This window comes from Nocardiopsis sinuspersici (assembly GCF_001998325.1).
In the GTDB taxonomy this organism is placed as follows: Bacteria; Actinomycetota; Actinomycetes; order Streptosporangiales; family Streptosporangiaceae; genus Nocardiopsis; species Nocardiopsis sinuspersici.
In genome coordinates this window covers 3,023,960-3,081,630 of the sequence record NZ_MCOK01000001.1, presented here as the reverse complement: position 1 = coordinate 3,081,630, position 57,671 = coordinate 3,023,960, and the positions used below count along the sequence as shown (strand labels likewise).

Below are 57,671 nucleotides of genomic sequence, written 5' to 3'. Positions count from 1 at the left end.
CTCTCCAGGGCGGCGAGCGGGGAGTCCTCACCCAGCCGGCAGTCGATCGGGTGGCGGTCCATGAGATCGCGGGCGCGGGGGCCCAGAGCGGCGAAGGAGGTCTGCGGGTTCGCGCTGCGGACCGCCCCCGGCCAGGTGCGCACCATCTCCGGAACACGGCCCATACCCCTGCTCGGTGTCAGTCGCGGGTCGAAGCCGGGCGCCTCCGCGCGGATGACCGGCCACCAGTCCTCGGGGACCGGGGGGTCCCGCCACTGCCCGGGGTCGCTGTTCTCCCCGGTCTGGGTGGGCACGACGAGCGTCCCCCGGGGGCCGACGGCGTCCAGCAGGGCCTGGACGACCGTCTGCGCCCCGCCGCACACCCAGCCCAGCGAGCTGAGCGAGGAGTGCACGAGGAGGGTGTCGCCGGCGACACCCAGCGCGGCCAGGTCGCGGGCCAGGGACGCCCGGGTCCGCGGGCGCTCGGGGTGCTTCGCATCGGTGGACACGCGGCGTGCTCCTGACGGGAGGGGAACGGATCACCACCATGCGTACCGGAGGTTCCGGCACCGCACCAGTGGATACCCGGCCGCCGGCGGAGGATGAGGAGGGGGCCGGCGGGGCCGACGGCGTGGCCGGGGTGTGGTCGGGGCGTGGAGAACCGCAGGGTGTTCCTGCGGTCGGCACCGTGGTACCGGACGTGCTCCGCGGAACACGATGGGCACCATGTTCCCCGCCACAGCCGCGGCGGCCGCGCTCGCCGTCGCCTCCTTGACCCTCAGCGCCCCTCCCGCCTCAGCCGAGACCGGGACCGGGGGCCTCCCCGGCGGCCCCCGGACCACTGACCCCCGCGGCGGTGGACGCCTACGTGTACGACTACCTGGACTCCTCACCCCTTCCCGGAGCCGCGGTCGCCTCACCCGGGGCACCGAGGTGGTGCACACGGCGGGCTGCGGCACCGACTCCCGAGGAGAGCCGATGACCGCCGGCACCCCCCATGGGAGTGGCCTCGGTCAGCAAGGCCTTCACCGCGCTCGCGGTCATGCAGCTCGTGGAGGACGGTGAGATCGCGCTCGACGACCCAGTGGTGGACCACCTGCCCGGGTTCACCACCGCGGACCCGCGCTCGGCGGAGATCACCGTCCGCCAGTTGCTCACCCACACCTTTGGGATGTCCGACACCGCCTTCCCGGAGAAGGGCGCGCCCGTACCCGACGACCTGGAGGGCGCGGTCGCCCGGCTGGCCGGTGTCGGACTGGCCGCCGACCCGGGCGCCGAGGAGCACTACCACAACCCCGACCACCACGTGGCGGCCCGCATGGTGGAGGTCGTCGGCGGACGGTCCTTCGGCGCGTTCCTGGACGAGCGCACGTTCACGCCCCTGGGCATGGACGGCACCGTCACCGTCGACACCGCGGACGAGGTCTTCGCGGCGGGTGTGGCCCGGGGGCACATCGCCGTCCTGGGCCGGGCGGTCGCCGTCACCGAGCCGGAGGGCTACTTCAACGGCGCGGGCGGCGTGGTCACCACCGCCGACGACATGGCCCGGTGGCTCACCGCGCAGAACAACGGGGGAGAGGGGGCCGTCGGCGCCCGCGAGCGCCCCTGGTGGCGTACCGCCGTGCGCCTGCTGCCGGGGTTCGCCGTCATCGCCGCGGCCGTGTCCGCCAACCGGCTCGTGGCGCTGCCGGCCCAGGGCCGCCACATCACGTGGGAACAGACCTTCTACGTCGCTCCCACCGGTCTCACCCCGCTGGTGGCGGCCGCGCTCGCCGTCGCCGCGGTGTACGCGGTGCGCCTGGCGCGGCTGCTCCGTCCGGAGGTCACTCCGCCGGGTCCACGAGGCGCATGACCAGCCCGGTACGCGGTTTGGGGCCGAACGAGGTGGACTTGCGCGGGGTCGGCTCCCCGCGGTCGGCCACCGCGTACACCTGCTCCACCCCCAGCGCGGGCACGATGACGGCGGTGCCCCTCTCGTCGCGGGCGGCCTCGACCGCCTCGTCCGCGTCGTCGTGCACCATCCGCACCTGCTCCTCCGACGCCTGCCACAGCGGCATCAGCACCTCGTGCAGGGCGGCCGTCGACAGGTGGCGCCAGTCGGGGGAGCGGCCGGGCATGGCCCGTTCCAGCGCTTCCTCGTCGAAGCCGTACACCAGGTGCGCCTCCCCCTCGGCCGAGACCAGCAGCAGCGCGGGCGCCCCCACGTCCGCCAGGGCCCGTTCGGAGGACTCCGCGACCCGCTCCACCACGGCCACCGTCCGGGCGGCCTCGACCGCCTCGGCCGTGTCCAGCCCGGGCAGCACCCGGTGGATGGCGCCCAGCCGGGGCGGGTGGGTGTCGCTGTCCACCAGCAGGGCCAGGCCGTACCGCCAGCCGGGCTCGCCGTACTGCTCGTGCAGGCGCCGGTAGGCGGCGTAGCGGTGGTGGCCGTCGGCGATGAGCGCCGACCGGTCCGCGAGGTCGTCGGCGATCCGCCGCAGCCTGACGGGGTCGGTGACGGCCCACAGCCGGTGCTCGGCGCCGTCACGGGTGCGTGCGGACACCAGCGGGGTGCCCGAGACCGACTCGGTCACCGCTGAGGCGGCACCGCCGCCGCCCCGGTAGACCAGGAAGATCGGTTCGAGGTTGGCCCGTGCCACGGCCATGAGGCTGAACCGGTCGCGCACCGGCGGGTCGGCCACGTCCTCGTGCGGGCGCACGGCGGGTTCGGCGCCCTCCTCGGGCAGGCGCAGGTTGCCCACCAGGCCCCGCTGGCGCCGCCCGTCCGCCGTGACCTGCTCGTACACGTACAGGGCCGGCTCCCCGTCCAGGGCGAGCACGCCGTCCCCGATCCAGGTGCGCAGCAGGTCGGCGGCGGCCCGGTAGCGGCGCGGCACGGTGCCCCCGGGGCTCTGCCTGCTCAGTTCGAAGGGCAGTGTGACCCTCGCCGCGTTGTGCGGGTCGGAGCGCTGTAGGTCGCGCGCCTCCCGGGCGTCGGGGACGTCGTAGGGCGGGGCCAGGAGGCGTGCGAGGTCGAACTCTCCGTCGATGAACCGGTCCACGTCCGGGCTCGCGTAGCGCAGACCGCGGAAGGGGGCCAGTTCGAGAGGTTGGCGTGGCATCCCAGCAAGGTACCGGTCCCCGGACGGCGCTCGGGTACGCGGCGGCCTGTTCAGAGCAGGCGCCGCATGCGCAGCATGTCACCGACGCTGGCGTCCACCCTCACCCGGCGGCCGAACAGGGCCGTGGCGGCGTCCATGCGGTCCTCGGCCAGTGCCACCAGGTCGTCGCCGTCCACGGTGATCCGCACCTGTGACCGGGGCGCGGGCCGGTCCGCGGGGCGGTGGGTCACGTCGGTCAGGCCGTCCGGGGTGAGTCGCATGTCGAAGACGGTCTCCAGGTCCGGGACCACCACGCTGAGGGAGCGCTCGCGTATGTGCTTGCGGCGCTTCTCCTCGGGCTGGGCGAGGATGCGCTGGTTCAGTTTCTCGATACCGGCCAGGCACGCGTCGATGCTGCTCATGCGCACATCATGCCCCAACCGCCGGGAAACGGAGTCCCGGTGTGCCCACCGGACGAATGGGGCGACCTCCGGAGTTCGCGTGTCAGAGGGCGTTCCCGCCCGGTAGCGTTGGCCACGACCCCCCGTCGCGTAGTGGCTCCCCCCTCCTGCGCCCTTCTTCCACCTTCCGCGGTCCCATCAAGGAGTACGTGAATCATGGTCGTCGACGCGGTACGCACCTACCTGGATGCCGCCAATGGCCTCACCGAACTCTCGCGCAAGCAGGCCGTCGCCGCCGCCAAGACGCTGTTGAGGGCCGGCGGCCCGGCCGCTCCCGTCGCGGGGGAGAACGAGAGCCTGCCGCCGCGGGTGGGACAGAGCATCCAGGCCCTGGCCGGTGAGCTCATCGAGACCAGCCAGTCCAACCGGGCGGCCATCACCGACCTGGTCCGCTCCGAGGTGGAGCGCCAACTGGAGCGCATGGACGTCGTCCCGCGCGCCGAGCACGAGCGCCTGGCACGCCGGGTCTCCGAGCTCGAACGCCGCCTGGCCGCCCGGCACGCGGTCGAGCGCGTCCTGGTCACCACCGACGCCGGGGCGTCCTCACCGGTGCGCGCCGCGGCCCCCGTCACCTCCTCCACCCCCGGCGGCGCCTCCGAACGGGCCGACGGCCCGGTCCCGGCGGCCGAGGACGCGGAGGCGACCGGGACCGGCGACGGGCTCCGGGAGCCCGCGGCCGCGGAGGAGCCGGCCGGCGCCGAGGACACCCCGGACACGCCTGAGGACACCGGTGCCGACGACGGCGCCCCCGGCCGGGAGGGCGGCTCCGGCGGCGGTTCCGCGGCCGCCGGGAAGGGGACGACCGCCAAGAGCGGGTCCCGCACCGCCGCCAAGAACACGTCCAAGGCCGCCCGGACGCGCTCCACCGCCAAGCGCACGGCCAAGGGCAAGGGCGGCACCACGAGGAAGTAGAGTCCGAGCAGCGCGAGCACCCGGAGAGCCATGGACCCCCAGGAAACGGACCCCGAGGAACAGGCCGAGGCACTGGCCGAGCAGACCCTGCGCAGCACCAGGGAGAGGCTGGCGGCGCTGGACTCGGCGCCCACCACCGAGCACGTCGCGGTCTTCGACACCCTGCACCAGGAACTGTCCGGAGTGCTCGGGGCACTCGACCAGGACGCGAACACCTCCCGATGACCCCGGTAACCTAGGTGACCATGGCAAAACGCACCCGGCTCGACGCGGAGCTCGTCCGCCGCGGGCACGCACGCTCCCGTGGACACGCCGCCGAGATCATCGAGGGAGGGTTCGTCAAGGTCGCCGGGATCGTGGCCTCCAAGGCCGCGACCCAGGTCGGCCAGGACCAGCCCATCGTGGTCCGCCCGCCCTCCGACGAACCGCCCTACGTCTCCAGGGGCGCCCACAAGCTCGTCGGGGCCCTGGACGCCTTCGCCCTCGACGTCACCGGCCGGCGCGCCCTGGACGCCGGGGCCTCCACCGGCGGGTTCACCGACGTGCTGCTGCGCCGCGGGGCCGCCCACGTCACCGCCGTCGACGTCGGATACGGCCAGCTCGCCTGGTCGCTGCGCAGCAACGACCGGGTGCGGGTGATGGAGCGGGTCAACGTCCGTGAGCTCACCCCGGAGCAGATCGGCGAGCCCCGCCCCGACCTCGTCGTGGGCGACCTGTCCTTCATCTCGCTGCGGCTGGTGCTGGCACCCCTCCTGGACTGCGTCGCCCCGGAGGCCGACTTCGTGCTCATGGTCAAACCCCAGTTCGAGGTGGGCAGGAACCGGGTCGGCGCCGGAGGAGTGGTACGCGAGCCCGAACTGCGCGCCGAGGTGGTCTCCGAGGTCGCCGCCCACGCCCTCACCCTGGGGCTGGGCACCGTCGGAGTCACCGCCAGCCCGCTGCCCGGCCCCTCCGGCAACGTCGAGTACTTTCTGTGGATGCGCGCGGGCGCCGAGCCCCTGGACCCGGCCGTGCTGGCCAGGGCCGTGGAGGAGGGACCGCGTTAGCGATCGTGGCACCGTGTCTCAGGAGTCCGGTAACGTGACCCGGCCGGGTCGGCGAACGCCTCCGGCCAGCACTCAGACTTCCCGTCGGGGAGCGAACGTAAGGGGACGGCGATGACCAGCGGACGCAGTGTTCTCCTGCTGGCCCACACCGGTCGGCCCGCGGCGGTACGCAGCGCACAGCTGGTCCACGAGAGCCTCAGCCGCGCCGGCCTGACCGTGCGCATGCTCAAGAACGAGGTCGAGGAACTGGCGGCGGAGGGGTGCACGCTCTCCCCGATCGAGGTCGTCGCCCAGGGCGGGGCCGCCGACGGCGCCGAGCTGGTCATGGTGCTCGGCGGCGACGGCACCCTGTTGCGGGCCGCCGAGACGGCGCGCCCGGCCGGGGTGCCCCTGCTTGGGGTGAACCTGGGCCACGTCGGCTTCCTCGCGGAGGCCGAGCGCGAGGACCTCGGCGAGACCGTGCGCAACGTCGTCAACCGCGACTACGACGTCGAGGAGCGCATGACCCTGGACGTGGCGGTCTTCAACGGGGGCCGCGGTGACTCGGCCCCGCCCGTGCGGACCTGGGCGCTCAACGACGCGACCCTGGAGAAGGGTGAGGCGCGCCGCATCCTGGAGACCGTCCTGGAGATCGACGGCCGTCCGCTGTCGCGGTGGGCCTGCGACGGGGTGGTGTGCGCGACCCCCACGGGGTCGACGGCGCACGCCTTCTCCGCGGGCGGCCCCGTCGTGTGGCCGGACGTGGACGCGCTGCTGGTCGTGCCGATCAGCGCGCACGCCCTGTTCGCCCGGCCCATGGTGGTGGGCCCCCGGGCCACGGTGGCCCTGGAGGTGGTCCCGGACACGGCGCCGGGCGTGCTCTGGTGCGACGGACGGCGTATGGTCGAATTGCCCGCCGGGGCACGAATCGAGATCACCCGTGCCGATACGCCGGTTCGGCTGGCCCGGCTGCACCGGGCGCCGTTCACCGACCGGCTGGTGGCCAAGTTCGGGCTGCCGGTCGCGGGCTGGCGGGGTCGGAGCGAGCACGGCCGCTGACCGGGGCCGGGTGCCGGTACGCCGTGCGGGTACGTGTGGAGGAGTGGCGTCAACTACAGGAGAGGGATCGGTGCTCGAAGAAGTCCGTATCCAGGGACTCGGGGTCATTGACGACGCCGTTTTGGAGTTGTCACCGGGTCTGACCGTCGTCACCGGTGAGACCGGCGCGGGAAAGACCATGGTCGTCACCGGGCTCGGACTGCTCTTCGGCGGTCGTGCCGATCCCCAGCGCGTGCGCCCCGGCGCCGACCGGGCGGTGGTCGAGGGAAGGCTGACCGTGCCCCCAGGGGGCCGGGTGGCCGCCCGGGTGCTGGAGGCCGGCGGCGACATCGACGACAACGTCCTCATCCTCACGCGCGCCGTCTCGGCCGAGGGCCGCTCACGCGCCACCATGGGCGGGCGCTCCGCACCGGTGAGCCTGCTCGCCTACCTGGCCGACGACCTGGTGGCGGTGCACGGCCAGTCCGACCAGCAGCGCCTGCTGCGCACCGACCGTCAGCGCTCCTCCCTGGACCGCTTCGCCGGCGACCAGCTGTTGAGGACGCTCAAGCAGTACACGGTGGCCTACCGGCGCCACCGCGAGGTGTCGGAGGAGCTGGAGGAGCTGGTGCAGCGGGCGCGCGAGCGCGCCCAGGAGGCCGACATGCTCCGGTTCGGGGTGGAGGAGATCGCCGCCGCCGAGCCCCAGCCCGGTGAGGACGCCGAGCTGCTGGCCGAGGAGACGAGGCTGGCACACGCCGACAGCCTGCGCATGGCGGCCACCACCGCGCACGAGGCGCTGGCCGGGGACCCGGCCTCGGACGTGGAGATCGACGTGGCCGCCCTGCTCGCGGCGGCCCGGCAGGCCGTGGCGGCGGTGCGCGAGCACGACTCCGAACTGGGCCAGATCGGCGACCGCCTGGACGAGGCGTCCTACATCCTCGCCGACGCCGCCACCGAACTGGCCTCCTACGCCGAGTCCGTGGACGCCGACCCGGCGCGCCTGGCCGAGATCCAGGAGCGCCGCGCGCTGCTCACCTCGCTCTCGCGCAAGTACGGCGGGAGTACTGACGAGGTGCTGGCCTGGGCCGAGAACGCGGCCAAGCGGCTGACCGACCTGGAGGGCGACGACGAGCGCATCGACGAGCTGCGCGCCGAGGCCGACGAGCTGCACGAGCGCATGGAACAGGCCGCCACCGAGCTGACCCGTATCCGGACCGAGGCGGCCGAGCGCTTCGGCGGCGCGGTCACCGAGGAGCTGACCGCGCTGGCCATGCCCCACGCCCGCGTGAGCGTGCGGATCACCACGGGCGAGGAGTTCGGCCAGTACGGCCGCGACGAGGTCGAGCTGCTGCTGGCCCCGCACCCCAGCGCCCCGCCGCTGGCCCTGCACAAGGGTGCCTCCGGCGGTGAGCTCTCGCGCGTGATGCTGGCCATCGAGGTGGTCTTCGCCGGTTCCGACCCGGTGCCCACCTTCGTCTTCGACGAGGTCGACGCCGGCGTGGGCGGCAAGGCCGCGGTGGAGATCGGCCGCCGCCTGGCCCGCCTGGCCCAGCGCGCCCAGGTCATCGTGGTCACCCACCTGCCGCAGGTCGCGGCCTTCGCCGACGCCCACCTGGTGGTGGAGAAGTCCACCGAGGGACTGGTCATCGAGAGCGGTGTGGTGCGGCTGGACCGCGCGGGCCGGGTCCGTGAGCTGTCGCGGATGCTGGCGGGCATGGAGAACTCCGAGCTGGGCCGCGCCCACGCCGAGGAGCTGCTCACCAACGCCGACCCCGAGCGCGCCTACCCGGCCGCCTGACCTGGGGCGACGCTGCCGTCCGTGACGGGTGTGTGACACGGCGGCGTTCCGGGGTAGGGCCCGAGGCAGGGCCGCCGTCGGCGCCTCGTGTGGGGCGGAGGCGATGGCCTCGCCCGCGAACACGCCGACCTCACAGGTGTTATAACTCTCTGTAGTAGAGTTCTGACAGTATGCCAGCGATGAAGGTATCGGATGCGCTCAGCGCCACAGTCATGCGGTTCCGCCGCACCCGTGCGGACGCTCCCACAGGGCTGGTCGCGCCCGTCCGCTCGGACCGGCGTACCAAGAACCTGACCAAACGCCTGCGACCGGGCGACATCGCGGTCATCGACCACGTCGACCTGGACCGCGTCAGCGCCGAGGCCCTGGTGGGCTGCGGTGTTTCCGCGGTGGTCAACGTCGCCACGAGTATCAGCGGCCGCTACCCCAACCAGGGGCCGGAGATGATCGTCGAGGCGGGCATCCCCCTGGTCGACGACGTCGACCCGGAGGTGTTCACCCGGGTCCGCGACGGCGAGCGGCTCCGCCTGGAGGGCGCCACCCTGTACCGCGGCGAAGAGGTCGTCGCCCGCGGCACCCTCCAGGACACCGTGACCGTCAGTGCCGCCATGGCCGACGCCCGGGCCGGGCTCGCCATCCAGTTGGAGGCCTTCGCGGCCAACACCATGGCCTACCTCCAGCACGAGCGGGACCTGCTCCTGGACGGCATCGGGATCCCCGCCATCGAGACCGACGTCGAGGGCCGCCACGTCCTCATCGTGGTCCGCGGCTACCACTACCGGGAGGACCTCGCGGCCCTGCGGCCCTACATCCGGGAGTTCCGCCCGGTCATCATCGCCGTGGACGGCGGGGCGGACGCGGTCATGGAGGCGGGGTACCGGCCCGACATCATCGTCGGCGACTTCGACTCGGTGTCCGACCACGCGCTCGCCAGCGGAGCCGAACTGGTCGTGCACGCCTACCGGGACGGACGTGCGCCGGGCCTGCCCAGACTCACCGACCTGGGGCACAACGCGGTCGTCTTCCCGGCGACCGGTACCAGCGAGGACGTGGCGATGATGCTCGCCGACGGTGCGGGCGCCGCGCTCATCGTGGCGGTGGGCACCCACGCCACCCTGGAGGAGTTCCTCGACAAGGGCCGTTCGGGGATGGCCAGCACCTTCCTGACCCGTCTGCGGGTGGGGGGCAAGCTCGTCGACGCCAAGGGCGTCAGCCGCCTGTACCGCGCGCGCATCTCCCCCTGGGCGCTGCTCGGCCTGGTCGCCGCCTGCCTGCTCACCATCGTGGTCGCCGCCTACAGCTCACCGGCGGGCCAGGTCTACCTCACCTTTCTCGCGGCGCGCTGGGACGCGTTCTCCTACTGGCTGACGGGGCTGTTGACGTGATCGATTTCCGCTATCACCTGGTGTCCATCATCGCGGTGTTCCTCGCGCTCACCGTGGGACTCGTCCTGGGCACCACCATGCTCCAGGACCCGCTGCTCAACACCCTGCAGTCCGAGACCGACGACCTGCGCGGCCAGACCGAGGAACTGCGCACCGAGCGCGACGTCGCCGACAAGGTCAACGCCGGCGCCGACGAGATGGCCGAGGCGGTCTCGAAGGACATGCTCGACGGCCTCCTCACCGACCTGGGCGTGGCCGTGGTGGCCGCGCCCGGCGCCGACCCGAAGATGGCCGACGCCCTGGCCGAGCGCGTGGAGGAGGCGGACGGCGAGGTCGTCGGCCGGGTCCAGATCACCGAGGCGTTCCTGGAGGGGGAGAAGGCCACGTTCGTCGACGAGCTGACCCTGCAGATCGCCCACCAGCCCGAGGACCTCACCGGCAGCCCCTACGAGAAGGCGGGCGCCGAGATCGGCCGCGCGCTGGCCGCCACCGAGGAGGACGAGGACACCGGTGCCGGGGACGGCGCGGAGTCCGGGGACGGGGAGCCGGGGACCGCCTCCGACGGGGCTTCTGACAGGGCTTCCGACGGGGCTTCCGACGACGCCTCCGACGGGGCCTCCGACGCCGAGTCGGACGACAGGGGCGACGGGGGGAGCGGCTACGACCCCGCGGCCGTCCTGGAGGCCTTCTCCGAGGGCGGTCTGATCGTGGTCGAGGACGACCCCGCCGGGGCGGCCGACGCCGTGCTCGTCGTCGCGCCCGCGGCCGGTGCCTCTCCCGGCGGCGACGACCCGAAGACGGCCAACGCCGTGCTGGGCGCCCTCGCCTCCGCCCTGCACGAGGAGGTCGACGCCGTCGCCGTGGCCGGGGACGGCCCCTCCGCGCGGGGCGACGGGATGCTCGCGCAGGCGCGCGCCGAGGAGTCGGCGTTCGCCACGGTGGACGTGGCCACCCGTCCCATGGGGGAGATCATCACGATCCTGGCCCTGGCCGAGAACCTGGAGGAGGACGGGGGCGCCTACGGTATCGGCGAGGGGGTCCGCGGCTTCCTGCCCGACCCGCTGCCCGAGCGGATCGAGTCCTCCGACGAGGAGTCCTCCGACGGGAGGACCTCAGACGGAGGGGGCGGGGACGGCGCCGACGAGGCCCGCCGCGCCGACCGGGACGGGAAGTGACATCCGTGACGACACCCGTCCCCCGCCCGGCCCTCTCCCTCGTGCCCCTCCTGGCCCAGGGGCTGACCGGCGCACTGGTCGGCGCGGCCGCGGCCTCCACCGCCTACGCCCTGCTCACCCGCCGCTCCGCCGTACCGGACGGTGGCGGCGGGCGCCGCCCCGCGGCGCGCAGTGCCCCGGAGACTCCCGCCCCCGCGGCGCGCAGCGCCCCGGAGACTCCCGCTCCCGCGGCGCGCACCGTGTCCCCCGGCCGCTGGCAGCGCACCAACTTCCGCGGCCGCACCGTCACCCTCCACCAGGGCACCGCCCTGGCCTGCGGGGTGTGCGCGGCCACCGTCCTCGTGCCCGGTCCGGATCCGCGCGTGCGCGCCGCCTCCGCGCTGGCCGCGGCGGGCGCCGCCGCCTTCGGCGTCTACGACGACCTGGCGGGCTCCGCGCGGGCGCGCGGACTGCGCGGACACCTGGGCGCGCTCGCGCGAGGACGGGTCACCACCGGCATGGTCAAGGTGGCGGGCATCGGCGCCACCGGGATCGCCGCCGCCGCGCTGCTGCGCCGCTCCCCGCTGGACACCCTCCTGGACGGGGCGCTCATCGCCGCCAGCGCCAACCTGCTCAACCTGTTCGACCTGCGCCCCGGCCGCGCGGCCAAGGTCGCCCTGCTCGCCGCGGCCCCCGCCCTGGCCTCCCCGGCCGCACCGCTGCTCGGCCCCGTCGTGGGGGCCTCGGCGGTGCTGTTGCCCGACGAACTCGCGGAGCGCTGCATGCTCGGCGACGCGGGCGCCAACGCCCTCGGAGCCGCCCTGGGCGCCGCCGCGGCGGCGAGGGCGCCGCGACCGCTGCGCGCCGCCCTGCTGGGCGGGGTGGTCGCCCTGACCCTGGCCAGTGAGCGTGTCAGCTTCTCCCGCGTCATCGACCGCGTTCCGGCCCTGCGCCGCATCGACCGGTGGGGCAGGCACGAGTGAGACGGCCACGGTGTCCCGTACCGTTCACGGGGTGACGCGAGGTGTGGGTACGGCGGCGGCGCTCATCGCGGTGGTCACCGTGGGGGCCCGCCTGGCGGGGTTCGGGCGCACCGTGGTGTTCTCCCAGACCGTCGGCGACACCTGTCTGGGCACCGCCTACGTCACCGCCAACCAACTGCCCGCCGTCCTGTTCGAGATCGTCATCGGCGGGGCGCTCACCGCCGTGGTCGTCCCGGTGCTGGCCGCCGCCGCACAGCGCGACGACCGCGAGCAGGTGCGCCACACCGCCTCGGCCCTCATCACCTGGGTGGTGCTGCTGGCGGTGCCCCTGTCCGCGCTGCTCGCCCTGGCCTCCGTTCCGGCGATGTCGCTGATGCTCGGAGCGGGTACCGGATGCGACCGGGACGAGCTGCTCGCGCTCTCCGCCCGCATGCTCGTGGTCTTCGCCCCCCAGATCGTCCTCTACGGCCTGGCCGCCGTGCTCTACGGCGTCCTGCAGGCCCACCGCCGCTTCCTGGCGCCGGCCCTGGCCCCGCTGGTGTCCAGCCTCGTGGTCATCGCCGCCTACCTGGCCTTCGTGCCGCTGGGCGCCGACCACCGCCAGGACGTCGCGGGACTGCCGACGGCGGCCGAGCTCACCCTGTCCCTGGGCACGACCGCGGGGGTGGCCGCGCTCTTCCTCACGGTCCTGGGCCCCGCCGGGCGGCTGCGCGTGCGGCCCCGGCCCCGGCTGACCTTCCCCCCCGGGGTGGGCGGGCGGGTGCGCTCGCTGGCGGCGGCCTCCCTGCTGCCGCTGGTGGCCATGCAGGTGTGCCTGCTCCTGTCGGTGGCCCTGGCCAACTGGGGCGGCGGCGCGGGCGCGGCCGTGCTCTACACCTACGCCTGGGCCCTGTTCACCCTGCCCTACGGGGTGATCGCGGTCCCCATCGCCACCAGCGCGTTCACCGCCCTGGCGGTGGCACACGCCGAGCACGACCGGCGGGGGTTCTCCTCCCTCGCCGCGGGCAGCGCACGCGCCTGCGTGGTGGCCACCGCAGCCGTGGGCACCGCCCTGGCCGCCGCCGCGGGGCCGGTGGCCCTGGTCTTCGCCCAGCAGGACCCGCTGCCCCTGGAGCGCGCCCTGCTCGCCTACGCGCCCGGGGTGGTCGGGTTCGGCCTGGTCGCCCTGCTCAGCCGGATCCTGTACGCCTCGCACCGCGGCCGCCGGGCCGCCACCGCCCAGGTGACGGGATGGCTGGTGGTGGCGGGGTGCGCGTCGTCACTGGTGTGGGCGCTGCCCCCGGGATGGACCATCGCCGGACTGGGAGCGGCCAGCACGGTCGGACTGACCCTGGCCGCCGTCCTGCTGTGCGCCGGGGTGGTGCGTACGCACGGGCGCGACGCGTTGGACGGGGTCGCGCGCTCGGTGGTGGCGGCGGTGCTCGGTGGTGTGGTCGGCTGGATCGTGGGCCGCTCGGTGGTCGCGGTCCTGCCCGTGGGGGATGTGTGGCAGACGGCGGCGGTCGCCGCCGCTGCGGGCACCGCGGCCCTGGCCGCCTACGCGGCCGTCGCGGCGGCGGTGGACCGGTCGGCGGTGCGGGCACTCGCCAACCGGGCCGGGACCGTACTCGGACACAGGAGGGGGAAGCGGTGAACAGCAGGATCGCGCTGGTCGTGGGGACCAGCAGTGGAGGGGTGGGGCGCCACGTGCGCTCGCTGGGCGCGGGCCTGCATGCGCGCGGCCACCGGGTGGCGGTGCTCGGCCCGGCCTCGGCCGAGCGCGAGTTCGGCTTCACCTCGGCGGGGATGCGGTTCTCCCCGGTCCGGATCGGCGCGGCCCCCTCCGTGGGCGACCCCGGTGCCGTGCTGCGGCTGCGTGCCCTGACCCGGGGCGCGGACGTGGTCCACGCCCACGGGCTGCGGGCCGGTGCGCTGTGCGCGCTGGCGGGCGCCGCACCGCTGGTGGTGACCGCGCACAACGCGCCGCCGCTGGTCCGGGGTCCCCTGTCGGCGGCCTACCCGGTGCTGGAGCGGGTCGTGGCCGCCCGCGCGGACGCGGTGCTGGGTGTGTCCGGCGACCTGGTGCGGCGGCTGCGCGCCGCCGGGGCCCGGGACGCCCGGTTGGCGGTGGTGGCCGCGCCCGAGACCGGTACTCCGCTGAACGGGCGCGAGGCCACCCGGGCCGACCTGGCGGTGCGGACCGACCGGCCCCTGCTGCTGACCGTCGCACGACTGGCGGAGCAGAAGGGACTGGACATGCTGTTGGAGGCGGCGCCCGCCATCGCCGACCGCAGACCCGAGCCGGTGGTGGCCATCGCCGGGGACGGGCCCCTGTGGGGGCGTCTGCACGACACGGCCGCGGAGATGCGTGCCGACGTGCGCATGTTGGGATACCGCTCGGACGTGGCCGACCTGCTGGCGGCCGCGGACGTCTTCTGCCTGACCAGCCAGTGGGAGGGGCCGTCCCTGGTGATCATGGAGGCGCTGCGCGCGGGGCTTCCGGTGGTCTCCACCCGGGTCGGCGGCATCCCGGACCTGTACTCGGGGACGGTCCTGATGGTGCCCCCCGGGGACCCGGCGGCGTTCGCCGCCGCGGTGGGACGGGTACTGGACGACCCCGCGCTGGCCGAGGAGATGCGGGAGCGCTCACGCGAGGCGGCCAAGGCGCTGCCGACCGAGGACGACGCGGTGGAGGCGGCGACCGGGGTGTACAAGTCGGTACTGAGGCGGTGATCCGGGTAGCGGAGGAGCGGGTCCGGTCCGGGGCCCGGCCGTTTCCCGGACGGCGGCCCGGGGAAGCCCGGCCGCCGTGACCCGGCGGATCGGGGGAGATGTCCTCGGAGTGCGAGGAACAACACCTTCGCCGCGACTTATGCCAAGGGGGGTTCGATGACATCCTTGCTTGTGGCCCGGCGTGCACCGTGCGTGGTGACCTGCCGGTATCCTTGCTTGTCACGTGAGGGGAGTATCCCTGTCGCGACGGTGTCGTCATCACGGAGAACAGAGCCGTTCTCCCGGCGCCGTCGGCTCACTGCACGACGGTGTGAGCGGGAGAGACCTCCGGTTGTCCCACGTGCGCGCACCTCGCCCGCACGCACTGACCGGAGGAGAGTCCGTCCGTGAATGTTCCCCTGTGGCTCTGGGCCGCCACCATCGGCGCCATGGTCGTCATCCTGGCGATCGACCTGATCATCGTGGACCACCCCTGGAGCAAGACGAAGGGTCCCCAGGAGTTCGGCATGAAGCAGGCCGCCTGGTGGGCGGCCTTCTACATCGGCATCGCCATCGTGTTCGGCTTCGGTGTCTGGTACTTCGGCGGCGGGAACGCCGGCGCCGAGTACTTCGCCGGGTTCGTCACCGAGAAGAGCCTGAGCATCGACAACCTCTTCGTGTTCTACCTTCTGATGGGCTCCTTCGCGGTGCCCAAGAAGTACCAGCACGAGGTCCTGCTCGTCGGCATCGTGATCGCGCTGGTCATGCGCGGTATCTTCATCGTCCTCGGCGCCCAGGTGATCAACGCCTGGAGCGAGGTCTTCTACCTGTTCGGCGCCTTCCTCATCTACACCGGTTACAAGATCGTCCGTGACCACGTGAAGGGCGACGACGAGGACGAGGACTACACGCAGACCCCGGCGGTGCGGCTGGTCAGGCGCTTTTGGCCGGTGACCGACGAGTACCACGGCGCCAAGCTCACGGTGAAGCTCGACGGCAAGCGGCACGTCACGCCGATGCTGCTGGTCATCGTCGCGATCGGCATGATCGACCTGGTCTTCGCCGTCGACTCCATCCCGGCGATCTTCGGCCTGACCCAGGACGCCTACATCGTCTTCACCGCCAACGCGTTCGCCCTGCTGGGCCTGCGCCAGCTGTACTTCCTGCTGGCCGGCCTGATGGACCGCCTGGCCTACATCAGCTGGGGCCTGTCGGCGATCATGGTGTTCATCGGCGCGAAGATGATCCTGCACGCCCTGCACGAGAACGGCGTGCACGTGCCCGACATCGGTATCGGCGTGTCGCTGACCGTCATCCTCGGCATCATGACGCTCACCGTCGTCGGCAGCCTGCTCAAGTCCCGGTCCGACGAGCGCAAGCACCCCGAGCTGAAGTCGGAGAGGGACCCCTCGGCCGACCGCTCCTGACCGTACGGCGGTTCGAACCGCCCGTTCCCTGACAATCCGCAAAACGGCCGTATTCGAACGGCTGTTCGTCTATAGTGGTGGCACTTCGGCGCTCCGGCGCCGGGGTGCCACCACTTCTTCGAGGTGGAAGAAACCGTCGTCGGCGGTCGTTAGTCTGGACGGGCGGGGAACCGCGCGGCCCTCTCCCCGCCCCTCAGCGGCCCGCCTCCGAGGCCGGGACGGCTCCCGGGAGGCCTTCGACCGCCACACCGCGAAGCCACACACGGGTCGGCCGACGCCCGCGCGCCGAGGTCCGCTTCCTGTGCGCCAATGCCGAAGGATGTCTCACTCGATGGTCGAACAACTGGTAGTCCGGGGAGCCCGAGAGCACAACCTCAAGGACGTCTCGCTGGACCTGCCGCGCGACTCCATGATCGTGTTCACCGGCCTGTCCGGCTCGGGCAAGTCGTCGCTGGCCTTCGACACGATCTTCGCCGAGGGGCAGCGGCGCTACGTCGAGTCCCTGTCGGCCTACGCCCGCCAGTTCCTGGGCCAGATGGACAAGCCGGACGTGGACTTCATCGAGGGCCTGTCCCCGGCGGTGTCCATCGACCAGAAGTCCACCAGCCGCAACCCGCGCTCCACCGTCGGCACCATCACCGAGGTCTACGACTACCTGCGCCTGCTGTGGGCCCGCGTGGGAGTTCCGCACTGCCCGGAGTGCCACCGCGAGATCGCCCGGCAGACCCCCCAGCAGATCGTGGACCGAGTCCTGGAGATGGAGGAGGGCACCCGCTTCCAGGTGCTCGCCCCCGTCGTGCGCGGACGCAAGGGCGAGTACGTCGAGCTCTTCAAGGACCTGCAGTCCAAGGGCTACACCCGCGCCGTCGTGGACGGGCGGGCCGTGCGCCTGGACGAGGCGCCCAAGCTGGGCCGCTACGACAAGCACGACATCGCCGTGGTCGTGGACCGCCTCGCGGTCAAGCCCTCCGCGCGCGGGCGCCTGACCGACTCCGTCGAGACCGCCCTCAAGCTGGCGGGGGGCACCATCGTCCTGGACTTCGTGGACGTGGAGGCCGGCGACCCCGAGCGCGAGAAGGTCTTCTCCGAGCACCTGTACTGCCCCTACGACGACCTGTCCTTCGAGCAGCTCGAACCGCGCTCCTTCTCCTTCAACGCCCCCTACGGCGCCTGCCCCGCCTGCTCGGGCCTGGGCACCCGCATGGAGGTCGACCCCGACCTGCTGGTCCCCGACCCCGAGAGGACCCTGGCCGAGGGGGCCATCGGCCCCTGGTCGGGCGGACCCAACAGCGGCTACTGGGAGCGCATCCTCAAGGCGGTGGGCGAGGCCGTGGGCTTCGACCTGGACACCCCCTGGGAGAAGCTGCCGCGCCGCGCCCGCAAGGCCCTGCTGGAGGGGCACGACACCCAGGTCCACGTCTCCTACCGCAACCGGTACGGGCGCCACCGCTCCTACTACACCGAGTTCGAGGGCGTCATCCCCTGGGTCAGGCGCCGCCACTCCGAGACCGAGAGCGACTACGGTCGCGAGCGGCTGGAGGGGTACATGCGCACGGTGCCCTGCCCCACCTGCGAGGGGACCCGTCTCAAGCCGGTCATGCTGGCCGTGACCGTGGGCGGCAGGTCCATCGCCGAGGTCGCCCAGATGTCGCTCGGCGAGAGCGCGGCCTTCCTGGCCGAGCTCCGACTCTCCGAGCGCGACATGGTCATCGCCGCGCAGGTGCTCAAGGAGATCAACGCCCGCATGGGCTTCCTGCTCGACGTGGGCCTGGACTACCTGAGCCTGGCCCGCTCCTCCGGATCGCTCTCCGGCGGCGAGGCCCAGCGCATCCGCCTGGCGACCCAGATCGGCTCCGGCCTGGTGGGCGTGCTCTACGTGCTCGACGAGCCCTCCATCGGCCTGCACCAGCGCGACAACGCCCGCCTGCTGGAGACCCTGCAGCGGCTGCGCGACATCGGCAACACGCTCATCGTCGTCGAACACGACGAGGACACCATCCGCAACGCCGACTGGGTGGTCGACATCGGCCCCGGCGCGGGCGAGCACGGCGGCCACGTCGTGGTCTCGGGGATCGTGGACGAGCTGCTCACCTCCCCCGAGTCGCTGACCGGCGACTACCTGGCCGGACGGCGCAGCATCGAGGTGCCCGCCACACGGCGTCCCCTCACCCGGGGGCACGAGCTGGTGGTCAGGGGCGCGCGCGAGAACAACCTCGACGGCGTCGACGTCACCTTCCCGCTGGGCGTCTTCACCGCCGTCACCGGCGTGTCGGGTTCGGGCAAGTCCACCCTGGTCAACGAGATCCTGTACAAGGCGCTGGCCAAGGAGCTCAACGGGGCGCGCGACGTGCCCGGCCGCCACCTGCGGGTCAACGGCACGGGCAAGGTCGACAAGGTCGTGCACGTGGACCAGAGCCCCATCGGGCGGACCCCCCGCTCCAACCCGGCCACCTACTCCGGGGTCTTCGACCACGTCCGCAAGCTGTTCGCGCAGACCACCGACGCCAAGACGCGCGGCTACATGCCCGGCCGGTTCTCCTTCAACGTCAAGGGCGGACGCTGCGAGGCCTGCGCCGGGGACGGCACGCTCAAGATCGAGATGCAGTTCCTGCCCGACGTCTACGTGCCCTGCGAGGTGTGCCACGGCGCCCGGTACAACCGGGAGACCCTCCAGGTCCGGTACAAGGGCAAGAACATCTCCGAGGTGCTCGACATGCCCATCTCCGAGGCCCTGGAGTTCTTCGAGCCGATCAACGCGATCCGCCGCCACCTGCAGACCCTGGCGGACGTCGGCCTGGGGTACGTGCGGCTGGGCCAGCCCGCCACCACGCTCTCCGGCGGCGAGGCGCAGCGGGTCAAGCTCGCCTCCGAGCTACAGCGCCGCTCCACCGGGCGGACGGTGTACGTACTCGACGAGCCCACCACCGGCCTGCACTTCGAGGACATCCGCAAGCTCCTGGGCGTGCTCGACCGGCTGACCGACAGCGGCAACACGGTGATCGTCATCGAACACAACCTCGACGTCATCAAGACCGCCGACCACGTCATCGACATGGGGCCCGAGGGCGGCTCCGGCGGCGGCAGGGTGGTCGCCGAGGGCACGCCCGAGGAGGTCGCGGCGGTGGCCGAGTCCTACACCGGGCGGTTCCTGGCCAAGACGCTCTGACGGCCGGGGCGGGGGAGTCCCTCCGGGCACCCCGGAACCGGGCACCCCGCCATGGCTACTACATTGTGTAGTGATATTTCGGCGCAGGTGAGGAGCGTTTGGTCGTGGCCGCTAAGAAGACGTGTGGGTGCGGGATGAGCAGGCGCCGCCTGCTCGGGACGGCGGGGGCGGCCGCGGCCGTCACGGCCGCGAGCGCCTGCGGCGGCGAGGAGCCCAGGGCTCAGGAGGTCCGGTACGGCCAGGTGGTCGGACAGACCACCGACGTCCCCGAGGGCGCCGGGACCGTCTTCAGCAACAGCAAGCTGGTCGTCACCCAGCCGGAGAAGGGCGACTACCGGGCTTTCGGCGCCGCGTGCACGCACGGGGGCTGCACCGTCCAGGAGGTGGACGAGGTCATCCGCTGCCTGTGCCACGGCAGCGAGTTCGACATCTCCACGGGAGAGCCGGTGACCGGGCCGGCGCAGGACCCGCTGGAGTCGTTCGTCGTGACCGTCGACGGCACCGACATCGTCCTGGAGTCGGCCGCGGAGTCCTGAGGGCCGGTCCGCCGCCCGCCACACGCGAACGGCGCCCGGAGCGAATCGCTCCGGGCGCCGTTCACGTCGTGTGGCGGGGTTCCTCAGGGGGCTCAGGCCTCGCCGGGGTCGCCTCCGGGAGGGCCGCTGACGCCGTTGGGCTCGTGGCGGCGAAACGCCGAGGTCGGGAACCGGGAGGCGTAGGAGGCCTCGCCGTCGTCCTGGGCGAGGAACTGGGTTCGGTCGCGCGGCAGGGACTCGGGGTAGTTGGCGACCAGCCAGCCGATCAGGTGCTCGCGGATCTGGCAGGCGATGTCCCACTGGTTGCCCGTGTCGGCGGCGGTGGCCACCACCCGCACCATCACGTCGCCGGCCTCGGTGATGTCCACGACCTGGCAGGACCAGCTGCGCCCGTCCCAGTGCTTGCTGGAGGTGATCAGGCGCCCGGTCTCCTCTCGCAGCTCCTCGATCGGAACCTCCCAGTCCAGCGGCAGCATCACCTTGGCGGTGATCGCCGTGCTCTGCTTGGTCCAGTTCTCGAAGCTGGTCGTGGTGAAGTTGGCGACCGGGACCACGAGGCGGCGCTCGTCCCAGATCTTGATGGTGACGTTGACCAGGCTGAGCTCCTCGACCCGGCCCCACTCGCCCTCGACCACGACCACGTCGCCGATGCGCAGCGCGTCGCTGAAGGCCAGCTGCAGCCCGGCGAACAGGTTGCTCAGGGTGGACTGGGCGGCCACACCGGCGACGATGCCGATGACGCCCGCGGAGGCCAGCAGCCCGGCGCCGAGGGCCTGGACCTCGTCGAAGGTGAACAGGATGGAGGCGATCGCCAGGACCACGATGATCGAGGTGATGACCCTGCGCAGCAGCCGTACCTGGGTCTGGATGCGCCTGGCCTTGCGGTCGGCGTCACCGTTGGCGATCGACAGGCGCGCCAGGATCATGTCCGTGGCGGCGTAGGCCAGACTGATGCCCAGCGCCGTCAGCGTCGCGATCATCAGGATGCTCATCGCGTGGTCGATGGTCCGGAACGTGCTCCAGTCCACCTCGTTCGGGCCGTTGCCCGGGTTGGGCAGGGCAAGGTTCACACCGATAACGGCGGCCGCGCCGTATGCCGTGAAGGTCGTGCGCGCGACCAGGTACCGGGACACCCGCCAGACCCTGCCCAGCTTGTGCTTGAGCACCCAGCGCGCGGCGAAGACCAGCAGTACCGCGACCGCGACGGCGACGCCGATCGCGATCCATTGTCGAGCGTCCACGGCAGGGCCCCCTTGTCATCCATGTCGGGAAGTTCCAAATGTCCTCGCCCAACCTAGACCATGCGGATACGTAATCGTGACGTTTGCCTTGCACGCAACGGAAGCCCGGGAGCGCGCTCCCCGGTCCGAAACCGGGCCGCCCGGGAGCGGGGGCACGGTGTCGGGCGGACGGGGTGAGGTGTGACACTCCTGGTGCGTGCGGGCCTGGGTTGGCCGTATGTCTCTCCGAGAGACCAGAATGGGGATATGGCTGCGACTCCTCACCTGCGTCCCGCGCCCGGGTCCATTCCGACCGATCCGGGGGTGTACCGGTTCCGGGACGCGTCGGGCCGCGTCATCTACGTGGGCAAGGCCAAGAACCTGCGGTCCCGGCTCTCCTCCTACTTCCGCGACTTCGCGGGCCTGCACCCGCGCACCCAGCAGATGGTCTCCACCGCCGCCGACGTGGACTGGACGATCGTCGGCACCGAGGTGGAGGCCCTCCAACTGGAGTACTCCTGGATCAAGCAGTACGACCCCCGGTTCAACATCAGGTACCGCGACGACAAGAGCTACCCCTACCTGGCCGTCACCCTCCAGGAGGAGTTCCCCCGGGTGCAGGTGATGCGCGGGGCCAAGCGCAGGGGGGTGCGCTACTTCGGCCCCTACTCGCACGCCTGGGCCATCCGCGAGACCGTCGACCTGCTGCTGCGGGTCTTCCCCGTGCGCACCTGCTCGGCCGGGGTGTTCCGCGGCGCCCGCAACAGCGGCCGCCCCTGCCTGCTCGGCTACATCGGCAAGTGCGTGGCCCCCTGCGTCGGCAGGGCCTCACCGCAGGACCACCGGGCCCTGGTCGAGGACTTCTGCTCCTTCCTGGCGGGGGACACCGGCCGGTTCATCCGCCGGCTGGAGGCGCGGATGAGGGAGGCCGCCCAGGAGATGGAGTACGAGCGCGCGGCCCGCGTCCGCGACGACATCGCGGCCCTGCGCGCCGCCCTGGAGAAGCAGGCCGTCGTCCTGCCCGACTCCACCGACTGCGACGTCATCGCCATGGCCGACGACCAACTGGAGGCCGCCGTCCAGATCTTCCACGTGCGCGGCGGGCGCATCCGCGGCCAGCGCGGCTACGTCGTGGACAAGGTCACCGACGACTCCCCGGCCGAGCTGATGAGCACCTTCCTGGGGCAGCTCTACGGACCCGCCGAGGGCGCCGACGAGAGCGGGGGCACCGGCACCGCCGTCCCCCGCGAGGTCCTGGTCTCCCACGAGCCCGCCGACCCCGCGGCCATGGCCGCCTGGCTGTCGGAGCACCGCGGCTCCGCCGTGGACCTGCGGGTGCCCCGGCGCGGCGACAAGAAGTCCCTCCTGGAGACCGTCGACAAGAACGCCCGCGAGTCGCTGGCCCGGCACAAGACCCACCGCGCCGGGGACCTGAGCACCCGCGGCCGCGCGCTCAACGAGATCCAGGAGGCCCTGGACCTGCCCGAGGCGCCGCTGCGCATCGAGTGCTTCGACGTCTCCAACCTCCAGGGCGAGCACGTGGTGGCGTCCATGGTGGTCTTCGAGGACGGACTGGCCCGCAAGTCCGAGTACCGCCGCTTCTCCATCCGCGGCAGCGGCGAGGGCGGACGCGAGCAGCACGACGTCGCCGCCATGTACGAGGTGATCCGCCGCCGCTTCCGCCGCTACCTGGAGGAGAGCGCCAGGAACGGCGAGGTCGCCCGCATGGGGGAGACCGGCGACCACGATGATCACCAAAGCGACGACGAGCCGTCGCCCGGCAGGTTCGCCTATCCGCCTAACCTTGTGGTGGTGGACGGCGCCCGGCCCCAGGCCGAGGCGGCGCGCCGGGCCCTGGACGAACTCGGGATCGAGGACGTCGCGGTGTGCGGCCTGGCCAAGCGCTTGGAGGAGGTGTGGCTGCCCGACGACGAGGATCCGGTGATCCTGCCCCGTACGGGCGAGGGCCTCTACATGCTTCAGCGGGTGCGTGACGAGGCGCACCGCTTCGCCATCAAGTACCACCGGCAAAAGCGCGCCAAGGCGCTCACCGGCAGCAGCCTGGACGAACTGCCCGGCCTCGGTCCCACCCGCAGGTCGGCCCTGATCAAGGAGTTCGGCTCGGTGAAACGACTCGCCTCGGCCTCGGCCGAGGAGATCGCGGCGGTGCCCGGGATCGGCCCCAAGCTGGCCGAGGCCGTGCACGCGCACCTGTCCGGCGGCCCCGCCGGAACGGGTGGGGAGGGTGACGGGGCACCAGAACAGCGTGTCAAAGACGGGGGAGGAGAGGTATGACGGTCGAACTGGGCGGGGAGCTACCGCCCGAGGTGGTCATCGTCACCGGCATGTCCGGTGCGGGCCGCAGTACGGCGGCCAGGGCCCTGGAGGACCTGGACTGGTTCGTGGTGGACAACCTGCCACCGGGCCTGCTGCCGACGATGATCGAGTTGGCCGGGCGCACGCACGGCGCCGTACCGCGGGTCGCGGTGGTCGTCGACGTGCGCTCGCTGGCCTTCACCGAGGACCTGCTGTCCACGGTGGAGGAACTGCGCAAGCGCGACATCGTCGCGCGCGTGCTCTACCTGGAGGCCAGTGACGAGGCCCTGGTCCGGCGCTTCGAGGGCGTGCGCAGGCCCCACCCCCTCCAGGGCGACGGCCGCCTGACCGACGGGATCGACCGCGAGCGCGACACCCTGCGCGCCGTCCGCGGCGAGGCCGACCTGGTCATCGACACCTCCCAGCTCAACGTGCACCAGCTCAAGGCACGGGTGATCGGCTTCTTCGGGCAGAGCGACGGGGAGCGCCCCCGCGCCAACGTGGTCTCCTTCGGCTTCAAGCACGGCCTGCCCGTCGACGCCGACCTGGTGCTGGACTGCCGTTTCCTGCCCAACCCCCACTGGGTGCCCGAGCTCAAGCCGATGAACGGCCGCGACGAGCAGGTGAGCGACTACGTCCTGTCCCAGGACGGGGCCAAGGAGATGCTGGAGGCCTACACCGAGGTCCTCAGGCTGACCATCGCCGGGTACCAGCGCGAGGGCAAGCACTACATGACCCTCGCGGTGGGCTGCACCGGCGGCAAACACCGCAGTGTGGCCATGGCCGAGCAGTTCGCCGACCGCCTGCGCGGTGAGGGCGTGGACGTGCACGTGGTTCACAGGGACGTCGGCCGGGAGTGAGTCCGGACCGGCCGGCCGGGGCTCTGGAGGTGATCGGCGCGTCGTTCCCGGTGGTACGGTCCGATTCGTCCGGTGGACATGGGACGAGGGGCAGACCACAGCCATGATGAGCACAACACCCGACGGGGACGGGCGGCGCCCGCCCCGTGTGGTCGCACTGGGAGGCGGGCACGGCCTGCACGCCTCCCTGTCGGCCCTGAGGAGGGTGACCACCGACGTGACGGCGATCGTCACGGTCGCCGACGACGGTGGTTCCAGCGGTCGGCTCCGCAGGGAGCTCGGCGTCCTGCCACCCGGTGACCTGCGCATGGCGCTGGCCGCCCTGTGCGGCGACGACGAGTGGGGGCACACCTGGAGCCAGGTGCTCCAGCACCGGTTCCGCTCGGAGGGGGAGCTGCACGGCCACGCGGTCGGCAACCTGCTGATCGTGGCCCTGTGGGAGCTGCTCGGCGACTCGGTGGCGGGCCTGGACTGGGTGGGCCAGCTGCTGGGCGCGCACGGGCGCGTGCTGCCGATGTCGTCGGTGCCCCTGGACATCGCCGCGGAGGTCTCGGGGATCGACCCGGAGCGCCCCGAGGCGCTGACCATGGTGCACGGCCAGGTGGCGTGCGCCAGCACCAACGGCAAGGTGCGCTCCGTCTCCCTGGTCCCGGAGGCCCCGCCCGCCAGCCCGCAGGCGGTCAAGGCGGTGCGCGAGGCCGACTGGGTGGTGTTCGGCCCCGGGTCGTGGTTCACCAGTGTGCTGCCCCACCTGCTGGTCCCGGACCTGGCGCACGCCCTGGTCACCACCCGGGCCAGGCGCATGGTGGCGCTGAACCTGTCGCCCCAGCAGGGCGAGACCGACGGCTTCCGCCCCGAGACCTACCTGGAGGTGCTGCACGAGCACGCGCCCAAGCTCGGGGTGGACGTGGTGCTCGCCGACCGGGGGACCGTGGAGGAGGTCGAGCCCCTGCTGGAGGTGGTCGGCCAGCTGGGCGGGCGCCTGGAGCTGGAGAGCCTGTCGCGCGACGACGGCACTCCGCGCCACGACCCCGACCGGCTCGCGGCGGCCTTCGAGCGGATCCTGGAGGACTGACGGGTTCGGTCGGCGGGGGAAGCGGGAAGGACCACCGCCATGGTCGGGCACCACGTGTACCTGGAACGCGTCCACGACGAGGTCCGCGCGGCGCGCGGATCCGACGGGGCGCCCGCTCCGCCGCCGGGGCGCCGCTTCCTGGTGGACCGGCTGTGGCCGCGCGGGGTGTCCAAGGAGGCACTGGAGGGGGTCGCCTGGGTGAGGGAGGCCGCACCGAGCGACGAGCTGCGCAGGTGGTTCGGCCACGACCCCTCGCGCTTCGCCGAGTTCGCCGAGCGCTACCGCGCGGAGCTGGAGGCGCGCCCGGAGCCGCTGGCCCCGGTCCTGGAGGCGGCGCGCGGGGGTCCCGTCACCCTGCTGTACGCGGCCCGGGACACCGAGCACAACCACGCCGTCGTCCTGCGCGAGCACCTGCGTGAGACGCTGGCCACCTCGGCCGGGGGCAATTGACCGCACACCGGCACGAAGGCCGACAGGACCTCCGTCAGCCTGTGTGACGGATGGGCAACACGCCGTGCAGGGGTCGGCGCCTGGCGCCGTGTCACGTAGTCTGCCACGGAGAAAGCCGCTCGTGGCGGGGCCGCGGCGGTACATCCCGGCACCGAACCCGCGGTGCCGGGTCGGCTTGTTCGACGGGGAGGAACGCAGCGATGGCGATGACCGGCGTGGTGAAGGATGAGTTGAGCCGTCTGGCCATTCTCAAGCCATGCTGCCGCAAGGCGGAGGTGTCCACCATCCTGCGTTTCACGGGGGGCCTGCACCTGGTGGGCGGGCGGATCGTGATCGAGGCCGAGCTCGACACCGGCGTGGCCGCGCGCCGCCTGCGCAGGGACATCTCCGAGGTCTTCGGCCACGAGTCCGAGATGGTGGTGCTCTCCCCCAGCGGTCTGCGCAAGGGCAACCGGTACGTGCTGCGGGTGATCAAGGACGGCGAGTCCCTGGCCCGGCAGACGGGGCTGGTGGACAACAACGGCCGCCCGGTGCGCGGCCTGCCCCGGCACGTGGTGGCGGGCGGGGCCTGCGACGCCGAGTCGGCGTGGCGGGGCGCGTTCATCGCGCACGGCTCCCTGACCGAGCCGGGCCGGTCGATGTCCCTGGAGGTCACCTGCCCCGGACCGGAGGCCGCGCTGGCGCTGGTGGGCGCGGCGCGTCGCCTGAAGGTGCACGCCAAGGCCCGCGAGGTGCGCGGTGTGGACCGGGTGGTGGTGCGCGACGGCGACTCCATCGGCGCGCTGCTGACCCTGCTGGGCGCCCACCAGAGCGTGTTGGCGTGGGAGGAGAGGCGGATGCGCCGGGAGGTGCGCGCGACCGCCAATCGGCTGGCCAACTTCGACGACGCCAACCTGCGGCGCAGCGCGCGTGCGGCGGTGGCCGCCGGCGCACGCGTGGAGCGGGCCCTGGAGATCCTGGGCGACGACGCCCCCAAGCACCTGGTGGCCGCGGGCCAGCTGCGCCTGGCGCACAAGCAGGCCTCGCTGGAGGAACTGGGCCAGCTCTCCGTCCCGCCGCTGACCAAGGACGCCATCGCCGGACGCATCCGCAGGCTGCTGGCCATGGCCGACAAGCGCGCGAGCGACCTGGGCATCGAGGGGACCGAGGCCAACCTCACCCCGGACATGCTGGTTCCCTGACCGGGATGCTCTTCGGAAGCCGTCACTTCGGCGCAACACCGGTGTTCGGCTTTGTTAACAGGACAAACCTGTGGATAACTTCCGACAATGGTATAGACCTTTACGGCGTGCGGTGCCAGGATGGTCGCGAATCCACAGGGCCCGGCGGTGCCCGGCCGCGGCTCTCCGCCGGTGCTCCGCTAGGCTCTTCCCGAACACCCGGTGTGCGTTGGTCCTGCTCATGGCGGCCGTCCGGTTCGTCCCGGCTCGCCCCGTTCCAGGTGGGGGAATGCCCGGGTGGAAATGATGTGCGATATATGAGGGGATTGGTTCCGTGACCATCCGTGTAGGCGTCAACGGCTTCGGTCGGATCGGCCGCAATTTCTGGCGCGCGGTCGCCGCTGGCGGCAGCGACATCGAAATCGTCGCGGTCAACGACCTCACCGACACCAAGACGCTCGCGCACCTGCTCAAGTACGACACCGTGCTCGGCACCCTGAGCGGCGACGTCGAGGTCGGCGACGACTTCATCCGCGTCGGCGACAAGAGCATCAAGGTCCTGGCCCAGCGCGACCCGGCCCAGCTGCCCTGGTCGGACCTGAACGTGGACGTCGTCATCGAGTCCACCGGCCACTTCACCAAGGCCGAGGACGCCAAGAAGCACATCGAGGCCGGCGCCAAGAAGGTCATCATCTCCGCCCCGGCCAAGGGCGAGGACCTGACCGTCGTCATGGGCGTCAACGACGACAAGTACGACGCGGCCAGCCACCACGTCGTCTCCAACGCCTCCTGCACCACCAACTGCGTGGCGCCCATGGCGAAGGTGCTCCTGGACAACTTCGGCGTCCAGCAGGGCCTGATGACCACGGTGCACGCCTACACCAACGACCAGGTCATCCTGGACTTCCCGCACAAGGACCTGCGCCGTGCCCGTGCGGCCGCGCAGAACATCATCCCGACCACCACCGGTGCCGCCAAGGCCACCGCCCTGGTCATCCCCGAGCTGCAGGGCAAGCTGGACGGCATGGCCATGCGCGTGCCCGTGCCGGACGGCTCGGTGACCGACCTGGTCGTCACCCTGGAGCGCGAGGTCACCAAGGACGAGGTCAACGCCGCGTTCAAGGCCGCCGCCGAGGGTCCGCTCAAGGACGTGCTGGTCTACACCGAGGACCCGATCGTCTCCTCCGACATCGTCGGCACCTCGCCCTCCTGCACCTTCGACTCCAGCCTGACCATGGCCTTCGGCAACCAGGTCAAGATCGTCGGCTGGTACGACAACGAGTGGGGCTACTCCAACCGCCTGGTCGACGTGGCCAAGCTGGTCGGATCCGGCCTGTAGCGTCCGCGGCCCTCATGGCCACCGGCGCGTGAGACGGCACCCCTTCGCCCGCAGTGCGCGCGAAGGGGTGCCGTCGTGAGGGCGCCCCTCCCGGCCCGCCGTCCGGGACCGCCAGACCCACACCCAACGAGGAGACCAGCATGCGGACGATCGACGACCTCGACGTCTCCGGCAAGCGCGTGTTCGTCCGGGCCGACCTGAACGTGCCCCTGGACGGAGACCGGATCACCGACGACGGCCGTATCCGCGCGGCCGTGCCGACCATCGAAAAGCTCCGTGAGCGCGGCGCCCGCGTCATCGTCGCCGCCCACCTGGGCCGCCCCAAGGGCGCCCCGGATCCCCGCTACTCCCTGCGCCCGGTCGCCGCCCGCCTTGGCGAGCTGCTCGGCACCGAGGTGGCCTTCGCCGACGACACCGCCGGTGAGTCCGCGCGCGCCACCTCCGACGCCCTGGCCGACGGCCAGGTCGCGCTGCTGGAGAACGTGCGCTTCGAGCCCGGCGAGACCAGCAAGGACGACGCCGAGCGCGGCGAGCTCGCCGACCGCCTCGCCCGGCTCGCCGACCTGTACGTGGGCGACGCCTTCGGCGCCGTGCACCGCAAGCACGCCAGTGTCTACGACCTGCCCGGCAAGCTCCCGCACGCCGTCGGCGGCCTGGTGCTGACCGAGGTCGAGGTGCTCAGGAAGCTCACCGGTGAACCCCAGCGCCCCTACGCCGTGGTCCTGGGCGGGTCCAAGGTCTCCGACAAGCTCGGTGTCATCGACAACCTCCTCGGTACCGCCGACCGCCTGCTCATCGGCGGCGGCATGGTCTTCACCTTCCTCAAGGCGCAGGGCTACGAGGTCGGCTCCAGCCTGCTGGAGGCCGACCAGATCGACGCCGTCAAGGGCTATCTGGAGCGCGCCGAGCGCGAGGGCGTGGAGATCGTCCTGCCGGTGGACGTCGTGGCCGCCGAGAAGTTCTCCGCCGACGCCGCGCACGACGCGGTCGGCGTCGACTCCATCCCGGCCGACCGGATGGGCCTGGACATCGGCCCCAGGAGCCAGGCGCTCTTCGCCGAGAAGCTCGCCGACACCAGGACCGTGTTCTGGAACGGCCCGATGGGCGTGTTCGAGATGGAGCCCTACGCGGGCGGCACCCGCGCGCTGGCCCGGGCCCTGATCGACTCGGGCGCGTTCACCGTGGTCGGCGGCGGCGACTCCGCCGCGGCCGTGCGCGCGCTCGGCTTCGACGAGGCGGCCTTCGGCCACATCTCCACCGGTGGCGGTGCCAGCCTGGAGTACCTGGAGGGCAGGGACCTGCCCGGCATCGACGCCCTCAAGTAAGCGGTGTCCGCCCCGGAACCCGCCGTGTCCCCCCGGCGGTGTCCGGGCGGCCCCCCGACCATCTCGTAAGGAAGTACCGACATGTCCCAGCGCCTGCCGCTCATCGCGGGCAACTGGAAGATGAACAACAACCACCTGGAGGCCATCGCGCTCGTCCAGAAACTGGCATTCGCGCTGAACGACAAGGACTACGACAACGCCGAGGTCGTCGTCCTGCCGCCGTTCACCGACCTGCGCAGCGTCCAGACGCTGGTCGACGGCGACAAGCTCAAGATCGGCTACGGCGCCCAGGACGTCTCCGCCCACGACAAGGGCGCCTACACCGGCGAGGTCTCCGGCGCCATGCTGGCCAAGCTGGACTGCTCCTACGTGCTCGTGGGCCACTCCGAGCGCCGCGAGTACCACCACGAGGACGACGCCCTGGCCAACGCCAAGGTCAAGGCCGCCTTCAAGAACGAGATCGTCCCGATCCTGTGCGTCGGCGAGGGCCTGGAGGTGCGCCAGGCGGGCCAGCAGGTCGAGCACGTCCTGGCCCAGCTGGACGGCGCCCTCAAGGAGGTCCCGGCCGGGCAGGCCGAGAGGATCGTCATCGCCTACGAGCCGGTGTGGGCGATCGGCACCGGCGAGGTCGCCACCCCCGAGGACGCCCAGGAGGTGTGCTCGGCGATCCGCAAGCGCCTGGCCGAGCTGTACTCGCCCGAGGTCGCGGGCGCGGTGCGCGTCCTGTACGGCGGCTCGGTCAAGGGCGACAACGCCCCCGGCATCATGGCCAAGGACGACGTCGACGGCGCCCTGGTCGGCGGTGCCTGCCTCAAGGCCGACGAGTTCGTCAAAATCATCCGCTTCGGCGAGCAGTAGCCGCCGGTGGGAGAACCCGGTCCGTCATCCTCGATGCCCGATAGTGACGGGCCGGGTGCCCGACAGGTGGTCCCGTCGGGCTAGACTTCGCTGTGGGGTCCTCCGTGTCTCGCGGTTTCCCCACCCGTGCCGCCATGGGCACGGTAAAATCCGAAATTGTCCCCGGTCTCCTCCTTCCCGGATACCCGCATCGGCCCGGTACCACCGCTGCCGCGGGCGGGAAGTGGGGACCGAGGTGTCCATCCCCCCGCTTCGGGGTCGAGCTACGGGTGAGCGTGTGATCCTCGGTCTGTCCATCTTCGTGATGCTTCTCAGCGTGCTGCTGGTCCTGCTGGTGCTCATGCACAAGGGCAAGGGCGGCGGTCTCTCCGACATGTTCGGCGGCGGCGTCACGTCCTCGCTCGGCGGGTCGTCGGTGGTCGAGCGCAACCTCGACCGCATGACCGTCGGGATCGCGGTCGCCTGGATCCTCGCCATCGTCGTCCTCGGCCTGCTGATCAACCGGGGGATGTAGCCCGCTCCCCGCGGGACGCCCCCGTCCACAGTCAAGCTCGCCCGAGAACCGGTGAGCGAGTTCGCCGAAGGAGTTTTTCGTGGGTAGTGGCAGTGCCATCCGTGGCAGCCGTGTCGGAGCCGGCCCCATGGGCGAGGCGGAACGGGGTGAGGCCGCCCCCCGCGTCCGGGTTCCGTTCTACTGCGCGAACCTGCACGAGGTCGTGCCCAGCTTCGCGAGCGAGGCGCTGGTGCCCGACGAGTGGGACTGCCCGCGCTGCGGCTTCCCCGCGGGCAAGGACAAGGCGAACCCCCCGTCGCCGCCGCGCACCGAGCCGTACAAGACCCACCTGGCGTACGTGAAGGAGCGCCGCAGCGAGGAGGAGGGCAAGCTCATCCTCGATGAGGCCCTGGCCAAGCTGCGTGCCAACCGCGCCGCCATCGAGGCCCACATGAAGGCCGCGCAGAACTAGGCCTGCGGTCTCCCGAGGCTTCCGTCGGGGCCCGTCGCGATCGCGACGGGCCCCACGTGTGTGCACGGCCCCTCGTGAGCGCGGTGGGACCGCTCCCACTCATACGTGAACGTGGGGACGAACTTTCTCATTCTCGGGACTGGTGTGGTTGGTGAGAAATACAGTGATCGCCACACACCCCCAACAGCCCCTGTGAGGAGATGGTGTCGATGTCTACGTGCCCCACCGGCGGGGACCACGACTGGATCCTCGGCGACGACCGCAAGTTCCAGTGCGCCAAGTGCGGAGCTCAGAGCGCCCGGCGGTTCTGAGCCCCGGGACCCGGCTGCACCGTTCCGCGCCCGGCGAGCTGCCCCTTCTCCGCGGCGCGCCAGGTCACCGGCTCCCCCAGCATCTCGGCCACCCCCTTGGCCCAGCGCTCCAGGCAGGCGAACCGGTCCGGTCCCTCCGGAAGCACGGTACGGCCCTGGTAGGGCATTCCGTCCAGGACGACGACCTCGCCGTTCACCCGCAGCTCGGTGTCGTACTCGTTCGTGTTCGGCCTCATGCACCGGACTCTAACGGCCCGGGGCCGCGACCACCCGCGCTTTGGCCGACCGCGGCCGCCGGATTCCCGCTGCACGGGCGCTCCGGCGCGCGGACCACGCGCGGGAGTTGGGAGAATGGGGGCATGGCCACCCCCGAACCACCGGACTTCTTCACCGCGCCCCCGTCCGCGCCCCCCGAGCCGGCCCAGTCACCCGGCAGCGTCTCGCACCTGCGCAGGTACGTCAGCCTGCGCGGTCCGAACACGCGGATGTGGATGACCGCGGCCTACTTCTCCGCCGCCCTCACAGTGGGCTTCCTCGTGGTCCTCGGATCCTTGTTCTGGCACGTGCTGCGCGAGGAGGCCACGGTCGGTTCGGTGTCCCTGTGGGCCTCGGCGGCCCTGGTCATGCTCTTCGTCGGCCCGGGGAGCAACGTGTACGTGCTGCGCGGGCTGCCGCAGCGCATCACCAGGCAGGGCGTCAGCGCGGACAGCGACGGCGTCACGGTCCTGCAGGAGCGCAAGTGGTGGTTCCCCGGCGAGGGGACGTTCATCGCCTGGGAGGAGATCCGGCGTATCCGGGAGGTGCACACCGGCGGCCGCAGGCTCACCTACTTCATCGAGTTCGTGCTGGACACCCACCGCACCGGGGCCGAGCTGCCCAACTGGGCCGAGGACGCCGAGAGCCTCGGCCTGGAGGCGGTGGACGCGCCCACGCAGTTCTACGTCCAGGTGCCCAAGGAGCTCAAGGAGAGGATCCTCAGGATGGTGGAGCGCACCGCCCCCCTGCCCTCCGTCGTGGAGCGGACCCCGCCGCTACGGTGACACGCGCCCGCCCAGGCGCCGGGTCAGCTCGGCGGCGGCGTCACGCACCCGGCCGGCCAGCGCCTGGGGGGTGACCGGCCGCGCGCTGGGCACCGTCAGGCTGATCGCCGCCGCCGGGCGGCCGTTGTGGTCCGCGGCGGCCGCGGCCACCGACACGAAGCCCTCGGTGACCTGGCCGTCCTCGATCGACCAGCCCCGGCGCCGCTCCTCGGCCAGCACCCGGCGCAGCTCCCCGGGGGTGGCCGGGCCGTGTCCGGTACGGCTGGTGAACGCCGCCGCGTCCGGGTACAGGGCGCGCACCTGCGCGCGTGGCAGCCGGGACAGCATGGCCCGGCCCGACGCCGTCAGGTGCGCGGGCAGGCGTACTCCCACCCCCGTGATCAGCGGCGGGGCGTGCGGGGGCTGCTCCTTGAGCAGGTACAGGGTGTCGGCGCCGTGCAGCACGCCCAGGTGGGCGGTGGCGCCGGTGGCCTCGGTGAGCTGGTGCAGCAGCGGACGCGCCAGGCGCTCCACGCCGTCGTGGCGCAGGTAGGCCGAGCCGATCTCGAACGCGGCCACCCCGAGTCCCCAGCGGCGCTCCTCGGGCAGGTGGGTCACGAAGCCCTCCTCCGCCATGGCCTCCAGCAGTTGGTACACGCTGGAGCGGGGAACGCCGAGCTCGGCGGCTATCGCCGAGGCCGACACCGGCCCCGGGCGGGTCGCCAGGAAGCGCAGCAACCGCAGTGCGCGGGTGGCCGCCGGAACAAGGCTCATGTTCCGATTGTCTCGCATGACATGCTGCCGGGGAACTCTATGAAGGCTCCTACTTGGCGCCAAGACTACGAGTTTCCCTATGTTATCGATCCAGATTCGGCGCTACTATGGCTCCATGGGAGCTATTCAGGTCAAGGACGTTCCGGACGAGGTCAGGGAGATCCTGACTGTTGAGGCCAAGCGATCGGGTAAGTCACTGCAGGCGTATCTGCTGACTCTGCTGGAGCGCGAGGCACGTTTCGTTCGTAACCGGGAGATCGTCGAGCAGACCCCTTTGCCGGGGGCCAACCTGAGTATGGACGAGATCGTGATGGCGGTACGAGCCGCTCGTGGAGACGAGGCGTCGGATGCTCATGGTGAGAGCGGTGTCGTGTGATCGTTGTCGACACGTCCGTGCTGATCGACCTCTACCTTGGGGCGCCGGGGCGTTCCACGACCATGGCACGGCGGGTTCTGGGGGCTGACAGCGAGTGGTACGCCCCCAACCACCAGCGAGTGGAGTTCCTCAACTCCCTGCGCGGGCTCGTGCTCGGAAAGAAGGTGTCGGTCAGTGACGCTGAAGCAGCACGCAAGCTCTACAGCTTGCAGGCGATCGCGCACGTGGAACCCGTCGGGGGTGTAGCGGACAGGATCTGGGAGCTCCGCTCCGATCTCATCGCGTATGACGCGGCCTACGTTGCTGTGGCGGAGGCGTTGGACTGTGCCCTTGTGACAGGGGACGTTCGTCTGGCTTCTGCTCCGGGGTTGCGATGTGAGGTGCGGGTCATCCGTTAGCGAGGCGGAGGAAGCGGAACGCACGAACCCGGATGTCTGAGATGCCAGACGGAACCCTCGTGTCAGCCCTTCACCAGGGGCCTCGTGGGAGATCAAATGGAGGACATGTCCACAGCAGTTCCTTCCGTCATCGTCGGCGGTGCCCCGCTCACCCCGGCCCAGGTCCTCGACGTCGCCCGCCGCGGTGCGCACGTCACCCTCTCCGAGGAGTCCCTCAAGGCCCTCCGGCACGGCCGGGAACGGGTCGAGTCCCTCGCCGGCGGCGAGGTCCCCGCCTACGGGATCAGCACCGGCTTCGGCGCCCTCGCCACCCGCCACATCGCCCCCGACCTGCGGGCCCGCCTGCAGCGTTCGCTCATCCGCTCGCACGCCGCCGGGACCGGCCCCGAGGTGGAGCGCGAGGTCGTGCGCGCCCTGATGCTGCTGCGCCTGCGCACCCTGGCCTCGGGCAACACCGGCGTGGAGGCCGTCACCGCCGAGACCCTCGCCGCCCTGCTCAACGCGCGGATCACGCCGGTCGTGCACGAGTACGGCAGCCTGGGCTGCTCCGGCGACCTGGCGCCGCTGTCGCACGTGGCCCTCGCCCTGATGGGGGAGGGGCAGGTCCGCGACGCCTCCGGCGAGCTGCGCCCCGCCTACACGGCACTGCACGACGCCGGCATCCGCCCGGTGGAGCTGGGGGCCAAGGAGGGCCTGGCGCTGATCAACGGCACCGACGGCATGCTCGGCATGCTCGTGCTGGCCTGCATGGACCTGGAGCGCCTGCTCAAGGTCGCCGACATCACCGCGGCGATGAGCGTCGAGGCGCTGCTGGGCACCGACCGGGTCTTCGCCGAAGAGCTGCAGCGGCTGCGCCCGCACCCCGGCCAGGCCGCCTCCGCCACCAACATGCGCCTGCTGCTGGCCGACTCGCCGATCGTGGTCTCCCACCGCGGACCCGACTGCAACCGTGTCCAGGACGCCTACTCGATGCGCTGCGCCCCGCAGGTCGCCGGAGCCGCCCGCGACACCCTGTCCCACGCGCTGCTGGTGGCCGGCCGCGAACTCGACAGCGTCATCGACAACCCGGTGGTGCTGGACGACGGCCGTGTGGAGTCCAACGGCAACTTCCACGGCGCGCCCGTGGCCTACGTGCTCGACTTCCTGGCCATCGCGGTCGCCGACACCGCCTCCATCGCCGAGCGGCGCACCGACCGCATGCTCGACGTGTCGCGCTCCCACGGCCTGCCCGCCTTCCTGGCCGACGATCCGGGCGTGGACTCCGGGCACATGATCGCCCAGTACACGCAGGCCGCCATCGTCTCCGAGCTCAAGCGCCTGGCCGTGCCGGCCAGCGTCGACTCCATCCCCAGCTCGGCCATGCAGGAGGACCACGTGTCCATGGGCTGGTCGGCGGCCCGCAAGCTGCGCCGCGCCGTGGACGGCCTGGCCAGCGTGCTGGGGGTGGAGCTGCTCACCGCCGCCCGCGCGCTGGACCTGCGCTCGCCCCTGGAGCCCGGGCCGGCCACCGGCGCCGTCCTGCGCACCGTGCGCGAGAGGATCTCGGGCCCCGGCCCCGACCGCCACCTGGCCCCCGAGATCGAGGCCGCCACCGCCCTGGTCACCGACGGTTCGGTGGTCGAGGCCGCCGAGTCCGTCGTCCCGCTGGCCTGAGCAGTGCCTCCTGAGGGCTCCGCTCCGCCACGCGCGGCCCCTTCCGTGCCGGGCGCCCAAGGAGCGGGAGCCTTCGGTTCCCGCGAAGAGCCGGACCGCTCCTCGCGAACCCTCCTCCCGCACCTTCGGCGACCCCCGCGGGCGCCCGGCCAGACCCCCGGTGGGAGCCGCCCGGCAACAGAACCCACTACCACGAGGAGAATCGCGTGAGCAGTCCACGTACCGTCCGTGCCGCGCGCGGCACCACCCTGTCCGCGAAGGGGTGGCAGCAGGAGGCCGCCCTGCGCATGTTCCACAACAACCTCGACCCCGAGGTCGCCGAGCACCCCGAGGACCTGGTCGTCTACGGCGGCACCGGCCGGGCCGCGCGCGACTGGCGCAGCTTCGACCGCATCACCGCCTCCCTGCGCGACCTGGAGGGCGACGAGACCCTGCTCGTGCAGTCGGGCCGCCCGGTCGGGATCATGCGCACCCACGAGTGGGCGCCCCGGGTGCTCATCGCCAACAGCAACCTGGTGGGGGACTGGGCGAACTGGCCCGAGTTCCGCCGCCTGGAGGCGAAGGGCCTGACCATGTACGGGCAGATGACCGCCGGCTCGTGGATCTACATCGGCACGCAGGGCATCCTCCAGGGCACCTACGAGACCTTCTCCGCAGTGGCCGCCAAGAGGTTCGGCGGGACGCTGGCGGGGACCATCACCCTGACCGCCGGGCTGGGCGGTATGGGCGGTGCCCAGCCGCTGGCCGTCACCATGAACGACGGCGTCGCGATCGTGGTCGAGTGCGACTCCAGCCGTATCGACCGCCGTATCGAACACCGCTACCTGGACGTGCGCGCCGACGACCTGGACCACGCCCTGGAGCTGGCCGGGAAGGCGCGCGACGAGCGGCGCCCGCTGTCGGTCGGCGTGCTCGGCAACGCCGCGGAGGTCTTCCCCGAACTGCTCTCGCGCGGCGCCCCGATCGACGTGGTCACCGACCAGACCTCCGCCCACGACCCGCTCGCCTACCTGCCCGCCGGGGTGGACTTCGAGGACTGGAGGGGCCTGGCCGCCGCCAAGCCCGAGGAGTTCACCGTCCGGGCCCGCGAGTCCATGGCCGCGCACGTGGAGGCCATGGTCGGCTTCCAGGACGCCGGCGCCGAGGTCTTCGACTACGGCAACTCCATCCGCGACGAGGCGCGCAGCGGCGGCTTCGCCCGCGCCTTCGACTTCCCCGGATTCGTGCCCGCCTACATCCGGCCGCTGTTCTGCGAGGGGAAGGGGCCGTTCCGGTGGGCGGCGCTGTCGGGCGACCCCGCCGACATCGCCCGCACCGACCAGGCGGTCCTGGACCTGTTCCCCGACGACGAACACCTGGCCCGGTGGATCCGCATGGCGGGGGACCGGGTCGCCTTCCAGGGGCTGCCCGCCCGCATCTGCTGGCTGGGCCAGGGCGAGCGGGCCGCCGCCGGAGCGCGGTTCAACGAGCTGGTCGCCTCCGGAGAGGTCTCCGCGCCGCTGGCCATCGGCCGCGACCACCTGGACACCGGCTCGGTGGCCTCCCCCTACCGCGAGACCGAGGGGATGAAGGACGGCTCCGACGCCATCGCCGACTGGCCGCTGCTCAACGCCCTGGTCAACACCTCCTCCGGCGCCTCGTGGGTGTCCATCCACCACGGCGGCGGCGTCGGCATGGGCCGCTCGATCCACGCGGGCCAGGTCAGCGTCGCCGACGGCACCGACCTGGCCGCCGCCAAGCTGGAGCGCGTGCTCACCAACGACCCCGCCACGGGCGTCATCCGGCACGTGGACGCCGGCTACGAGGAGGCCGACCGCGTGGCGCGGGAGCACGGCATCCGCGTCCCGATGCGCGAGGGCGAGTGAGGTCCGCCGGGGCGTCCACGGCGGACGCCCCGGCGCTCCGGCCCCGGCGAGCCGCGCCCGAGAGCGCGGAGCGCGTGAAACCATCCGTTCCGACGTGGGAAAACACCCTGTGAGCGATCAGTACACCGAGTCCGGCCCCGAGGCGTTCGACCGCATGTGGGCCGACCTGGCCCCCGTGGGCCGCGACCCCGACGGCGGCGGCTACCACCGCCACGCCTGGAACGGCGCCGACACCGACGCACGGGCCTGGTTCACCGAGGCCGCCACCGCGCGCGGCCTGGACGTGCGCACCGACCGCAACGGCAACCTGTGGGCCTGGTGGGGCACGCCCGGACCGGGCGCCGTGGCCACCGGGTCCCACCTGGACTCGGTCCCCGACGGAGGGGCCTTCGACGGCCCCCTGGGCGTGGTCGGCGCCCTGGCGGCCGTGGACGAGCTGCGCCGGCGCGGCACCGTCCCCGACCGGCCGCTCGCGGTCACGGTGTTCGCCGAGGAGGAGGGCGGGCGGTTCGGCGTCCCCTGCCTGGGCAGCCGCCTGACGGCGGGGGAGATCTCCCCCGAGCGCGCACGCGGCCTCACCGACGCGTCGGGGACCACCTGGGCCCGGGCCATGGAGGCCGCCGGGCACGACCCGCACGCCATCGGCGCCGATCCCGGTGCCCTGGCGGACCTGGACGTGTTCGTCGAACTGCACGTGGAGCAGGGGCGCGCCCTGGAGGACACCCGCCACCCGGTGGGCGTGGCCAGCGCGATCTGGCCGCACGGGCGCTGGCGGATGGACTTCGCCGGCCGCGCCGACCACGCCGGGACCACCCGCATGGCCGACCGCAGCGACCCCATGCTGCCGTTCGCGCACACGGTCCTGGCCGCGCGGTCCCTGGCCGAGGAGCACGACGCCCGCGCCACCGTCGCCAAGGCCCTGGTCACCCCCAACGGCACGAACGCCATCCCCTCCCTGGTCAGCGCCTGGCTGGACGCCCGGGCCGCCGACGGCGCCACACTCGACGCGGTCGTGGCCGGGGTGCGCGAGGCGGCCGGGAGGGCCGCCCGCGCACACGGCGTGGACCACGCGATGGCCAACGAGTCCCTGACCCCGCTGGTGTCGTTCGCGCACGGCCTGCGGGAGCGCCTGGCGGAGGTGGTCGCCACGCGGGCCCCCGAGCCCGGTGTACCGGTGCTGCCGACCGGCGCCGGGCACGACGCCGGTGTGCTCGCCGCCCACGTGCCCACCGCGATGCTCTACGTGCGCAACCCGACCGGGGTGTCGCACTCCCCCGAGGAGTGGGCCCGCCCCGAGGACTGCCACGACGGGGTGCTCGCCCTCGCCGACGTGCTCCAGGACCTGCTCGCCCGCCCCGTACGGAAGGGGGACCGGTGACCTCCGGAACCGGTGCGGCCGGGGAGGCCGCGCGCGACGCGCGTCCGACGGGCGGCTCCCGCGCCGGGGACGAGGCGCCCCGGCCTGCGGCCGACGGGCGCCTCCGGAGAGCGCGGGACCACCGGGTGTGGTGTGAGTGGGCCTGGACCGGGGACCGGGACGGGACCCCGGAGCACGGCGTGCTCGTGGAGGTGGCCGACGGCCGGATCGCCTCGGTGCGGGCGGGGGTCCGGGCGCCCGCCGACGCCGAGGTCCTCACCGGGCTGACCCTGCCCGGGTTCGCCAACGCCCACTCGCACGCCTTCCACCGGGCGCTGCGGGGGCGCACCCACGCGGGCGGCGGGTCCTTCTGGACCTGGCGCGAGACGATGTACCGGGTGGCGGACCGGCTGGACCCCGACACCTACCACCGGCTCGCCCGCGCGGCCTACGCCGAGATGGCCCTGGCCGGGATCACCTGCGTGGGCGAGTTCCACTACCTCCACCACGCCCCCGGAGGCCTGCGCTACGCCGACCCCAACGCCATGGGACACGCCCTGGCGGCCGCGGCGGCCGACGCCGGGATCCGGATCACCCTGCTGGACGTGTGCTACCTGGCCGGAGGCCTGGACGCCCGCGGCGGCCACCAGCCGCTGGCCGGACCCCAACTGCGGTTCGGCGACGGGGACGCGGACGGGTGGGCCGCGCGCGCCGCCGCGTTCGCTCCCGGGGGAGGCCACGCGCGCACGGGCGCGGCCGCCCACTCGGTGCGGGCCGTGCCCGCGGAGCAGCTTCCCGGCGTCGCCGCGTTCGCCGCCGAGCGCGACGCCCCGCTGCACGTCCACGTCTCCGAGCAGCCCGCCGAGAACGCCGCCTGCCTGGCCGCGCACGGCCGCACCCCCACGGCCGTGCTCGCCGACGCGGGCGCGCTCACCGGGCGAACCAGCCTGGTGCACGCCACCCACCTGACCGACGCCGACGTCGAGGCCGTCCGCGCCTCCCGCGCCACCGTGTGCCTGTGCCCCACGACCGAGCGCGACCTGGCCGACGGCCTGCCGCGCACCGGCGACCTGCTCCCCGCCCCGCTCAGCCTGGGCACCGACCAGCACGTGGCGACGGACATGTTCGAGGAGGCCCGGGCGGTCGAACTCCACGAGCGCCTGCGCACCCACCGCCGCGGCACCCTGGGCGCCGGTGCGCTGCTGCACGCCGCCACCGCGCACGGGCACGCCAGCCTGGGCTGGACCCGCGCCGACCACCCGAGCGGCGATCCGGTGCTCCGTGGAGGACGACCACGGGAACCCTCGCGCGAGGCGTCCGACGCCGGCGCCCTGGCACCCGGAACACGGGCCGACCTGGTCAACGTCCCCCTGGACGGCGTCCACCTGGCCGGGGCCGACCCCGCCCGGGCCGCCGACGCCGTGGTCTTCGCGGCCACCGCCGCCGACGTGCGCCACGTGATGGCCGACGGCCGCTGGATCGTCCGCGACGGCGTCCACACCCTGGTGCCCGACACCGCACGCGAACTCGACACGGCCATCAAGGAGCTGCACACATGAACGACGTGCCCGAGAGCGTCCTCGTCGACGACATCGCCACCCTGGTCACCAACGACCCCTCACGGGGACGGGGGGAGGTGGGAGAGATCCGGGACGCCGCCCTGGTCGTCGAGGACGGCCGGGTGGCCTGGTCGGGCCCGCGCGCCCAGGCGCCCGCCGCCGACGCGCGGATCGACGCCGCGGGGCGCTGCGTCATCCCGGGGTTCGTCGACAGCCACTCCCACATCGTGTTCGCGGGCGACCGCAGCCGCGAGTTCGCCGCCCGGATGAGCGGGCGGCCCTACTCGGCGGGCGGCATCCGCACCACCGTGGCCGCCACCCGCGAGGCCACGGACGCCGACCTGCTCGCGGGCGCCAGGCGCCTGGTGCGCGAGGCCCGCGCCCAGGGCACCACCACCCTGGAGGTCAAGTCCGGCTACGGCCTCACCGTCGAGGACGAGGAGCGCTGCCTGGCCGTGGCCTCCCGGGTGACCGACGAGGTCACCTTCCTGGGCGCGCACGTGGTCGCGCCCGAGTACGCCGACGACCCCCGGGGCTACGTCGACCTGGTCACCGGCCCCATGCTCGACGCCTGCGCGCCCCGCGCCCGGTGGATCGACGTCTTCTGCGAGCGCGGCGCCTTCGACGAGGACGCCTCCCGCCGCGTCCTCACCGCCGGGATGGAACGGGGCCTGCTGCCCCGCGTACACGGCAACCAACTGGGCGAGGGCCCGGGCGTGCGCCTGGCCGTCGAGATGGGCGCCGCCTCGGTCGACCACTGCACCTACCTGGCGGCCGAGGACGTGGACGCCCTGGTCCAGGCCGCCGGCCGGCCCGAGCCCACGGTCGCCACCCTGCTGCCGGGCGTGGACTTCTCCACCCGCCAGGCCTACCCGGACGCCCGCGCGCTCATCGACGCCGGTGCACTGGTCGCCCTGGCCAGCGACTGCAACCCCGGGTCCTGCTTCACCTCCAGCCTGGCCTTCTGCGTCGCGGTCGCGGTCCGGGACATGGGCATGACCCCCGACGAGGCGGTGTGGGCGGCCACCGCGGGCGGTGCGCGGGCGCTGCGCCGCACCGACGTGGGCCACCTGGCCCCCGGCGCGCGCGCCGACCTGGTCCTGTTGGACGCGCCCAACCACCTCTACCTGGCCTACCGTCCCGGGGTGCCGCAGGTCGCGGCGGTCTGGAAGGACGGGGAGCTGGTCTCCGGGCGTCCCTGACCGGGGGAGGGGCCGCGGCGCACGACACGCGGGTCGCCGAACGTCCTCACGAACTCAACGGCCGCCTAACCTCCCCGAAACCCGCGGCACCGAACCTGGAGTCACGTCGGTGCGAGTCCGCCGCCGCGGTACAGCGTCGTTCCGCGGCGGCGGGGCACCGCCCCTCGACTTCCAGGAGGTCCGCGGTGAGCCTGTGGCGTATCAGGACGGCGGTCGAGGACCGCCCCGGCAGCCTCGCCCGTGTCGTCGACGCCCTGGCGGGCCACGGCGGGAACATCGTCGGCCTGTCCCTGCACACCGACGTGTCCGGTGTGGTCGACGAGTTCGTCGTGGACCTGCCCGGCGACCACGGGCCCGCCCTGCGCACGGTCGCCGAACACAGTCCCACCGGTACGGTGGCGGCCGTTCCCGCCCACAGGCGCGAGGTCGGAGACGACGTCATCCGTGCGCTGCTGCTCACCGAGCGGCTGCGGTCCCACCCCAACCGGCTGCCCGAGGCCCTGGCGGAACTGCTGCTGGCCGACGAGGCGCGCTGGACCAACCTGACACGCGCGCGAGGTGACGGAGGACAGGGCCCGGGGACCACCATGCTGGTGCCCGTGGGCCCGCTGCGGGGCGTCCTGGTGCGCCGGGCCTCGCATCCCTTCACCTGGACCGAGTCCAGCCGGGCCGACGCGCTGGTGCGATCGGTGATGCCCTCGACCGGACCGGTGCCCGCGAACCGGACCGTGCGCACCGCCGAGGGTGTGGAGCTGTCCCTGCGCCAGGTGCGGGAGACCGACGCGCCCGCGCTGAGTGACCTGCACCGGCGCTGCTCGGCCGAGACCGTGCACAACCGCTACTTCGCCGGCGTGAACGAGCTGAGCCCGCACCTACTGCGCGTGTTCTGTGATTCCGAGCGCGGCCTCACCCTGATGGTGCGTCCGCCGGGCGAGGAAGAACCGATCGCCCTCGGGCACCTGATGTACACCATCGATCCCGGTGTGGGTGAGATCGCCCTTCTGGTGGAGGACTCCTGGCAGCGACGCGGGGTGGGTACCGCCCTGGCCCGCGCGCTGACGGTCACCGCCGCCGACTGGGGGCTGGCCGAGGTGCGCGCGGAGACCATGCCGACCAACTCGGGGATGATGCGGATCATGCGCGGCCTCGGGGCCTCGGCGCGCCCGCAGGGGACGGCGAGCCGGTACGTGCAGACCCGGCTGCCCGTTGCGGGAGCGCTGCGGGACGTGCCGGGAGGCCGGATGCGGCGCGGCGGTCGGCTCGCGCGGCTGATGGGCCAGGACTGACGGGGCCCGCCAGTCAGGAGGACCGGGCATGAGAACGGGGGCCCGCGACCACCGTGGGTGGCGCCGGCCCCCGATCGCGGTCGGCGCGATGAGGTCTGCTCCTGGGGTACGGGAGTCCGTCCCCAGAAAAAGTTCCTAGTCGGACTCGCTGTCCGCGGACCCGCCGGCGCTCTGGGCGCCCTCGGAGGACGCAGACTTCTTGGTGACGCGACGCTTCTTGACCGGACGCGAGTAGTCGACGAGGGGCTCCAGGCGGGCCTCGTACTCCTTGAAGCAGTCGGCGCACGCGTCGACCTCGCGGATGGAGCCCTCCCAGGCGAACTGGATGACCTCAGTCGCCTCGACCTTCTCCTCACGGACGGCGTGGGGGTCGCAGTACTTGAGCGTGAAGACCTCGGTGACCACGGCGGGGATTTCCCTTCGGTATCGCGTGAACAGACGGACCCCCTGATCATACACCTGTACGAAAGCGTAAACCGGCTGCGTGCCGGATGTTCCGTCACGGGTTCGGGGTCGCCCCGAAGCCTAGCGAAGTTTCGGAAAGCCCGTGCGCCCCGTCCGATCCGTGCGCCCGGATGACCAGGGCGTCCACGTGCGGACGCGGCGCCGGTGGCTTCGGACACCCCGAGGCCCGTCCGGTGTCGCGCGAAGGGCCGCCGGGCCGCCGGCGGCGCGGACACGGAAGGCGGAATCGGCGCGGAACACGGTTCGTGAATTATGGCGCCGAGTGCTTGCTTTCTTCTCCTTCGTCCTTTTCTCGGTCCCGGGTGTGCCCTTTTCACGAGCCGATTCATCTGTTCGGTGAACACGGGGAGGGAGGCATCGCTAGGGTATTGCCCTATCCGGGAGGAACCGCCGGGTTCGGTCGCCTCGCCCGTGCGGACCCGTGGCGGGGACCGCCCGGAACGCACGGGAGGACGGGCGCCGTGGGGAGCGGCGCCCGACGAGGATCAGGGGGATTTCCGTGGTCGAGTATCTGGAGGGCACGTACAGAGGACGTGTCGGTGACCAGGGGGAGGTCACAGGGTCGGGGGGGAACTGGTCCGTGTCGGCCCGAAGACGTACCCGGGCCGACAGGGGAAGGATCTGCGACCGCATGTCGGTCGACCCGCGTTTCGTGAAACTCCGCAGGGGGTTCGCGGTTCGGAGCGGGATACTGGTCTCGGTATTCCTGGCCAGCTACCTTTCCTGTCTGCTGCTCTCGGTTCACGCGCGTGATTTCATGAGCACGCGGATCGCCGATTCGGTGAACGTGGCGCTGGCCGTGGGAATCGGACAGTTCCTGTTGACGTTCGTCCTCGCCTGGGCGTTCGGCCGTTCGGCCGGGCGCTCACTGGACCCGCTCGCCCGTGAGCTCCGCGAGCAGGCCCGCGAGGAGGAGGCCGCCGCCGGGACGGCGGTGCGCCGATGACCGCCACCGGAGAGGCCGCGGGCGGTGCCGTCACGGGGGACGGCACCGCACCGGGCCGGGCCGAGGGCCCGGTCGCCGCCACCGACCTCCTGGACACCCTGGGCAGCACCCCGGGAGGCCAGTTCGGCGTCACGCACGCCTGGACGGTCGGGCTGTGCGCCCTGTTCGTCCTGGTCACCCTGGCCATCGCCGTCCGCGCCCGGCGCACCACCCGGGGCACGGTCGACTTCTACGCGGGCGGCCGCGGGTTCTCCAGCGCACAGAACGGGCTCGCGCTGACCGGCGACTACCTGTCCGCCGCCTCCTTCCTGGGCATCGCCGGGATGATCTCCCTCCAGGGCTACGACGGGTTCCTGTACTCCATCGGCTTCCTGATGGCCTGGCTGCTGGTGCTGCCGATGGCCCAACTGGTGCGCAACACCGGCCGCTTCACCATGGCCGACCTGCCCGCCTTCCGCATGCGGCGGATGCGGGTACGCCTGGCCTGCACCGTCTCCACCGTCACCGTGTGCGTGTTCTACCTGGTCGCGCAGATGGTGGGCGCGGGCGCGCTGGTCGCGGTCCTGCTCGGCCTGCACGGCGGCGGGACCTTCCTGGGGATGAGCGCCGACCACGCCCGCACCGGGGCGATCGTGCTCGTGGGCGTGCTGATGATCGCCTACGTCATGTACGGCGGCATGAAGGCCGCCACCTGGCTGCAGATCATCAAGGCGGTCCTGCTGCTGGCCGTCACAGGGCTGCTGACCGTGCTGGTGCTGGCCCTGTTCTCCTTCGACCCGCGCGCCCTGCTCGGCGAGGCGGCCGGGGCCAGCGGACACGGCCGGGCCTTCCTGGAACCGGGGCTGCGCTTCGGGGCGGAGGTGCCGGGAGATCCCGCCCGAACCCTGTTCAACAAGCTCGACCTGGTCAGCCTCGGGCTGGCCCTGGTCCTGGGCACGGTCGCGCTGCCGCACGTCCTCATCCGCTTCTACACCGTGCCCGACGGCCGTGCGGCGCGCACGTCGGTCAACCGCGCCATCACCATGGTCGGCGCCTTCTACCTGATGACGCTGGCACTGGGCTTCGGCGCCGCGGCCCTGGTCGGGTCCGAACGCATCGCGGCCATGGACCCCTCCGGCAACACCGCCGTGCCGATGCTCGCCGAGGAGCTGGGACGGCTGTTCGCCGGCCCGGTGGGCGCGTCCGTGCTGCTCGCGCTGGTGTCGGCGGTCGCCCTGGCCACCATCCTCGCCGTCGTCGCCAGCCTCACCCTGGCCTCGTCCTCCTCCGTGGCGCACGACCTGTTCGGCCACATCCTCATGTGGGGGCGCCCGCGTGAGTCGCAGGAGGTGGGGGCGGCGCGCCTGTCCGCCTGCGTGATCGGCGGCGTGGCCGTCCTGTTGGCCGTCCAGGTCCGGGACCAGAACGTGGCCTTCCTGGTGGGACTGGCCTTCGCCGTCGCGGCCGCCGCCAACCTGCCGGTCATCGTGCTCACCATGTTCTGGCGGCGCTTCAACACCCGGGGCGTGGAGTGGGGCGTCTACGGCGGGCTGTCCGCCACCCTGCTGCTCATGCTGCTGTCCCCGGTGGTGTCGGGCAGGACCGACCCGGTGACCGGGGAGAGCCTGTCGGTGCTGCCCGCCTGGATCGACATCCAGCTCTTCCCGATGGAGAACCCGGCGCTGCTGGCGGTGCCGGTCGGGTTCGCGTGCGCGGTCGTGGGCAGCCTGCTCTCGCCCGAGCGCGACACCGCCCGGTTCACCGAGCTGCGGGTGCGCTCCCTGACCGGCTGGGGCGCCGACCGGGACTGAGGGCCCGGGCCCGGAGGGGACGGGCCGCCCGGGGAGTCAGCGCCCCGGGCCCGCCTCCGCCATGGCCCGCGCCAGTTCGCGCAGCAGTCCGGGGAGCCGCGGCGCGTTGCGGGCGACCCGGTCCCAGGAGCGCGCGGCCCGGTCGACGCGCTCGCGCGTGGTCGGCTCCCCGGTGCCTCGCCGGGCGCTCCGCCTGTCCTCCCTGCGGAAGGAGGCGGTGAACGCCCAGAAGGCCGCCGCCACCAGCGGTCGGAGCACGCCGCGGCCGCGCACGTCGAGCACGGCCTCCACCGACCACCGGCCGTCGGGCCCGGCGGAGGGGGACAGCCAGGCGTCGACCTCGGCCACGGCATGCGCGGCGTGCAGCCGGGCCGGGGAAGCCTCCCCGCCCTCCGCGACCGCCGTGTACCAGTCACCCGTGCCGAAGCGCAGGGTGCCGCCGGCCGACCGCAGCCAGGCGCCGCGTCCGGGCAGGCGCACCCGGACGGTCCAGGTCAGGAGCCCGGATCGCGTGTCGTGGGTGACGTTTCCCCAGGTCACCGGGGGCTCCTGCGTGCCGGCGGTGTCCGGCATGGCGAAGTCCACGGAGGAGGTGCCCGCCTCGTCCCAGGAGAGGATGGTCAGGCCGGTACCGCTCCAGCCCTTCTCCGCGTCGTCGGCCGGGTCCACGGGCACGCCCTCGGGGGAGAGCTCGGCGACGAGGTAGTGGCTGCGGGGCGCCAGGTGGCGCCCCCTCTGTAGCTGGAGCGCGGTCCTCGGGGCCGCAGTGTCCGTTTCGCCGGCCCCGGCGGCGCCCTCCCGCGGCTCCTCGGCCTCCTCCCCGCGTCCGCCCAGCCCGAGTTCCTCGGCGCGCTGTTCCAGGCGTGCCCAGGTCTCGTCGTCGGGGGTGAGCAGCCATCCCCGGCCGTCGAAGCGGCAGCTCCGGACGACCTCGTACAGGGCGGCGGTGATCCGCGCGAGCACCTCCTCGTCCACGGCGGTGATGTCGAAGGTGTGGCTCAGACGCGGCACGGTGTCTCCGGGGTCGGTTCGGGGAGCGGAGCGGTCGCGACGGGTGCTCCGCGTACGCGTGGACCAGCGTACGCACACACGGCCCCCGCCACCTCGGGGACTCCGCGAACGGGGGCGGCCCGGCCGGCGCCGACGTCGGCCGGGCCGCCCACAGGCCTTGTTCGAACGCTTGTATGGCCTTCGGCGGCTGGGCACAATGGCTTCCATGACCAGATACGTCGCGCTGCTGCGCGGGATCAACGTCGGCGGGCACCGCCGCATCGCCATGGCCGACCTGCGGGCCCTGCTCGGCGGGCTCGGCTACGGCGACGTCGCCACCTACGTGCAGAGCGGGAACGCGGTGTTCACGGCAGGGGAGAGGGACCCCGCCGACGTGGCGGAGGAGATCCGGGCCGCCATCGGCGCCGGACTCGGGCTCGACGTGCCGACCGTCGTGCGCACCGGCGCCCAGCTGCGCGCCGCCGTGGACGCCAACCCCCTCGCCGTCGCCGATCCAGCCGGGTTCCTCGTCCTGTTCTGCTCCGGCGCCGTCGACGCCGAGGGTCTGGCGGGGATCGACCTGGCCCGGTACCCGCGCGAACGCATGGCGGTGGTCGGCCCCCACGTCTACACCCTCCACGAGCAGGGACTCAGGCACGCCAAACTGCCCGCCCTCGTGGCCAGGCACGTCGACGGGACCACCACGGGCCGCAACTGGCGCACCGTGCTGCGCCTGCTGGAGCTGGCCGAGGGCTGAACGCGTCCGCGACTGTCCGAGAGGAGTCCTCGGCGGCGTGCGCCGGACGCCGCCACGACCACGCGAAGGGGTGGTGCCCGTGCCGATGCGGTGGACCGTGATCCTGCGGGACCTGGCGGACACGGCGCGGCCGATCCGGCCCGAGGACTGCCACGGGCTGCTCAACCGCTGGTGGCCGCAGTCCCCGGAGGAGCACACGTCGGCCAAGCGGTGGGCCATGAACGGCTGGCCCTCGCCCCTGGGCGACCGGCTGCACCACTGGACGCTCACCTGGCTGGACGACGCCGACCCGCCCCCGCTGTCGCCGGAGGAGCTGGTCGGCGAACCGCAGCGCGTCGGCGACCACCTGCTGGTGCCGCTCTCGGTGACCCGCACCTTCGACCTCACCTACGCCCGGATGCTCACCGAGCCGCGCGGCGTCTCCCCCGTGCGCTCGGCGGAGGTGCGCAGCCGGACCCCCGTCGTCATGACCACCCGTGACGCCTCCGGTGAGCGCATCCCGCACATCTGGCCCAACCCGCGCCGCCTCTTCGGAGCCGTGCACCGCTCCGGCGGCGGGATCGTCGGAGGCAGCGGGGCCGTGGGCGCCGTGGCCCGGTTCGCGCCGCCCGTGCTCGCCGAGTCCTGGCTCGACGTGGTGTTCGACGGCCTGGCCCAGGTACGCCGCGCACCCCTGCCGGGGGAGGACGTGCGGCTGGCGGAGCACCACCACGCCGAGAGGCGCACCGTGCTCGGCTGGCACGGAGGGCTGCGCCTGGACCTGGCCGGAGGAGAGCGCCGCCACACCGACGCCTTCGCCGCCCTGCTGGAGCTGCTGGAGCTGACAGGCGTCGGCAAGTACACCGCCCAGGGTTTCGGCTCGGTGCGGGTGGACACGGTGACCAGTGGCCGGTCGCCCGCGGAGGTGCCCGCCCAGAGCCGCCGGCGGAGTCCGCGCCGGGTGCCTCGCCGCACCCCTCACCGGGTGGGTGAGACCCGGGGCCGGGCCGTCGCCGAGACGGAGGAGTTCGGAGGCACCCTGTTCGACTGATCCGACCGATCCGCGAATCCACCGGTTCCCGCCCGAGGACGGCGGAAGCGGACCGGTGTCCCGGCGGCCCCGCGTGGTCCGCCACCGCGGGCTCCCATCCGTGGACGGGCTGGGAGCCCGCGCGTGTGCCTCACCGGGAGGGGGCCGGGCCCCGGGCGGTCCGGTCCGCGCCCCGGTCGCGGAGTGTGCGGGCCAGGCCGCGCAGGTGCGGCACGAGGTCCCCGGGGGCGAGGGGCGGCGCGTCGGCGGGGGCGGACGGGTCGCGCCGCCGACGCGTGACCGCTTCGGGTGTGTGCGGGATCATGGGGAACCTCCGTGCCGGGGCGGGTCTGTGCACTGAGCTCTCTCGGACAGCGCACCGGGACGCTCCGTCCGAGAGGGGTCGGTGGGGGCCGGCCCCCGCGCGGTCCCGTGCCACGCCCCCGCACGCCTCGCCCGGAAGGAGCCCGAAACGGTGACCCGTGCTCCCCGGCAGCACCGCCCCACCGGAACAGGACAGGATCCGGAGGGCCCCCCGCCCGGCGGTGTGGTGGTCGGCGTCGACCTGCGCGGGATCCAGGCCTACGTGTACAGCGGCAGGCGCATCCTGGACGCGGTCGGACGCGCCGCCCTGGTCGCGGAGCTGACCGACACCTCCGACGCCGAGCACGGGATCGCCGACCTGGTGCCGCCGGACTGCGCGGTGCTGCGTGACGCGGGAGGAGCGCTCACGGCGGCCTTCCCGGACGCGGCGTCCGCACGCGGGTTCACCGCCCGCTACACCCGCCGTCTACGTGACCGCGCCGGCGACCTGACCCCCGTGGTCGCGCACGTGCCCTACGGCCCCCTCCCTCGGGACCGGGCCTTCGGGGAGCCCTCCGTCGCCGGGGAGCCCGCCGCCTCCGGAACGCTCGACGAGGCGCTGGCCGTGCTGCCCGCGCGGCTGCGCGAGGCGCGGCGGCACATGTCGGCCCTGCACACCCCCGCCCACGGGTACGGGATCACCGCCGTGTGCTCGGTCAGCGGCGGTCCCGCCGAGTCGGTGGACAGCAGCCGCGTCCAGGACGGCCGCGCCGACGTCCACGAACGGGTGGCCGCGGACGTGGCGCGTGCGCGGGGGATCGGCCGCCGCTGGCACCGCGCCCACAGCTCCGCCTGGCTGGCCGGCGCCGTCACCGCCACCGGCGCGCCCTCCCTCACCCTGCCGATGGAGGCCGACCGGCTGGGCCGCGACCACGGCGGTGTCAGCCGTGTCGCGGTCGTGCACGTCGACGTCAACGGCCTCGGCGCGATCCTGGGCGACTACCGCGAACGCGCGGGGGACCCGGACGTGCCCGGCTCCGGCGCGCTGGCCCAGCGGCACCTGTCCACCCTCCTCTCCGGACTCATCGAGGGGCTGGCCCGCGTCCTGGTCCGCGCCGTGGCGGCCACCGTCCACGCCGCGCCCGGACGGCGGCCCGTCATCCCCGGCACCGGTACCGCCGGGCCCGTCACCCTCCACCACGTGCCGCACGGGCCCGTGGACGTGCCGGTACGCCCCGTCGTGGTCGCCGGTGACGACCTCACCGTCCTGTGCGACGCCCGGCTCGCCCTGAGCCTGGCGCGCTACGCGATCGACTGGCTGGACGCCGACCCCGTGCTCGTCGGCGACCCCCGCGATCCCCGCGTGGGCCTGCACCGCGCACTCGCCGAGGTCCACGGGGAGCGCGTCCACAGCGGTCACTCCCACGGTGTTCACTCCGGCGGCGGCCGTACCGTCGTCGGGCCCGGCGGCGCCGAGCACACCACGTTCGTGCCCACGGTCGGGGTGGGGATCGCCGTCCAGCCGGTCGGCGCGCCGCTGTCGCTGGGCTACGACCTGTGCGAGGCGATGTGCCGCCGTGCCAAGGAGCACCGTGTCCGGCTCGCCGGGGACGACCCCGCCGCCCCCGACGAGCACGCCGTGGCCTGGACGACGCGTTTGGACGGGGTCGACCGGGTGCTGCGCCGCCTCGACCGGGCCCGCGGGGAGCCCGCCCCGCGGACCGGCCTGCCGCTGACCGGGACGGGGTTCACCCGCTTCCTGGACCGCTACCTGTCCGCGACCGCTCCGGGCAGCCTGCTCGCCGACGGCGGCACCCGCCACCGGGGCTGGCTGGTCTCCTCGCTGGTCCCCCTGCTGGAGTCGGGCACCGATCCCGGCCCGGAACTCGCCCGACGCGCCCACGTGACGGGAGACCCCGTCGAACTGCCCCTGGACTGGACACCCGGAGCCCTGCTCGACGCGGTCGAGGTCATGGACCTGTACCTCGACCCCGGCCTGGCGGCGGCCCTCCAACCCCACCGGCCCCAACCACAGGGGCGGACGGGGGCCGGTGGCCCACGCGTCCGGGCGGCTCACCCGGGAAGTGCGTTCCGATGAGCCGCCCGGACCGCGTCGTGGTGCACCTGGCCTCGCCCGCGCTCTTCGTCGGCGCCAGCGCGGACGGTACGGGAGCCGACACCGACGTGGTCACCGACGAGCACGGACTGCCCCACCTGCCCCGCCACCGCCTCGCCGCGCGGCTGGGCGCCGGTGCGTCCGACGCGCTGGCGGTGGCGCCCGGACTGGCCGGCGCCCGTGACGAGCTCTTCGGCCGCGGGGGCTCCCACGGGGCGGACCGGATACTGCGGGTGGGCCACGCCGTGCTGGGGGACCGGGTGCGCGCGGCGGTCGCCCGCGCGCTCGCCGGCCGCGCCGAACCGGTGCGCTCCACCCTGCGCCGTGCGGTCACCGACGCCTACACCACCCTGGAGTCGGGGATCGAGGCCGGTCCGGACGGGGCTCCCGAACCGGGCCGCCTGCGCACCCACCGGGTGCTCCTGCCCGGGCTGACCCTGACCGCCGCGCTGACCTGGGCCTCCCCGCCGCGTGAGGAGCACTGGCGGCTGCTGGCCCGCGCCTGCCTGGCCACCACCCGGATCGGGCTGCGGGGCACGCGCGGCCGGGGCCGGGTGGACGTGCGCCTGGCCGGCTCCGGCGACACCGACCCGCACGCCGTGACCCTGCGCCTGGCCGTACCCGCGGGCGGGCGCGGGGACCGTGGGGGCGCACCCGTATGAGCCCTCCTCCCGTGCCGGGCCCGCCGGCCCCCCGGCCACGGGGATGCGGAGCCACCGCGAGAACATGAATACTTCTCATGTCCAGTACCCGCACCGTGCCCCCGGGCGAGGCCGCGACGGCGGCGCGCACACCGCGGTGCGGTCCCCGGCCACCGGAACGCGGAAGGGGGACGAACCCGTGGACGTCCTCGCGGTGAACGGGTACCTGCCGCTGCGCCTCGTCCTCACCGACACCCTGGCGGTGCGCACCTCCTTCGACCCGCTGCGTGTGGACTCCGAACACACCATCGGCGGACGCGCCCAGCGCGGCATGCTCGCCGCCGCCCTGCGGCGCGCGGGCCGCGAACGCGAACTCCACGACTGGGTGGCCCGGGGCGCACAGGTCCGCTTCGCCCCCGCCCACCCACGGCTGGAACCGGGTGCGGACCCCGGCCTCCCCGGAGCCGCCCCGCGGGCCGCCGTCGCCTACCCCGCCCCCGCCTACCTCTACACCCCGGGCAAGGACGGCGACACCGCGGTCGACGCCTTCGGCGACACCGACCCCGCCACCCCCTACCGCGCGGTCCGCGACCCCCTCACCCCTGACCGCTCCCTGCGCGCCGCCGTGCGCACCACCGCCGAGCAGTACCTCGGCCGACCCCGCACGGGCGAGGCCGCCCGGAGCGTCCCCTTCTTCACCACCAGCGTCGACCCCGGCCAGGTCTTCGAGGCCCGCTGGCAACTGCGCGCCCCCGACCCCGACGCCCTGGAGCGGCTCGCCGAAGGCATCGCGGCCCTCCTCGCCGAGGCCGACGGCACCCTCACCCTCGGCTCCGGGGGCACCCGCGCCCACGGCGGCGTCCACGTGGCCCCCGTCGACCCCGACCGGCTCCTGGCGCCGGACCGGGTCGACCCCGTCCACGCGCGCTCCTGGGAGGCCGGGACACCCGTCGACCTGCTCCTGCTCTCCCCGGCGCTGCTGGTCGGCGCCGACGGCCAGGCCCGCCCCCAGGCCCTGGTGCCCGCCGTGCTCGACCTCCTCGCCCGGCGCCTGCCCGGCGTCCGCGCGCACGTCCTGGCCAGCCACGTGGAGGCCGGGCTCGTCGGCGCCTACCACCGCGGCTACCAGGGCCCCATGGCCCAGCGCTGGGCCGCCCGCCCGGGTGCGGTGGTCCGGCTGCGCCTGGACCGCGACCTGACCACCGACCAGGCCCGCGACCTGGAGGCGCACCCCCTGGGAGAGCGCGTCGTGGACGGCCACGGCCAGTTCACCCTGCTGTCCCCGCCCCCTCCCGGACCCGAACCCCTCGCCCCCGTGGCCGTCCCCCTCGCGGGTCGCGTCCCGGGCACCGTCCCCCTCGCCGACGGCCGGGCCGTCCCCGTCGGGGAACCCCCGCTCCCCGAGCGGGACGGCCCGTTGCGCTCCCTCTACGACGAACTCCTGTGGAACGCCGCCGTCGAGCCCGTCCGCGACCACGCCCGCGCCCTGGCCCGGGCCTCGGCGCACCGGCTGGACCCGCTCACCCCCCACCTGCTGGGCCGCCTGCGCGAGGCCACCGTCCACCCCCACCCCACCCCCGAGAGCGCCCTGGCCGCCCTCGAACGCACCGTCACCGCGCCTTCGACCGGACGCACGGCCACTGACTCCGCCGACGCCCACAAGGCCCCGTACGACCGCGCCGTACGCGCTCTGGCCCGCGCACGCCTCGTCCGCCCCGGCGGACGGGAACCCGTCACCGTCCAGTCCTGGCTGGAGGGACTGTCCGCCCGCACGGCCGCCGCCTGGTGGTCCGACAACCGGCCCGACCCCGTGTACAGCCCCGCCTACGCCCGGGCGATCGCGGCCGTGGACCTCTCCCTGCCCGACGGCCTTCCGCCCGACGACCACCCCAGCGCCCTCTCCGCCCGGGCCCGCGAATGGGAGGGGCGCGCCGCACCCCGCCTCGCACTGACCCTGGTCTCCTCGTGGCTGGCCGAGGCCGCCCGCGCCCTGCGCGCCGAACAGGACGGGGGACGGCCCGGCGGGGGAGGCGCCGGGTGAGCGGGGCGCCCGACGGTCCGGGGGTGCTCTGGGAGATCGCCCTCCGGCTGTGCCTGCTCTCCGACACCCATGTCGGCGCCGCACGGGCCGTTCCCCGCCACACCGTGGGAGGCGACGCGGACCTGCCCGTGGACCGCGACCCGGGCACCGGTGCGCCCCGCCTGCGCGCCACCACCCTGGCCGGGCTGCTGCGCCACGAACTCGCCTCGCGAACCGGTGACCCCGACAGCGTCCGCGCGCTCATGGGCGCCGCGCGGGCGCACACCCCCACAAACCCGGACGCGTCCGCCACGAGCGCCCTGGACGTGGACGACGCCCTCGCCGAACTCCCCGAGGGAACCGCGGTCGCGGTCCGGACCGGTACGCGGGTGGACCCGGCCTCCGGCACCGTCCAGCCGGGACGCGTCTGGCGGTGGGAGATCCTGCCGGCGGGCACCGTCCTCACCGCGCACATGCGCCTGCGCGTGTGCGCGCCGGCCGACGAGGCCCGCCTGCTCACCCTGCTGCTCCTGGCCACCGACGGCCTGGCCGGCCCCGGGGCCTCCGGGCCGGGGGCCGGTGTCGGCGGCCGCACCGGCCGTGGTTACGGCACCGTGCGCGCCACCCACTGGGCGGCGCGCCGCCACGACCTCGCCGACGAGCACGACTGGTTCGCCTACCACGCCCGCTCCTGGGCCCGGCGCTGGTCGGAGGGCGCCGACGCGCTCGCCGGCGCCCCCGCCGACCTGGCCGACGCCCTGACCGCCGAGCTGCGCGCCTCCGGCCGCACGGCGGCCGCCGCACACCTGGCCGCCCGAGCCGACCAGCCCGACCGCCGCCACCGCGACGAGCTCCACCTGACCCTGGCCGTCGCCGAGCGGTCCGACCCCACCGGCCCTCCGGGACACGGCCTCCGCCCCGGGCTGCTCATGGTCGGCGACCCTCCCGACCACGAGCGGACCGGCGAGGCGGACCGGGCGCACCGGCACCGCCCCGCCGTGACGGATCCGTACCAGCCCGCCGTCCACCTCGCCCCGGTCCTCGGCGACACCGCGCTGTTCGCCCTGCTCAAGCGGATCGGCGGCCGCCTGGTCCGGGACGCCGCCGAACACCTGGGATCCCCGACCGGCCGCTGGCGGGACTGGCACGGGCGCTGGTGGGGCGCCGACACCGACCGCCACGGCCGTCCGCGCCCCTCCCGGATCCGGCTGCGCACCGTCCCCGTCCTCACCGGCGGCGCGCCCCTGACCACCACCCGCCTGACGGTGGACTCCCTGTTCGGCGACGCCGTCGACGGCCGCCTGTTCACCACGGACCTGCACTGCGGCGGCAGCGCCGAGGCGGTCGTGGACGTGCGCGGACCCGACGACGCGGTGCGCGGCCTGCTCACCCTCCTGGTGCGCGAGTTGGCCACGGTACCCTTCGACACCCTCGGCGCGGGCGCGGGCAGCGGGAACGGACGCCTGACCGCGACCCGGGCCCTTCTGGTCACCCGTCCAGGCGACGGCGGCCCGCCGCACACGGTGGACCTGCTCGCCGCCGTGTTCGATCCCGACAGCGCGGAGGCCGCCACCGCACGCGGCTGGTCGGCCGCCCTGCGTACCGCGCTCGCTCCCGACGACGCCGAGGAGGCACCCCGGTGAACCACGACCCCCCGGGCCCGCGGGGCCTGACCGTCCACCGCCTGACCGACGGCCAGGTCGAGTCGGTCCTCACCGACGTCTTCACCCGGGGCAGGCGGTGCCGTCTGCTCGACACGGGCACCGGAGACGTCCCCGGCTCGCCCGGCCGTCCCCAGTGGCTGCTCGCCGAACTCGGCGACGGCCGCGTCACCGGCGCCTGCCCGGGTGCGCGGTGGCGCCGCTCGGACCAGCCGCCCACCGGCGAAGCCCCTCCGCCGGGCCCCGCCGGCGACCGCTGGCGGATCCTGGAGGTCCTGGTGTTCGGCCCGCACGCACAGGTCCGTGTCGGCGAGGGCGCCGGGGCCGGATGGATCAGTGCCGACGCGCCCGGACCGCTCCCGGAGTGGCTGCGCCCGCGCGACCGGTCCTTCCTCCTCCAGGGCTGGAACGGCCCCGAGTACAGCCGGACCCTGGACGGCGAGGTGCCCCTCGCGGTGACCCGGGAGCCCTCCGGGACCCGGGCCGTCCTCCCGGTGGAGTGGGCCGACTTCTCCGGCCGCCCGCGCCCCGGCCCCGACGGCGTGACCGCCCTGGAGAGCTCGGGCACCTGGCTGACCGTGCGCGAGTACTGGGCCGAGGACCCCGGTACCGGGGCGGTCGGGGTGGCCTTCCACCGGCTCACCGGTATGCGTACGGGGACGAAACCGACCGGGCCGGAGTTCGACGTGGGCACCGGCGACGAGATCAGCGGAAGGGGACTCCGGTGGTGAACCCGCGCGAGGCCGCCGCGCGGCCCGGCGGGGCACCCGTGCCCGCGCACCGGGAGGGCCGCTTCCACGCCACCGCGCCCTACGGGCTGGTCCGGCTCGCCGACACTCCCATGCCCGCCTCCGACCTGCACGGCGAGCACTCGGCCGACGAGCTCCTGCGCGGCCACGACCGCACGGTGCCGGGCACCCGTTCGGGGTGGATCGACCTGACCCTGACCACGCTCACCCCCACCTTCGTCGGCCAGACCCCCGAACGCGGCCGGGCGAGCGCGTCCCTGCGCTTTCCCCACGGCGACCGCCGCCTGCCCGCCCTCCCCGGCTCCACCCTGCGCGGTCTGGTCCGCAACACCGTGCGCATGCTCACCGGCGGCGAGACCGGACCGGTCAACACCCCCATGCTGTTCTTCCGCGCGCCCGTGCGCATCGACCCCGACAGCACCGACAGCGCCCTGTCCACCCGGGCGCGCCAGGTCATGGCCCAGCAGCACTCCCACTACCGGAGGCGCCGCGCCGGGCTGCGCACCAGGCAGGGCTTCCTGTTCCACTCGCGGGCCGACGGGCACTGGTACGTGGTCGAGGTCCCCGCCACCGCCCTGTCCGACGAGCCCGGCCAGGCCCTCAAGGTGCCCTTCGCGGTCCTGCGCGAGAGCCTGCGCACGTGGGACTTCGGGGTCGAGGACTTCCCCGACCCGCCCCGGAACAACACCTACGTCCCCACCACCCACGAACAGCACGGACGCCTGCAGTACCGGTGGGTGCACGCGGTCCACCTGCCCGGGGAGCGGCGCGTGGCCGCCGTCGCGCCCACCGCGGAGGAGGCGCGCGCCCACCTGGACGCCCGCGCCGCCTCTGCCCGCGGCCTCGGCCGGGGCGGCGTGGTGCACGCCCTGCTCGTCCTGACCGGGGTCGCCGCCGGTGAGCGCCGCAACGCCTACCTCTTCCCCCGGCCCCCCGACCTGGGCGGGGGCCTGCGCGTCCCCGACGCCATGGTGGAGCTGTTCGAGTCGGCCGAGCAGGTCACCGGCTACCAGCGCGCCGCCTTCCCCGACACCCTCGGCACGGGCCCGGGCGACCCCGTGCGGGAGCCGGTCGCCGGGGCCGGCGGCGGCGGCCTGCCCCGGCGCGGCCTCGAACCGGTCTGGTTCGACCTCGACCCCTCCGGGGCGGTGGTCTCCTTCGGCCGCTCCGGCGGCTACCGCATCGCCGTCGGCGACGACAACCCGATCCGTCGCGCCC

General features: G+C 73.6%; 52 protein-coding genes (2 of these 52 running past the window's edge). 43 read left to right on the top strand and 9 right to left on the bottom strand.

All coding sequences use genetic code 11. The annotated features are described in order from the left end of the window. Nucleotides 1-488 carry the 5' portion of an aminoglycoside N(3)-acetyltransferase gene (locus NOSIN_RS13220; RefSeq protein ID WP_077691034.1) on the bottom strand. 316 nt of this gene lie to the left of the window's left edge, so 488 of the gene's 804 nt are visible here — the first part of the coding sequence; its start codon is at nt 486-488; its stop codon lies off the left edge, out of view. Nucleotides 489-976: 488 nt separating this feature from the next. Between NOSIN_RS13220 and NOSIN_RS13215 the strand changes: the two genes are divergently transcribed. Next, nucleotides 977-1,831, top strand: coding sequence for a serine hydrolase domain-containing protein (locus NOSIN_RS13215; protein ID WP_227015359.1), 855 nt, complete (start codon nt 977-979; stop codon nt 1,829-1,831). Here the strand turns inward: NOSIN_RS13215 and NOSIN_RS13210 are convergent. After that, nucleotides 1,803-3,080, bottom strand: a complete 1,278-nt coding sequence (locus NOSIN_RS13210; RefSeq protein ID WP_077691033.1) for a DUF1015 family protein — start codon at nt 3,078-3,080, stop codon at nt 1,803-1,805. The two genes, NOSIN_RS13215 and NOSIN_RS13210, sit on opposite strands and share 29 nt — an antisense overlap. A 50-nt stretch (nt 3,081-3,130) precedes the next feature. Further along, the gene (locus tag NOSIN_RS13205) at nt 3,131-3,481 is read right to left on the bottom strand and encodes an SCP2 sterol-binding domain-containing protein (protein ID WP_077691032.1); all 351 of its coding nucleotides are present in this window, start codon (nt 3,479-3,481) and stop codon (nt 3,131-3,133) included. A gap of 195 nt (nt 3,482-3,676) precedes the next feature. Between NOSIN_RS13205 and NOSIN_RS13200 the strand changes: the two genes are divergently transcribed. From NOSIN_RS13200 to NOSIN_RS13140, 13 genes are all read left to right on the top strand, one after another. Next, nucleotides 3,677-4,432 carry an accessory factor UbiK family protein gene (locus tag NOSIN_RS13200; RefSeq protein ID WP_077691031.1) on the top strand — a complete coding sequence of 252 codons (756 nt, stop codon included), beginning with the start codon at nt 3,677-3,679 and terminating at the stop codon, nt 4,430-4,432. A 30-nt stretch (nt 4,433-4,462) separates the two neighbouring features. After that, complete coding sequence (locus NOSIN_RS13195; RefSeq protein ID WP_077691030.1) at nt 4,463-4,657, top strand: hypothetical protein; 195 nt, start codon at nt 4,463-4,465, stop codon at nt 4,655-4,657. 20 nt (nt 4,658-4,677) lie between these two features. Next, entirely contained in the window at nt 4,678-5,478 is an 801-nt protein-coding gene (locus tag NOSIN_RS13190) for a TlyA family RNA methyltransferase (RefSeq protein ID WP_170293723.1), read from the top strand. 111 nt (nt 5,479-5,589) lie between these two features. Continuing rightward, nucleotides 5,590-6,516 (top strand): NAD kinase, encoded by a 927-nt coding sequence (locus NOSIN_RS13185; protein ID WP_077691028.1) that lies wholly within the window; start codon nt 5,590-5,592, stop codon nt 6,514-6,516. A 70-nt stretch (nt 6,517-6,586) separates the two neighbouring features. Next, on the top strand, nt 6,587-8,296 hold the full coding sequence (recN, locus tag NOSIN_RS13180) for a DNA repair protein RecN (RefSeq protein WP_077691027.1): 1,710 nt from the start codon (nt 6,587-6,589) through the stop codon (nt 8,294-8,296). 212 nt (nt 8,297-8,508) lie between these two features. Continuing rightward, the gene (steA, locus tag NOSIN_RS13175) at nt 8,509-9,681 is read left to right on the top strand and encodes a putative cytokinetic ring protein SteA (RefSeq protein WP_077691026.1); all 1,173 of its coding nucleotides are present in this window, start codon (nt 8,509-8,511) and stop codon (nt 9,679-9,681) included. Next, nucleotides 9,678-10,856: a copper transporter gene (locus NOSIN_RS13170; protein WP_077691025.1), complete on the top strand. Its 1,179-nt coding sequence runs from the start codon at nt 9,678-9,680 to the stop codon at nt 10,854-10,856. Before steA ends, NOSIN_RS13170 begins: the two co-directional genes overlap by 4 nt. A 5-nt stretch (nt 10,857-10,861) precedes the next feature. Further along, entirely contained in the window at nt 10,862-11,818 is a 957-nt protein-coding gene (locus NOSIN_RS13165; protein ID WP_236743363.1) for a hypothetical protein, read from the top strand. A gap of 31 nt (nt 11,819-11,849) precedes the next feature. Next, entirely contained in the window at nt 11,850-13,451 is a 1,602-nt protein-coding gene (murJ, locus tag NOSIN_RS13160) for a murein biosynthesis integral membrane protein MurJ (RefSeq protein WP_236743362.1), read from the top strand. Continuing rightward, nucleotides 13,448-14,530 (top strand): glycosyltransferase family 4 protein, encoded by a 1,083-nt coding sequence (locus NOSIN_RS13155; protein WP_077691022.1) that lies wholly within the window; start codon nt 13,448-13,450, stop codon nt 14,528-14,530. The genes murJ and NOSIN_RS13155 overlap by 4 nt, the downstream gene beginning before the upstream one ends. A gap of 386 nt (nt 14,531-14,916) precedes the next feature. After that, nucleotides 14,917-15,936 (top strand): TerC family protein, encoded by a 1,020-nt coding sequence (locus NOSIN_RS13150; protein WP_077691021.1) that lies wholly within the window; start codon nt 14,917-14,919, stop codon nt 15,934-15,936. Nucleotides 15,937-16,267: 331 nt separating this feature from the next. Next, nucleotides 16,268-19,102: an excinuclease ABC subunit UvrA gene (uvrA, locus tag NOSIN_RS13145; RefSeq protein ID WP_077691020.1), complete on the top strand. Its 2,835-nt coding sequence runs from the start codon at nt 16,268-16,270 to the stop codon at nt 19,100-19,102. 134 nt (nt 19,103-19,236) lie between these two features. Further along, entirely contained in the window at nt 19,237-19,638 is a 402-nt protein-coding gene (locus NOSIN_RS13140) for a Rieske (2Fe-2S) protein (protein ID WP_077691019.1), read from the top strand. Nucleotides 19,639-19,730: 92 nt separating this feature from the next. Here NOSIN_RS13140 and NOSIN_RS13135 read toward each other — a convergent pair whose 3' ends face one another. After that, on the bottom strand, nt 19,731-20,879 hold the full coding sequence (locus NOSIN_RS13135) for a mechanosensitive ion channel family protein (protein WP_077691018.1): 1,149 nt from the start codon (nt 20,877-20,879) through the stop codon (nt 19,731-19,733). Between the two features lie 246 nt (nt 20,880-21,125). Here NOSIN_RS13135 and uvrC point away from each other — a divergent pair, with 246 nt between their 5' ends. The 10 genes from uvrC to NOSIN_RS13085 all read left to right on the top strand — a co-directional run bounded on the left by uvrC (nt 21,126) and on the right by NOSIN_RS13085 (nt 31,206). After that, nucleotides 21,126-23,153, top strand: coding sequence for an excinuclease ABC subunit UvrC (gene uvrC / locus NOSIN_RS13130; protein ID WP_077691017.1), 2,028 nt, complete (start codon nt 21,126-21,128; stop codon nt 23,151-23,153). After that, nucleotides 23,150-24,034 (top strand): RNase adapter RapZ, encoded by an 885-nt coding sequence (gene rapZ, locus NOSIN_RS13125; protein ID WP_077691016.1) that lies wholly within the window; start codon nt 23,150-23,152, stop codon nt 24,032-24,034. Before uvrC ends, rapZ begins: the two co-directional genes overlap by 4 nt. Before the next feature lie 103 nt (nt 24,035-24,137). Beyond that, nucleotides 24,138-25,109: a gluconeogenesis factor YvcK family protein gene (locus tag NOSIN_RS13120; RefSeq protein ID WP_375539675.1), complete on the top strand. Its 972-nt coding sequence runs from the start codon at nt 24,138-24,140 to the stop codon at nt 25,107-25,109. Between the two features lie 39 nt (nt 25,110-25,148). Continuing rightward, nucleotides 25,149-25,559 carry a DUF488 domain-containing protein gene (locus NOSIN_RS13115; RefSeq protein WP_077691014.1) on the top strand — a complete coding sequence of 137 codons (411 nt, stop codon included), beginning with the start codon at nt 25,149-25,151 and terminating at the stop codon, nt 25,557-25,559. A 200-nt stretch (nt 25,560-25,759) separates the two neighbouring features. Beyond that, nucleotides 25,760-26,740 (top strand): DNA-binding protein WhiA, encoded by a 981-nt coding sequence (whiA, locus tag NOSIN_RS13110; protein ID WP_077691013.1) that lies wholly within the window; start codon nt 25,760-25,762, stop codon nt 26,738-26,740. A gap of 313 nt (nt 26,741-27,053) precedes the next feature. Beyond that, a complete protein-coding gene (gap, locus tag NOSIN_RS13105) occupies nt 27,054-28,058 on the top strand; it encodes a type I glyceraldehyde-3-phosphate dehydrogenase (protein WP_077691012.1) in 1,005 nt (334 codons plus the stop codon). A 140-nt stretch (nt 28,059-28,198) separates the two neighbouring features. Continuing rightward, nucleotides 28,199-29,383 carry a phosphoglycerate kinase gene (locus tag NOSIN_RS13100; protein WP_077691011.1) on the top strand — a complete coding sequence of 395 codons (1,185 nt, stop codon included), beginning with the start codon at nt 28,199-28,201 and terminating at the stop codon, nt 29,381-29,383. Nucleotides 29,384-29,464: 81 nt separating this feature from the next. After that, on the top strand, nt 29,465-30,241 hold the full coding sequence (tpiA, locus tag NOSIN_RS13095) for a triose-phosphate isomerase (RefSeq protein WP_077691010.1): 777 nt from the start codon (nt 29,465-29,467) through the stop codon (nt 30,239-30,241). A 277-nt stretch (nt 30,242-30,518) separates the two neighbouring features. Beyond that, nucleotides 30,519-30,755: a preprotein translocase subunit SecG gene (gene secG, locus NOSIN_RS13090; RefSeq protein WP_077691009.1), complete on the top strand. Its 237-nt coding sequence runs from the start codon at nt 30,519-30,521 to the stop codon at nt 30,753-30,755. A gap of 79 nt (nt 30,756-30,834) precedes the next feature. Further along, nucleotides 30,835-31,206, top strand: coding sequence for an RNA polymerase-binding protein RbpA (locus NOSIN_RS13085; protein WP_077691008.1), 372 nt, complete (start codon nt 30,835-30,837; stop codon nt 31,204-31,206). A 289-nt stretch (nt 31,207-31,495) separates the two neighbouring features. Here the strand turns inward: NOSIN_RS13085 and NOSIN_RS13080 are convergent, their stop codons facing one another. Continuing rightward, on the bottom strand, nt 31,496-31,753 hold the full coding sequence (locus NOSIN_RS13080; protein ID WP_077691007.1) for a hypothetical protein: 258 nt from the start codon (nt 31,751-31,753) through the stop codon (nt 31,496-31,498). Between the two features lie 123 nt (nt 31,754-31,876). Between NOSIN_RS13080 and NOSIN_RS13075 the strand changes: the two genes are divergently transcribed. Beyond that, nucleotides 31,877-32,557 carry a hypothetical protein gene (locus NOSIN_RS13075; RefSeq protein WP_077691006.1) on the top strand — a complete coding sequence of 227 codons (681 nt, stop codon included), beginning with the start codon at nt 31,877-31,879 and terminating at the stop codon, nt 32,555-32,557. Here the strand turns inward: NOSIN_RS13075 and NOSIN_RS13070 are convergent. After that, entirely contained in the window at nt 32,549-33,310 is a 762-nt protein-coding gene (locus NOSIN_RS13070) for an IclR family transcriptional regulator (protein WP_077691005.1), read from the bottom strand. The two genes, NOSIN_RS13075 and NOSIN_RS13070, sit on opposite strands and share 9 nt — an antisense overlap. A 115-nt stretch (nt 33,311-33,425) precedes the next feature. Here NOSIN_RS13070 and NOSIN_RS13065 point away from each other — a divergent pair, with 115 nt between their 5' ends. From NOSIN_RS13065 to NOSIN_RS13030, 8 genes are all read left to right on the top strand, one after another. Beyond that, nucleotides 33,426-33,686: a FitA-like ribbon-helix-helix domain-containing protein gene (locus tag NOSIN_RS13065; RefSeq protein ID WP_077693570.1), complete on the top strand. Its 261-nt coding sequence runs from the start codon at nt 33,426-33,428 to the stop codon at nt 33,684-33,686. Beyond that, nucleotides 33,683-34,084, top strand: coding sequence for a type II toxin-antitoxin system VapC family toxin (locus NOSIN_RS13060; protein ID WP_077691004.1), 402 nt, complete (start codon nt 33,683-33,685; stop codon nt 34,082-34,084). The genes NOSIN_RS13065 and NOSIN_RS13060 overlap by 4 nt, the downstream gene beginning before the upstream one ends. 105 nt (nt 34,085-34,189) lie before the next feature. Continuing rightward, nucleotides 34,190-35,737: a histidine ammonia-lyase gene (gene hutH, locus NOSIN_RS13055; RefSeq protein ID WP_077693569.1), complete on the top strand. Its 1,548-nt coding sequence runs from the start codon at nt 34,190-34,192 to the stop codon at nt 35,735-35,737. A 206-nt stretch (nt 35,738-35,943) separates the two neighbouring features. After that, nucleotides 35,944-37,602: a urocanate hydratase gene (gene hutU / locus NOSIN_RS13050; RefSeq protein ID WP_077691003.1), complete on the top strand. Its 1,659-nt coding sequence runs from the start codon at nt 35,944-35,946 to the stop codon at nt 37,600-37,602. Nucleotides 37,603-37,711: 109 nt separating this feature from the next. Next, the gene (locus NOSIN_RS13045) at nt 37,712-38,980 is read left to right on the top strand and encodes an allantoate amidohydrolase (protein ID WP_077691002.1); all 1,269 of its coding nucleotides are present in this window, start codon (nt 37,712-37,714) and stop codon (nt 38,978-38,980) included. Further along, nucleotides 38,977-40,518 (top strand): formimidoylglutamate deiminase, encoded by a 1,542-nt coding sequence (locus tag NOSIN_RS13040; protein ID WP_375539673.1) that lies wholly within the window; start codon nt 38,977-38,979, stop codon nt 40,516-40,518. Before NOSIN_RS13045 ends, NOSIN_RS13040 begins: the two co-directional genes overlap by 4 nt. Then, nucleotides 40,515-41,720, top strand: coding sequence for an imidazolonepropionase (gene hutI / locus NOSIN_RS13035; RefSeq protein WP_077691001.1), 1,206 nt, complete (start codon nt 40,515-40,517; stop codon nt 41,718-41,720). Before NOSIN_RS13040 ends, hutI begins: the two co-directional genes overlap by 4 nt. A 185-nt stretch (nt 41,721-41,905) precedes the next feature. Next, nucleotides 41,906-43,006, top strand: coding sequence for a GNAT family N-acetyltransferase (locus NOSIN_RS13030; RefSeq protein WP_077691000.1), 1,101 nt, complete (start codon nt 41,906-41,908; stop codon nt 43,004-43,006). Between the two features lie 135 nt (nt 43,007-43,141). Here the strand turns inward: NOSIN_RS13030 and NOSIN_RS13025 are convergent, their stop codons facing one another. Continuing rightward, entirely contained in the window at nt 43,142-43,411 is a 270-nt protein-coding gene (locus tag NOSIN_RS13025) for a hypothetical protein (protein WP_077690999.1), read from the bottom strand. A gap of 691 nt (nt 43,412-44,102) precedes the next feature. Here NOSIN_RS13025 and NOSIN_RS13020 point away from each other — a divergent pair. Then, the gene (locus NOSIN_RS13020; protein ID WP_227015323.1) at nt 44,103-44,417 is read left to right on the top strand and encodes a DUF485 domain-containing protein; all 315 of its coding nucleotides are present in this window, start codon (nt 44,103-44,105) and stop codon (nt 44,415-44,417) included. Further along, entirely contained in the window at nt 44,414-46,207 is a 1,794-nt protein-coding gene (locus NOSIN_RS13015) for a solute symporter family protein (RefSeq protein WP_227015322.1), read from the top strand. Before NOSIN_RS13020 ends, NOSIN_RS13015 begins: the two co-directional genes overlap by 4 nt. A gap of 36 nt (nt 46,208-46,243) precedes the next feature. On the opposite strand, the gene NOSIN_RS13010 is transcribed toward NOSIN_RS13015, so the two are convergent. Then, nucleotides 46,244-47,218, bottom strand: coding sequence for a hypothetical protein (locus NOSIN_RS13010; protein WP_077690998.1), 975 nt, complete (start codon nt 47,216-47,218; stop codon nt 46,244-46,246). 196 nt (nt 47,219-47,414) lie between these two features. On the opposite strand from NOSIN_RS13010, the gene NOSIN_RS13005 reads away from it, so the two are divergent. Together NOSIN_RS13005 and cas6 are read left to right on the top strand one after the other, a co-directional pair. Next, nucleotides 47,415-47,954 (top strand): DUF1697 domain-containing protein, encoded by a 540-nt coding sequence (locus NOSIN_RS13005; protein WP_077690997.1) that lies wholly within the window; start codon nt 47,415-47,417, stop codon nt 47,952-47,954. 85 nt (nt 47,955-48,039) lie between these two features. Then, complete coding sequence (gene cas6 / locus NOSIN_RS13000) at nt 48,040-48,984, top strand: CRISPR system precrRNA processing endoribonuclease RAMP protein Cas6 (RefSeq protein WP_218908911.1); 945 nt, start codon at nt 48,040-48,042, stop codon at nt 48,982-48,984. A gap of 130 nt (nt 48,985-49,114) precedes the next feature. Here the strand turns inward: cas6 and NOSIN_RS27220 are convergent, their stop codons facing one another. Then, complete coding sequence (locus tag NOSIN_RS27220; RefSeq protein ID WP_170293721.1) at nt 49,115-49,288, bottom strand: hypothetical protein; 174 nt, start codon at nt 49,286-49,288, stop codon at nt 49,115-49,117. 150 nt (nt 49,289-49,438) lie between these two features. Here NOSIN_RS27220 and NOSIN_RS12995 point away from each other — a divergent pair, with 150 nt between their 5' ends. From NOSIN_RS12995 to NOSIN_RS12970, 6 genes are all read left to right on the top strand, one after another. Then, nucleotides 49,439-51,364 (top strand): hypothetical protein, encoded by a 1,926-nt coding sequence (locus NOSIN_RS12995; RefSeq protein ID WP_077690995.1) that lies wholly within the window; start codon nt 49,439-49,441, stop codon nt 51,362-51,364. Next, nucleotides 51,361-52,044: a hypothetical protein gene (locus NOSIN_RS12990; RefSeq protein WP_077690994.1), complete on the top strand. Its 684-nt coding sequence runs from the start codon at nt 51,361-51,363 to the stop codon at nt 52,042-52,044. The genes NOSIN_RS12995 and NOSIN_RS12990 overlap by 4 nt, the downstream gene beginning before the upstream one ends. Nucleotides 52,045-52,222: 178 nt before the next feature. After that, nucleotides 52,223-54,064 carry a hypothetical protein gene (locus tag NOSIN_RS12985; RefSeq protein ID WP_077690993.1) on the top strand — a complete coding sequence of 614 codons (1,842 nt, stop codon included), beginning with the start codon at nt 52,223-52,225 and terminating at the stop codon, nt 54,062-54,064. Then, nucleotides 54,061-55,686 (top strand): RAMP superfamily CRISPR-associated protein, encoded by a 1,626-nt coding sequence (locus NOSIN_RS12980; protein WP_077690992.1) that lies wholly within the window; start codon nt 54,061-54,063, stop codon nt 55,684-55,686. The genes NOSIN_RS12985 and NOSIN_RS12980 overlap by 4 nt, the downstream gene beginning before the upstream one ends. Continuing rightward, nucleotides 55,683-56,435, top strand: coding sequence for a hypothetical protein (locus tag NOSIN_RS12975; protein ID WP_077690991.1), 753 nt, complete (start codon nt 55,683-55,685; stop codon nt 56,433-56,435). Before NOSIN_RS12980 ends, NOSIN_RS12975 begins: the two co-directional genes overlap by 4 nt. Beyond that, nucleotides 56,429-57,671 carry the 5' portion of a TIGR03986 family type III CRISPR-associated RAMP protein gene (locus NOSIN_RS12970; protein WP_077690990.1) on the top strand. 989 nt of this gene lie beyond the right edge of the window, so the window shows 1,243 of its 2,232 coding nt (coding positions 1-1,243); the start codon lies at nt 56,429-56,431; its stop codon lies beyond the right edge, outside the window. The genes NOSIN_RS12975 and NOSIN_RS12970 overlap by 7 nt, the downstream gene beginning before the upstream one ends.

Coding starts and splice junctions, on each gene's coding strand:
- NOSIN_RS13215 (WP_227015359.1), top strand. CDS start 977: ATGGGAGTGGCCTCGGTCAGCAAGGCCTTCACCGCGCTCGCGGTCATG.
- NOSIN_RS13210 (WP_077691033.1), bottom strand. CDS start 3,080: ATGCCACGCCAACCTCTCGAACTGGCCCCCTTCCGCGGTCTGCGCTAC.
- NOSIN_RS13205 (WP_077691032.1), bottom strand. CDS start 3,481: ATGAGCAGCATCGACGCGTGCCTGGCCGGTATCGAGAAACTGAACCAG.
- NOSIN_RS13200 (WP_077691031.1), top strand. CDS start 3,677: ATGGTCGTCGACGCGGTACGCACCTACCTGGATGCCGCCAATGGCCTC.
- NOSIN_RS13195 (WP_077691030.1), top strand. CDS start 4,463: ATGGACCCCCAGGAAACGGACCCCGAGGAACAGGCCGAGGCACTGGCC.
- NOSIN_RS13190 (WP_170293723.1), top strand. CDS start 4,678: ATGGCAAAACGCACCCGGCTCGACGCGGAGCTCGTCCGCCGCGGGCAC.
- NOSIN_RS13185 (WP_077691028.1), top strand. CDS start 5,590: ATGACCAGCGGACGCAGTGTTCTCCTGCTGGCCCACACCGGTCGGCCC.
- steA (WP_077691026.1), top strand. CDS start 8,509: ATGCGGTTCCGCCGCACCCGTGCGGACGCTCCCACAGGGCTGGTCGCG.
- uvrA (WP_077691020.1), top strand. CDS start 16,268: ATGGTCGAACAACTGGTAGTCCGGGGAGCCCGAGAGCACAACCTCAAG.
- NOSIN_RS13140 (WP_077691019.1), top strand. CDS start 19,237: ATGAGCAGGCGCCGCCTGCTCGGGACGGCGGGGGCGGCCGCGGCCGTC.
- uvrC (WP_077691017.1), top strand. CDS start 21,126: ATGGCTGCGACTCCTCACCTGCGTCCCGCGCCCGGGTCCATTCCGACC.
- rapZ (WP_077691016.1), top strand. CDS start 23,150: ATGACGGTCGAACTGGGCGGGGAGCTACCGCCCGAGGTGGTCATCGTC.
- NOSIN_RS13120 (WP_375539675.1), top strand. CDS start 24,138: ATGATGAGCACAACACCCGACGGGGACGGGCGGCGCCCGCCCCGTGTG.
- NOSIN_RS13115 (WP_077691014.1), top strand. CDS start 25,149: ATGGTCGGGCACCACGTGTACCTGGAACGCGTCCACGACGAGGTCCGC.
- whiA (WP_077691013.1), top strand. CDS start 25,760: ATGGCGATGACCGGCGTGGTGAAGGATGAGTTGAGCCGTCTGGCCATT.
- NOSIN_RS13100 (WP_077691011.1), top strand. CDS start 28,199: ATGCGGACGATCGACGACCTCGACGTCTCCGGCAAGCGCGTGTTCGTC.
- tpiA (WP_077691010.1), top strand. CDS start 29,465: ATGTCCCAGCGCCTGCCGCTCATCGCGGGCAACTGGAAGATGAACAAC.
- NOSIN_RS13080 (WP_077691007.1), bottom strand. CDS start 31,753: ATGAGGCCGAACACGAACGAGTACGACACCGAGCTGCGGGTGAACGGC.
- NOSIN_RS13075 (WP_077691006.1), top strand. CDS start 31,877: ATGGCCACCCCCGAACCACCGGACTTCTTCACCGCGCCCCCGTCCGCG.
- NOSIN_RS13070 (WP_077691005.1), bottom strand. CDS start 33,310: ATGAGCCTTGTTCCGGCGGCCACCCGCGCACTGCGGTTGCTGCGCTTC.
- NOSIN_RS13065 (WP_077693570.1), top strand. CDS start 33,426: ATGGGAGCTATTCAGGTCAAGGACGTTCCGGACGAGGTCAGGGAGATC.
- hutH (WP_077693569.1), top strand. CDS start 34,190: ATGTCCACAGCAGTTCCTTCCGTCATCGTCGGCGGTGCCCCGCTCACC.
- hutI (WP_077691001.1), top strand. CDS start 40,515: ATGAACGACGTGCCCGAGAGCGTCCTCGTCGACGACATCGCCACCCTG.
- NOSIN_RS13020 (WP_227015323.1), top strand. CDS start 44,103: ATGTCGGTCGACCCGCGTTTCGTGAAACTCCGCAGGGGGTTCGCGGTT.
- NOSIN_RS13015 (WP_227015322.1), top strand. CDS start 44,414: ATGACCGCCACCGGAGAGGCCGCGGGCGGTGCCGTCACGGGGGACGGC.
- NOSIN_RS13005 (WP_077690997.1), top strand. CDS start 47,415: ATGGCTTCCATGACCAGATACGTCGCGCTGCTGCGCGGGATCAACGTC.
- cas6 (WP_218908911.1), top strand. CDS start 48,040: ATGCGGTGGACCGTGATCCTGCGGGACCTGGCGGACACGGCGCGGCCG.
- NOSIN_RS27220 (WP_170293721.1), bottom strand. CDS start 49,288: ATGATCCCGCACACACCCGAAGCGGTCACGCGTCGGCGGCGCGACCCG.
- NOSIN_RS12990 (WP_077690994.1), top strand. CDS start 51,361: ATGAGCCGCCCGGACCGCGTCGTGGTGCACCTGGCCTCGCCCGCGCTC.